This is a genomic window from Streptomyces sp. 13-12-16, from assembly GCF_002114215.1.
Taxonomy (GTDB): domain Bacteria; phylum Actinomycetota; class Actinomycetes; order Streptomycetales; family Streptomycetaceae; genus Streptomyces.
On the sequence record NZ_NCTE01000140.1, the window covers coordinates 1 to 55,400 of the forward strand.

Below are 55,400 nucleotides of genomic sequence, written 5' to 3' on the forward strand. Positions count from 1 at the left end.
CGCGCGCGGTCGCCGCCTGGCGCCAGGGCGGCCCGACGGGCCTCGCCGTCCTCGAGGAGCCCTGGGACCCGCCGGCCGGCCGCTTCGACCGCGCCCGTCCGCTCCTCCTCGCCGCCGACCTCCCCGCCTTCCGCCCCTGGCGCAACCGCCTCACCCACCCGCGGGGCCATGTCCAGCTCCGCCTCGGCCGCGACCACCTGTGGTACGCCTACGAGTCCGAGCCGGACCACGACGACTGGTGGCCCCGCGGCACCCCCGACCCGGACCCCGTGGGCGCCCTGACCGGTCTGGACGCACCGGCCGACCTGTGACGGGCACGAGCGGGGCGGCGGGTCCGGTGGCCCTCTCAGCCCCGCCTGCTCGTGGGGACCGACGCCACGGGTGCGTCGGTCTGCCGGAGTTCGGCCAGGAGCTCGCTCTGGCCGGCCAGCAGTTCGGTGAGGATCCGGCGGGCCGCGCGGAGGAGCTCGGCGACGTCGCCGCCGGCGAGGGCGTACCGGACGGTGGAGCCCTCCCGCACCGAGACGACGATGCCGGACCTCCTGAGCACGGCGAGCTGCTGCGAGAGGCTGGACGGTTCGATGTCGATGTCGGCGAGCAGGTCCCGTACCGGCACGGGCCCGTGCTGCAGCAGTTCCAGGACCCTGATGCGTACCGGGTGTCCCAGCATGCGGAAGAACTCCGCCTTGGCCTGGTAGAGGGGGACTTGCATGGGCGCGCACTCCCTGCCGCATCGGGGATGTTCTCCACGGTGCGGCGGCAGCGCCCTCACGGACGCGCCGCCGCACGATGTGCTGTCCTTCGGATCCGATCCTTCTTGCTCGGCCGGGCGCGCATCCACGGATTGGGACCATGTTGATGTGGTGACTTGAAGAAGTCTTCACATCATGGGCGCGCGTCGGCCCGGTTCCAGGGTCGTTCACACCTCCAGCTGTTCTTCGACCCGCTTGAGTTGGTGGCGGGCCATCGCCAGGTTCGACCGGGACTTGTCGAGTACGAGGTACAGGAACAGCCCGTTGCCGTTGCGCCCGCTGACCGGCCGGATGACGTGGTACTGGCTTTCGAGCGTGATGAGGATGTCCTCGATCTGGCCGGTCAGGCCCAGCAGTTCCATGGTGCGCAGCTTGGCCCGGATGACATCCGTGTTGCCGGCGGCCGCGACGGTGAGATCCAGGTCCTTGCCCCCGCCCAGCGTCCCCAGGGCCATGCCGCTGGAGTAGTCGACGACGGCCGCTCCGAGAGACCCTTCGACGGCGGTCATGATGTCCTTCAGCGACACTTCGACAGTTGCCATGGACGTCTCCCTCATCTGTTGTTCCACGGGTTGCGTCGGCCTCGACGGGCGGTGGTTCCCGCCCCGGCCGCGGTGGCACCGTAGGCAGGTGGCACCGGCCGGAGGGGACGGGTTTTTGGGGGTGACCCCTAATGACCGGATGCTTGCGCCGGGGAGCCGCTGTTCGACCGGGATCGGTCCGAGAAGTTACCGCGGTGCCACACGAGAGCGTGCGGTCCACAACGGTCGGGACGACGTCGTCGCCGGCGCCCCACGGGCCCCGGGTGCTCCGGACGCGGCCGTGACCGCCGCGTGGTGCGTCAGGGGGTGGGGACGGAGCCGGGGGTGTGACCGAAGGTGCGGCGGAAGACGCTGATGAAAGTGCTGGCGGACGACCAGCCGCACCGGTGGGCGACCGCGGTGACGGGGGTGCCGCCGGCCAGGAGGACCAGCGCGTGGTGGAGCCTGACCTGGGTGCGCCATTGGGGGTAGGTGAGGCCGAGGTCGTCGCGGAGGTGACGCGAGAGCGTGCGGGCGCCGGCACCGATCTGCCGGCCGAGTTCGTCGAGTGAGCGGTTGTCCGCCGGGTCGGCGCGCAGGATGTCGTGCAGCTTCCGGAGCAGGGGGGAGGTCGGGGCGGGCAGGTGCAGCGGCTGCTCGGGAGCGGTTTTCAGCTGGTCGAGCATGACGGCACGCAGGCGCCGGTGGGGTGGGCTGTCGTCCTCGGGGGTGCGCGTACAGGCGATGATCAGCTCGCGGAGGAGGGGGCTGACGGAGAGGACGGCCGGCTTGTCGAGACCGAGGGGATTCACCGCGGCGGGCAGGCCGACGAGGTGGAGGTCGAGCTCGCCGTGGGCCTGATGACGGTGGACGGTACCCGCCGGGATCCAGAGCGCCCGGGTGGCGGGAGCCACCCATGAGCCGGCGTCGGTGGTGACGGAGATCGTGCCCCGGCCCGCGTAGACGATCTGGTGGTCGTCATGGCGGTGGGCGTCGATCTCGCCCCCGGAGGCGAGACGCTGGGTCCGGGTCGGCGCGACGGGTGTGTGGCGGACTTTCTGCATCACTTGGCATTTTATCGAAAGCAGGATGCCGGCCGGGCCGCCCAGCATGGGGAGGTGCGAAGGAACACACCGATCTTCCTGCTGGCCGTGGGGCACGCCTGCGTCGACGTCTACCAGGGCGCCGTGGCGGCGCTGATCCCGTTCTTCGTGGCCGAACGTGACTACGGCTACGCCGTCGCTTCCGGCATCGTGCTGGCGGCTTCGCTGCTGTCGTCGGTCGCCCAGCCGGTCTTCGGCGTGCTGACCGACCGGTGGGCGATGCCGTGGCTGCTGCCGGCCGGCACGTTGCTGGGCGGCGTGGGCATCGCGCTGAGCGGCCTGAGCGGCTCGTACGGGCTCACACTGACGTTCGTCGCGATCTCGGGGGTCGGTGTGGCCGCCTACCACCCCGAGTCCGCCCGTGTCGCCAGACGTGCCGGCCGGGGCAGCCACCGCGCCATGAGCTGGTTCTCCCTGGGCGGCAACCTGGGCTTCGCCCTGGCACCGGTCATGGTCTCGGCCGTCATCGGTCACGGCTCGCTGCGCTGGACCCCGTTGCTGGTCCTGCCCGCGCTCGTCGGCGTCGCCCTGTGCGTGCCGACGCTCCGGATGCTCGGCCCGCGAGCGGCCGGTGCCTCCGGGACGACCCCGGCCAAGGGCACCGACGACGTGGCCTCGTTCGTGAAGCTGTCCCTGGCGGTCGTGTCCCGTTCCGTCGTCTTCGTCGGCCTGAGCACCTTCATCTCGCTCCACGTCCAGCAGCGCACGCACAGCGGCGCGGCCGCCGGAACCGTGGCCCTGTTCCTGCTGTTCCTGGGCGGGGCCGTCGGCTCGGTGCTGGGCGGCTTCCTGGCCGACCGCCACGACCGGGTGCGCGTCTCGCGGTGGTCCTACCTGCTCTCGGCCGTCGCCGTCGCCGGAGTGGTCCACGTGCCCGGTCCGGCCGTGTTCCTCTTCGTGGCCCTCACCTCCGTCGGCCTGTACGTCCCCTTCTCCCTGCAGATCACCCTCGGCCAGGACTACCTGCCCTCCCGGGTCGGCACCGCCGCCGGCGTGACCCTCGGCCTCACCGTCAGCGCCGGCGGCCTGGTCAGCCCCCTGCTGGGACACCTGGCCGACGCCACCTCCCTGCGGACGGCGCTGACCCCCCTGATCGCCATGCCCGCCCTGAACTGGCTCCTCTTCCACGCCCTGCCCGAGCCCGCCGTGCCGGGACGTGAACGGCTTCGACCGGGCGCCCGGAAGGAGAACCGCTCGCCGGAGCCCGCACGCCTCCCAGAAGATACGCAGGCCCCGAACACGTACGGGCATGTCACGGGAAGGCCCGGTCCGACGGAAAAGGATGATGCGTATGGGGCTTGACCACAGCTACCAAATCTTCGTGCCTGCCCGGAACGTCACCAGGACGCTGCTCGAACTCACCGAACGGGCGCCGTCGGCACATCGAGTGCCACCGCTCACGGTCACCCTGCCCGACGGCGACCGGATCGTCGTCCCGTTCACCTCTTGTTTCAAGAGCGAACCGGTGGACTGCTCCACAGCCGACAGCCTCTCGCTCGACACCTCGATCATGTTCGGCGTCGACGAGGCGGTCCGCGAATACCACGACGGCGACGTCGAACCCGACGAGCTCGGGAGAGTCCAGATCGGATACATCTGCCTCACGGTGCGGTTCGCGCCCGAGCGCCACCCGCGCTTCGCGTTGCTGGACTTCACGGCGGCCACGTCGGGGATGAGCCGGCTGTTCGAACGATCCGCGAGCGTCAGAACCGTGTTCACCGACCTCACCGCCGCCGGCGGCGGAGTGTGCTGTCTGCTCGACACCGAGAGCGACACCTTCCGAATATGCCGGCTGAACGGTCAGCCGGTCCAGGACACGGTCCCCGGCCCCCGTTTCGCCGACTACCGCTCCCTCGTGGAAAGTTGGCCCGAACGCCGAAGTCCTTCCGCGACGTGACCGGACACGAGCGCTCGCCGCCGGAGCCGGGGACCGCGGACTCCGCAGGGCGGCCGCGACGCGAGCGGAAGCCCGCCCCGGGGGTCCGTCAGTGCCCTGCGGCAGAGCGCCGCGCATGATCAGCGACAGGACGGGTACGGCGGGAACCCCGGCATGCGACCCCGTGGAGCAGGGGTCGCCCACGGAGGCCCTGCCGGGCCGGCCCCGGTGCCCCCTCCAGGGGGCACCGGGGCCGAACGCCGCGCGGGGGCGCGGGTGTCAGTCGTCGTACGACAGACCGTGCCCGGTGCGGAAGAGGACCCGGGACGGGTCGTCGGCCCGTTGGACGGGCACGGGCAGCTTGCCGCGCGGCTCGACCCGGCCGGCGATCACCCGGGCGGCGGCGCGCAGTTCGACCTCGGTCCAGCAGTAGGAGGCCAGTGAGGCCGGGACGCCGCCGAGGTGGGCGATGTCGTAGGGGTTGCGCACCGCGAGGTGGACGACGGGGACGCCCGTCGCGAGCAGCCGGGACACCAGGGTGCGCTGGGCGCTGGTGGCGCCGACGTTGTCGGTGGTGACCACCACCGCGTCCCGTCCCCGTGCGGCGGCCACGGCCTCGTCGATCTTCGCCGCGTCGGGCGCCCGGCCGGTGGCGAGGTGGGTGGTGCTGTAGCCCAGTTCACCGAACGCCTTGGCCAGCTCGGGCACCGTGGTGCGGGTGTCGTCGGTCGGGAAGGCCGGGCTGGCGCCGACCACGAGCAGCTTCCGCTGACCGCGGCGCAGCGGGAGCGCCCCGTCCTCGTTGACCAGCAGGGTGGTGGTGCGCTCGGCGATCCGGGCGGCGGCGCGCCGGTGCCCGCGGGCGCCGACGACCCGGTCGACCTCCTTCGCGGAGACGTAGGGGCTGCCGTCGAGCAGGCCGGCCTTGTCCTTGACCCGCAGGATGCGCAGGACCGACTCGTCGAGCCGGTCCTCGGTGATCTCTCCGCTGCGCACGGCGGCCAGGACGCCGTGGTAGGCGACGCCGATGTCCGGCGGGAACAGCAGCTGGTCGGCGCCGGCCTTGAGGGCGAGGACGGGCACGCGGTCGTCGCCGTACTTGGTGCGCACGCCCTGCATGTTGAGGGCGTCGGTGACGATCACGCCGTCGAAGCCGAGTTCGCCGCGCAGCACGCCCTGGAGGATCGTGGGCGACAGGGTGGCCGGTTCGTTGCTGGGGTCGAGCGCGGGGACCTGGAGGTGCGCGGTCATGATCGAGTCGACGCCGGCGGCGATCGCGGCCCTGAAGGGCGGGGCGTCGACGCGCTCCCACTCCTCGCGGGTGTGGGTGATCACGGGCAGTCCGGTGTGGCTGTCCTCCCCGGTGTCCCCGTGGCCCGGGAAGTGCTTGGCGCAGGCCACGACGCCGACCTGCTGATACCCCGTCACCTGGGCCGCCACCATGCGGCCGACCGCGCGGGCGTCGGCGCCGAAGGAGCGGACGTTGATGATGGGGTTGGCCGGATTGACGTTGACGTCGGCTACCGGGGCGAAGTTCTGATGGATGCCCAGGGCCGCGAGTTCGGTGCCCGAGATCCGTCCGGCGGTGCGCGCGTCGGAGAGCGAGCGGCCCGCGCCGAGCGCCATCGCGCCCGGCAACTGGGTGGCGCCGCTGCCGATACGGACGTTGACCCCGTGCTCCTGGTCGATGGAGATCAGGGACGGAACGGGAGTGGGCAGGGCGAGCGAGGCACGCTGCACACCGTTGCTCAAGTCCGCCACCTGGCGGGGGTCCTGGATGTTGTTCGTCCAGCCGGAGAAGTAGATGACCCCGCCGACGTGGTACTCGGCGATGAGCTCGGCCACGGTGCGGACGCCGAGTTCCCTGAGGTTGCGGTCCTGGTCGAACTGGCTGGGAGAGGTCGCCGACGCACCGTAGAAGTACGGCACGAAGAGCTGGCCGACCTTCGCCTCGACGCTCATCCCGGAGATGATCCTCTTGAGGCGGCCGTCGCGCCCGTGCGCGGCCGCGGGGGCGGCCGCCACGCCCACGACGCCCGTCGCGCTCGCGGCGACCACGGTCGCGGAGGCGAGAACGGTCCGTCTGGACAGATTCCGGTCCTGCATGCGGACATGCTCCTTCCAGCCTTGCCCATCAAGGGAATTGAAGGAAACGCGAAGGACTCCGAACAGCCGGAAACGTAGCCCGCGGGTCACAGGCGGGGCAAGAGGTCTAGACAAAATAGGTCTAGACAGGATTGAGGGCGCTCCTGCCGTGCGCACGGTCGCCCTGAGCTGGGCCGATCCGTGAAGCACACCGCTTCCCGTGATCCACGGGACACCCGGTGCTCCGGCCGCAGTCCGTGATCTCGGGCCGGTCCCCGGTGCGGTCGGTGCCCGGCCGGGCGTGCCCGCCCCGACTCTCCCGCGGGACGTGCGTTTATGATCGCAAGACCCGCCGACCCGCGGGAGACGGCCGGGGCGGCAAGAGCCGGGCGCCCCTGCCGCCGGGTGCCGTGGCCCTGGTTCCGGAGCACGTCCTGAAAGGTGCGACACCGCGATGACGCACGGCACTTCGGCACTCGACGACCCGGTGGGCCGGTCACTCCGTGGCCCTCACGCACGGTTCGCCCGGCGACTCGGCAAGGCCGTCACCTACCTGCCGGAGGTGACGACCTTCTCCGCGGTGTCCGTCGACGCGGACGCGGACGCGCCGGACTGGGACGACCTGGCCGAGCTGCTCGGTCCGGGCGAATTCGCCGACATGTTCAGCTCCCCGGCCACTCCGCCGTCCGGCTGGGAACCGGTTTTCCGTCTCGAGGGCCGGCAGATGATCCGGCGCGGTGAGGGCCGGCCCGGTCACCCTCCCGTCCGGCCCGGCACCGAAGTGGTCGAGCTCACCGCGGACGACGTGCCCCAGATGCTCGACCTGGTGGCGCGGACGCGGCCGGGACCGTTCCGGCCGCGCACCCGCGAGCTCGGCACCTACCTCGGCGTCCGTGACAACGGCACGCTGGTGGCGATGGCGGGGGAGCGGCTGCGGCCTCCGGGCTGGACCGAGATCAGCGCCGTCTGCACCGCTCCCGAGGCGCGCGGACGAGGTCATGCGGCGCGTCTCGTCCGCGCGCTCACCGCGCGGATCACGGCCCGCGGCGAACGTCCCTTCCTGCACGTGGCCGAGACGAACACCGGCGCGATCGGCCTGTATGAGCGGCTCGGCTTCGAAACCCGCAAGCAGGTGACCTTTCGGGGGTTCCGCACGCCTTGAGGGCCCCCGCGGCTCGTGGGCACCGCCCGCCGCGGTGACCGCGAACGACCAGCCGGAGGTTTTCAGAACCACTGGCTACCCAATCGTGGGGAGGGGGACGACGCCGCCGCCGTCGACGACGAGGACGGCGCCGTCGCCGGGGGTGCGCAACAGGTCGCGGAGCAGGCCGTTGTCCTCGTGGCAGGAGACCGTACGGACCGGTCCCGCGAAGCCGCGGTGGCCGCCGAACTGACGGAATTGCAGGTCGCAGACGCGGAGTTCGGTGCCGTACCGGTCGACGAGGTCGGCGGTGGGCAGCCGGTGAAGGGCGTGGGACCGAAACGGCCCCACGCGACGAAGGCCGCCGGGGCGAGGTAGATCAGGTCGCCGGTGATGGTGGCCTTCTCGCCGCGGCGCAGGCGCATGGTGAGCGCGCAGGCGAAGAGCAGAACGAGTCCGGTGGCGGCCGGCGGCACCAGCGCCGGCGCGATGCCGAGCACGGCGGGCAGGACCAGGCCGACCGCGGCCAGCAGCTCGACGGCGCCGATGGCCTTGAGAGCGCCGGGGCTGAACTCCAGGACCCACTGCGCGGAGGAGCCCACCGCGGCCGGCTTCTCCTGCGGCACGAACATCTTGGAACTGCCCACCAGACAGACAGCGGTGAGCACTCCGGCGGTGATCCACAGCGCGACGTTCATCGTCAACTCCCTGATCACCCTCACCGATCCGAAGCCGATCCGCGTCGCGGTGATCGGCTTGGTAAGCCGACGACTCTCACTCGTAGCGCAGGCGCAGTGACTCCTGCTCGGCTTCCTCGATCTGGTCCAGGGTCAGGCCGGGCAGGTTCAGCTGGGCCAGGGTCACCTCGGCGCTGGTCGGCTGGGCGTCGGCAGGCAGCCACTGCTCGGGTCGCCAGGCGTTGGCGCGCATCAGTGACTTCGGGCAGTGCGGATAGACCTGCTCGACCTGCACCACAAGCGCTGTGACCGGTGGTTTTCCGACGGGAGTGAGTCGGGCGAGCAGTTCCGGGCGGGCGGAGACGCAGGCACGGCCGTTGACGCGCAGTGTGGTCGGGCGGCCGGGGACGAGGAAGAGCAGTCCGACGCGTCCGGTCTCCAGCACGTTGTGCAGGGTGTCGAGCCGCTTGTTGCCGGTCGCGTCGGGGACGACCAGAGTTTGCCCGTCCAGCACCGAGACGAACCCGGCCGGGCCGCCGCGCGGTGTCACGTCCGCCCGGCCCTCTGCGTCCGCGCTGCCGATGAACACCAGTGAGGAGCAGCCGATCAGCGCCCGGGCCTCCTCGGTCAGGCGGTCGGTCTCCTTGCGCAGCGCGTTCGGGTTCGGCTGCGGGTAGAGCTCACGCAACCGCTCCGGGCTGGTGAGGGCGTCCGCCCGGAGGGAATCGAAAAGCGAGGCGGCAGCATCGGTATCGATCATCATATGGGCGACCCTAGAAGATGATCTGGTGACCCGAGCCGGAGAACCGGAACAGGGTTCCCGCCGAAGGACCTCCGACGCACGTCAGGAGGGCGAGTCCAGGCGGTCTTCGACGGCACGTGCAACGAGGTCGTGGATCATGAACTGCCCGGGTCCGCAGTTCTCCTTGAGGCGGGCGAGATCGTCGGGGCCGAACCAGTCGTGGGCGGAGTGCTTGGACCATTCCGGCTTGGGGTGGTCCAGGCCGCCGTCCACCTCGACGAGGTAGTCGGCCTCGTGACGCAGGCCGCCGCCGTCGTCCCCCGTCCAGGTCGTGGTGCCGAGGAACCGCCGCACGTGGGTCGGTCGTCGGCCGGTCTCCTCCTCGACTTCGCGTGCGAGAGCCTCCAGAAGCGTTTCCCCCTCCTCGACATGACCGCCCACGATGTCCCAGGCCCCGGGAAACAGGCGACGGTCCGAACTCCGCTTCCGGGCAGAGGCACGACCCTCCCGGTCGAGGATGACAGCGCCGACGGTCCAGACCTCGTCCGCGCCGGGGACGGGGACCTGGATATCATCGTTGACGGTGAACGACCGTTTGTGAGTGGGCGTGACCGGTAGCGTAGAGCGGGCCCTCGCCCGGCTTGCCGGAGTCGTCGTGGTCGGTGACCAGCTGCCGGGGACCGGCTGCCTGCGCCGCAGGCCGCGGGCGCCGCGATGTACCCGAACCAGCCGATCCACGAACCAGGAACGACACCACTATGAGATGGGACGATCACCGCGTCGTCATCACGGCCGCCGGCCGGGACTTCGGGCGGACCCTGGCCCTCCGGCTCGCGGACCTCGGCGCCGAGGTGTTCCTCTCGGCACGTCACCTCGCCGCCGCCCAGCGAGTCCGCGACGAGATCCGCGATCGCGGCCATCAGCGGGTGCACGCCTTCGCCTGCGACCTGGCGGAGCCCGCCTCGATCCGCGACTTCGCTTCCGGCGTCGCGGAACGCACGAACCGTGTCGACGTACTCATCAACAACGGCTCTCGCTACCTGACGGGGCCGGACCTGCTGTCCGCAACCGACGCGGACGTCGTCGACACCATCGCCTCCGGCGCCACGGGCACCGTCCTGACCACGAAGAGTTTCCTCCCTCTCCTGCTCAACTCGGACAAGCCGGATGTCGTGACGATGGTCTCCGCGTGCGGAACGCCGGGCCACCACCGGTCCGATGCGCACGACGCCTTCTACGCGGCCAAGAGCGCCCAGACGGGGTTCACCGAGATCCTCTCCAAGCGCCTGCGCGCTCAAGGAGTCCGGGTGATCTCGCTCTACCCGCCCGACTTCGTCAACGCCGATCCGCTCTCCGAGGAGTGGGAGACCACCCCGCGCGCAGCCGAGGACGCCCTCACCGCGCAGTCCCTCGTGGAGTGCATCCTCTTCGCCGTCGCTCAACCTCGTGACTGCTTCATCAAGGCGTTCCATTTCGAACAGGTCTGACCCGCGCACTCGTACGTCGCCGTACGACGGCTGACGCGAGGCCGCCCGGGCCGTGGGCGTTGAGGCGGCTCCAGTTCCCGACCGGCTCGGCAGTCCTCTCATCCGGCGGGCGGAGCCGTGACCAGGTCCATGCTCGGGTAGCTGCCCGTGACGAAGCCCGCGGCTTCGCAGACCGGCCTTCCGGCCGTACCGGCGTGCAGTTGGGCGTAGTGGATGCCCGCCGTGCGGAGGCGGCCGACCAGTGCGTCCACGATGCGGCGTGCGTGGCCGCGGTCGCGGGCCGGGACGTCGGTCACGATCCCGTCGGGGCAGCCGCGGCGTCCGAGCGGCAGTACGCGAGCGACGCGGTCACCCCTGTGCACGTGGCCCTCGCCATGCCCTCGGCCGAGCGCGAGTTGACCCTCCCCCTACGTCAGGCTCGAGGCTGTGTGCCGACGAAGGGACGGGTGGATGAGCTACTCCGTGGGGCAGGTGGCGGCCTTCGCCGGGGTGACGGTGCGTACGCTGCATCACTACGACAAGGCGGGACTGCTCTCGCCCAGTGACCGCAGCCACGCCGGATACCGGCTCTACAACGAGGCCGACCTGGTCCGTCTCCAGCAGATCCTCTTCTACCGCGAGCTCGGCTTCCCTCTCGACGAGATCGCCGCGCTCTTCAAGGATCCGCAGGTGAACCCCCTGGAGCGGCTCCGGGCCCGGCAGCGGCAGCTGCACGAGGAGATCGCCAGGCTGCAGCGGCTGGCCGAGGTGGCGGAGCGGGCCATCGAGGTCCAGAAGACCGGCGTGCCCCTGACTCCCGAAGAACGCTTCGAGGTGTTCGGCGAGATCGCCTTCGACCTGAGTTACGCCACCGAGGCGGAGCTGAAGTGGGCGCACTCGGAAGGACAGCGCGAGGCGATGGCGCGCGCGGACGCCCACACCAAGGAGGACTGGCGCCGGCTCATGGGCGAGGCCGCCGCCTGGCGCGCGGAGCTGCTCGCGGTCTTCGACGAGGGGGAGCCGAGCTGCGGCGAGCGGGCCATGGACCTCGCCGAGGAACACCGCTTGCACATCGCACGCTGGTTCACCTCCTGCCCGCCCGACATGCACCGGCGTATCGCGGACGACTTCGTCGCCGACCCGCGCGCCTTCGCCCTGGTCGTACCGCCCTCGCAGCAACGCCCGGGCCTGGCCGTCTACACGCGCGAGGCGGTCCACGCCAACGCGGCCCGCCACGCCGGTGACGGCACCGGTTCCGAGGAGAACCGATGAGGATCCTGATCGCCGCGGCCGGATCGCGCGGCGACGTCGCGCCCTACACGGGCCTGGGCGCCGAACTGAGCCGGGCCGGCCACGACGTCGCCCTCGCCGCCACCGACACCTTCGCACCCCTCGCACGCGAGGCGGGGCTGGAGTTCCGTGGTCTGCCCGCCGACACACGGGGACATGGCGATGTCACGGGCAAACGTGACCTGATGCGGGCCGCCGCAGCCTTCATCACCGAACTGGGTCAGGGCTTCGCCGACGCGGTGGACAAGGGCACGGACCTGCTCCTGCTGTCGACCACCACGGCCCCCCTCGGCTGGCACCTCACCGAGGCCACCGGCACACCGAGCCTCGGCGTGTACCTCCAGCCCACCGCACCGACCGGCGACTTCCCACCCGTCGTGACCGGCTCCCGCTCACTGGGCCGGCTCGCCAACCGGGCAGCCGGACGCTTCGCCCTGCGGATGGCCGACCGCGTCTACGCACGGGCCGTCACACAACTGCGCCACCGCCTCGCTCTCCCTCCGGCCTCCCCCTCCGAGGTGCGCCGACGACAGGAACAAGCGAACTGGCCCGTCCTGCACGGTTTCAGCACGGCCCTGGTGCCCCGCCCCGCCGACTGGCGCCCCGGCCTGGACGTCGTGGGCAACTGGTGGCCCCATCACGACCCGGCCGAGCGACTCCCTTACGAGCTTGAGGACTTCCTGAGCGCCGGACCCCGGCCCGTCCTCATCGGCTTCGGCAGCATGGCGTCCGGCGACGGAGAACGACTGAGCGGGATCGCGGTGCGCGCCCTGCGCCGCGCCGGACTGCGCGGCATCCTGCAATCCGGGAGCGCCGGACTCACCGCCGACGGGGACGACGTGCTCACTGTCAGGGACGTACCGCACGCCCTGCTGTTCCCACGGCTGGCCGCGGTGGTCCACCACGGCGGGGCCGGCACCTCCGCCGCCGCGCTACGCGCCGGAGTGCCCGCCGTCCCCGTGCCGGTCACCGCGGACCAGCCGTTCTGGGCGAGGCGACTCGCCGCCCTCGGCGCCGCCACCGACCCCGTCCCCTTCCGGTCCCTCACCGCCGAACGGCTCGCCGACTCCCTCCATCACGTGGTGAAACAGCAGTCGTACAGCCGAGCCGCCGCGACAGCGGCACACCACATGGCGGCCGAGAACGGAGCACGGAAGACACTCAAGGCCATCCAGCAGATGACCGGGGGATGACGCCGATCCGTTCCTCGCGCGCGTCCCGTCTCGAGCGAGGAGCCCGGGCCCGGTCCTCGACCTGGTCGGAACAGGTACCCGGGGTCCCCTGTCACGGGGGGGGGGGGCGTCGGTGACACGGCGAAGCCGCGCCTGCTCACGGCGAAGCCACACCTGAACACTCCGGTGCGGCTTCGCCGCGGGATCGAGCGTCCTGGCGCACACGACGCGGTCGGTGCTTCGTGCGGCCCGGTCACCTGTGCGGGCGGCGGGAGTCCTGGATCAGTAGCCGTAGATCATCTTGTAGGCGACCTCGGGGAGGAACTGGCCGGCCGTGGAGCCGGTTCCGACACCGCAGTTGCCGTCGGACTCGCCCGGGGTCTTGATCCACAGGAGCATCTCGGCGCCTCCGCCCTTCTGGGTGGGCGTGCCGATGCGGCGGCCGGAGGGGTTGCACCACTGGCCGTTGGAGCCGTTGCCGTTGCGGCTGGTGTCCACGACGAACGGCTTGGTGTAGCCGTAACGGGCGGCCAGTTCGTTGTTGACGGCGTTGCCGTAGGCGGTGTTCTCGGCGGTGGTGATGTAGTTGGAGACGTTGAGCGAGAAGCCGTGGGCCTGTCGGAGGCCGGCTTCGTGGAGGCGCCGGGCCATGGTCGCCGCGTCGGCCCAGCGCGGGTTGCCGGCGTCCATGTAGACCCAGGTGTTGGGGGCTTGACGATTGAACTCGGCGAGGGCGCCGGTGAGCATGGCCTCGCGTTCGTCGATCTGGGCCTGGGTCATGCAGCCGTAGTCTCCGAGGGAGTCCGGTTCGAGGACGACGACGGCCGGGCGGGCCGCGATGCCTCCGGCGAACTGGGCGATCCAGTTGGCGTAGGCGGACGGCGAGGAGGCTCCGCCGGCGGAGTGCCCGCCGCAGTAGTCACGGTGGTAGATGTTGTAGGCGACGAGGATGGGCAGCTTGTCCCGGTTGTCCGCCGCTCCGGCGTAGGCGCCTGTCGCGGTGCCGATGGTGCCGCTCCAGGAGCCGAACCAGCGGGCCATCGGGGTGTTGGCGATGGAGGCGTTGATCGCGGCGGCCCGGCCGTCGCCGGGGTTGGCGGCCGCCCACCGCCTCGCGCTGGAGTCGGGGTCCACGTAGAACCCGTTGGTCATGGTGGTGGGGTCGGCCGCGTGGGCGGAGGGCGCGGCGGCGAACGCCAGCGGCAGAGCACAGAACGCTGCCATCAGGGTGCGGAGTCTGCGGCTCAAGACAGTACCTCGGTTTCAGAGGAGGCGTGTTTTGGGAGCGCTCCCACTGGAAGCGGTCCCAATCGTGTGGGCGGGTGATTGAGCTGTCAATGGTCGGCGCAGCATTCGACTTTCACAGGGGGAGTGTGGGTCCGTGGGCCCACTGCACTGGAAGCGGTCCCACCTCTGCGTCCCTGAGCGCTCCCCGCCTGTGAAAGACTCACGAGCCATGGCAGAAGCAGTGCCGCGTCGGCAACCGACGCTCGACGAGGTGGCCGAACGCGCCGGTGTTTCCCGCTCCGTGGCCTCCCGCGCCCTCAACAACGCCCCGCACGTCAGCCGCGCCAAGCGCGAGGCTGTCGAACGGGCCGTGCGGCAACTCGGTTACGTACCCAATCCGACCGCCCGCGCGCTGGCCACCCGTCAGACGGGGGCGGCCGCCCTGGTCGTCTCGGGAGAGGACCCGTCGATCTTCGCCGACCCGTTCTTCGCCCGGGTGATCGTGGGGGCGTCGGCCGCCCTGGACGAGGCGGACCTGCATCTGATGCTGTGCCTGGCCGCTTCCGACCGGGGCCGCAAGCGGGTCGAGGAGCTCCTGCGGTCCAGGGGCGCGGACGGTGTGATGCTGATGGCGCTGCGCGAGGACGATCCGCTGACCCGGATGGCCGACGAGGCGCAGATGCCCGTCGTGTTCGGCGGGCGCCCGGTCGGTTCGGCTCCCCGGTGGTACGTGGACGTGGACAACGTCGGCGGAGCGCGCGAGGCGACCGAGCATCTGGTCTCACTCGGCCGGAGGCGCGTGGCCGTGATCTGCGGGCGTCTGGACACCGAGGCCGGGCGCGCCCGGTACCGCGGTTACCGGGACGCCATGCTGGGCGCCGGTCTCGATCCGTTCCCGCCGCTGGAGGGGGACTTCACGGAGCGCAGCGGAGCCGCCGCCATGGCCGCGCTGCTGGTGGGACACCCCGACGTGGACGGAGTGTTCGCAGCCAACGACAACATGGCGGCGGGAGCGCTGCGCACCCTGCGGGAGGCCGGCCGACGGGTCCCCGCCGACGTCGCCCTGGTCGGCTTCGACGACCTGACGGTCGCCCGGATCGCCGATCCGCCGCTCACCACCGTCCATCAGCCTGTGGAGGCTCTCGGACGGGAGATGGCGCGCATGCTCGTCGCGCTCGTCAACGGGCAGGACCCCACTCCGCTGCTCCTCCCCACCCGCCTGGCCGTCCGGGCCAGCGCCTGACTCCTCACCGTCCGGGAGGGGCGGGCCCCGGTCCGGACGGGTCGCTCCCGGACGCGGCGCGGTGCGGTCGATGGACCGGTTCAGGGTGTGGACACCTCGAACCGCGTGACGCGGACCGCGCCGCCGAGGGCCTGAGTGGCGTGGTTGAAGAGGGCGAACCGGTAGCCCATGAAGAACCGCCAGTCGTTGCCCATGGAGAAGGCGGGCCCGAGACGGGTGAACGTGATGCCGTCGGTGCTGTAGGAGAAGGTCCCGGGGCGCGGTGCGCCGGGGCGGATGTCCGCGTTCGCGCGCAGCCAGACGCGGCCGCCGGAGACGGGCGCGCTCGCGGTTTCGGTGCCGGTGCCGGTGGTGTTCCAGTTGCTGTCCATGGTCAGCCCGGTGACCGTCACCACCCGTGTCGCACCGCCGTCGCGCTTGAGGCCGATCCAGGCGGAGGAGTCACGCAGCAGCGCGAGCCCGGCCCGGTCGCCGTCCCGCATCGCGGAGTGGTCGAGCTGGACCGTGGCGGTGGAGGTGGGGCCCTGGATGCGGTGCGTGAGGGTGTTGCGGGCCCAGTAGAGGTCATGGGTGACGGTCGCGGTCCGCAGGGTCAGGCCGTTGCCGACCGACCACTTGGTGTTGTCGGGGTTGTGGTTCCACTCCCATCCCGGTTTCAGGGTCGTACCGTCGAAGGTGTCGACGCCGGTCATCGGGGTGACCTGGCGGGGCGGAGCGGGTACGGCCGGACTGGGGTACGTGGTGCCCCACGCGCCGTTGACGAGCTGTACGACGGGCCAGCCGTCCGCCGTCCAGGTGACCGGTGCCAGGGCGGGCACGCGGCCGCCGGGGTAGGCGTCGACGAAGGCCATGTAGTACCAGGCGCCGCTCTGCGTCCGCACCAGCCCGCCCTGATGGGGGACGCCGCCGCCGGGGATCGGTCCGCGCAGGTCGAGGAGGACCTGCCGCATCGTGTACGGGCCGAAGGGGCCGCTCGAGGACTTGAGGACGTACTGGCCGTTCGCGGGGCGGGTCAGGAAGATGTAGTACTGCCCGTTGATCTTGTAGAACCGGGCGCCCTCCAGGGTGCCGACGCCGGACGGTGTCCTGAACACCTCCTGCGCACGGACCTGGCTGCGGCCGTCGGGCGAGAGCTGGGCCACGCTGATGGTGGTGTTGCCGTACGCCACGTAGAGGGTGTCGTCGGTGTCGACGAGCAGGCCGGCGTCGTAGTAGGGGGTGCTGATCGTCGTCAGCCTGTTCCACGGTCCCTCCACCGCGGTGGCGGTGTAGAGGTACGTCCGGGCGAAGTCGATCTGGCCGAGCCAGTAGAAGGTCCTGTTGCTGGGCCGGTAGGCCAGTGACGACGCCCAGATCCCTCTGACGTAGCCGCGGGCGCCGTTCAGGTCGTACTTGGCGCCGAAGTCGAGGACGGGTACCGAATGGCCGGCGATCTCCCAGTTCACCAGGTCGTACGACCGCAGAACGGGCGCGCCCGGCGAGTAGTGCATCGTCGAGGCCGAGGCGTAGTAGGTGTCGCCGACGCGAATGACGTCGATGTCCGCGAAGTCCTGCCAGATCACCGGGTTCGTGTACTGCGCCGCGGTCGCGAGGGCGGGCCCAGGGGGGAGGAGGGCGCCGGCGGCCAGACCGGTGGCGGCCGCGAGCGTGCGGCGACGGGTGAGAAATTGATGCGACCATGACAGATCCATGGAGGTGTTCACCTCGAGTTCATCGGTCGGAGTGGCTCTGTCGCGTTCGAAATATCGAACATGGTACGACTTGTCGAGCATTCCGGATGATAGGAGGTTGGCGCACCCCGTCAACCCCTCTCGCATGAGTCGTGCGCCTTTTCGAAATGTTCGAAGCGCCTGGTGCGGAGTCGGTGCGCCTCGGCCTCGCCCCCCTTGCTGATCAGGTGGCGAATCCTGCTCCTCGGGGAGGTGTTGACATGACCGGCCGCCTCTCTAGTATCCGTGGGGCATCTGAAGTTTCCGAACGGCAACCGAAATTTCGAACACTCTTCTCTCCTCCCCCTGCCGAAGGAGTCCCGGTGCCCAGACGATTACGCGGACGACTGTTCCGCCTCCTCACGGCCGCCGCGCTGACGGTGACCGCGTCCGTGACGGCCTCGGCGCAGTCCACCGCCACGGCCGCGCCGGGCAGTCCGGCGCTCACCCCACCGCTGGGGTGGAACAGCTGGAACAGCTTCGGGTGCGGAATCACCGAGGCCCAGGTCCGCCAGGCCGCCGACGCGATGGTGTCCTCGGGCATGCGGGACGCCGGCTACCGGTACGTGGTGGTCGACGACTGCTGGTTCGACCCGCAGCGTGACGCGCAGGGCAACCTGCGGGCCAACCCCACGAAGTTCCCGAGCGGGATGAAGGCCCTCGGGGACTACATCCACGGCAAGGGCCTGAAGTTCGGCATCTACCAGGTGCCGGGCGAGCGCACCTGTGCGCAGACCGTGGGCACTTACCCGGGCTCCACGGGCAGCAGGGGCCACGAGGTCCAGGACGCCGCCACGTTCGCCGCATGGGGGGTCGACTACCTCAAGTACGACTGGTGTTCCTCGAGCGGCACGCGTGACGAGCAGGTCGCGCGGTTCAAGCTGATGCGTGATGCCCTGCGCGCCACCGGTCGGCCGATCGTCTACAGCATCAACCCCAACAGCTTCCACGCCATCACGGGGTCCACGTACGACTGGGGCGAGGTCGCCGACCTGTGGCGGACGACCGAGGACCTGCTCGACATCTGGCAGAACGGCAACACCAACAGCTACCCGATGGGCGTCGGCAACGTCCTGGACGTCAACGCGCCGCTGGCCGCACAGTCCGGACCGGGGCACTGGAACGACCCCGACATGCTGGTCGTCGGCCGCCCCGGCCTGTCGCTGACCGAGTCCCGCTCCCACTTCGCCCTGTGGGCGCTGATGAGTGCCCCGCTGATGGCCGGCAACGACATCCGCACGATGTCCGCCGACGTCAGCGCGATCCTGCGCAACCCGCGCCTGCTGGCGGTGAACCAGGACTCCCTGGGCGCGGGCGGACGCAGGGTGCGCGACGACGGCGACATCGAGGTGTTCGCCAAGCCCCTGGCGGACGGTTCGGTCGCGGTGGGGCTGTTCAACCGGGGCGGGAGCGCGGCGACGGTCACCACGACGGCCGCCCAGATCGGCCTGGGCGGAGGGCCGTTCACCCTCACCGACCTGTGGACCGGTGGCACGTCGAGCACGTCCGGACAGATCTCGGCGAGCGTCCCCGCGCACGGCGTCGCCGCGTACCGGGTGAGCGGCGGCAGCCCGCTGGCCGCCACCACCTCACGCCTGCGGGGCAACTCCTCCGGCCGCTGCGTGGACGTGGACAACGCCTCCACGGCCGCCGGCGCCGCGGCTCTGCTGTGGGACTGCCACACGGCCGCCAACCAGCTGTGGACCACATGGGCGGGCGGCGAGATCCGCGTCTACGGCGACAAGTGCCTGGACGCCTACGAGCAGGGCACCACCAACGGCACCCGTGTCATCACCTGGCCCTGCAACGGCCAGAACAACCAGAAGTGGACCGTCGGCTCCGACGGCTCGATCCGCAACGTCCACTCCGGACTGTGCCTCGACGCCAACGGGGCCGGCACCGCCAACGGGACCCGGCTGGTGCTGTGGACCTGCAACGGCCAGGCCAACCAGAAGTGGACCCGCGCGTGAGCGGCACGGCACCGGGTCGTGGCCGGAGCGACGACGCCCCGGCCACGGCCTCCCGCACGGCTGCCGCATCCGCCGGCACGGACCCGTGACACGGTGAAGCCGCACCGAAGTGCTCCGGTGCGGCTTCACCGTGAGGCCGCACCCGGCGGCGCACAGGACGCGCTCGGCTCCTCACGAAGTCGGGTGTCCGCGTTGCTCGTGGGGACGGCGGATGCGCGAGTGCGGCCGCTGGGCGTCCGGGACGGCGAGAGTGGGACGACGAGGCCCCGCGAGTGCGGCGGGGCCTCGTCGTCACTGACGGTGCGATGCCCGGCGGCCGCGGCTGCGGAAGGTGCGCGTGGGACCGGTTTCAGCCGGACCGGGCGGGGGCGCGTAGGTCGACCTTGTATCCGCCTCGCGGGGTGGGTCCGGCGGTGAAGGTGCCGTGGAGCAGTTCGGCGCGCTCCCGCAGGCCGATCAAGCCCTGGCGGGAGCTGGGCAGGGCGACGGCCGGGCGGGTGGGTGCCGTGTTGGTGACGGTGACGCCGTAGTGGTCCGCGTCGTGCCACAGGCGTACCTCGGCGCGGGCTCCGGGGGCGTGCTTGCGCACGTTGGTGAGGGCTTCCTGGACCGTGCGGTAGACGGTGCGTTGGGCTGTCGTGCTGATGTGGGGCGGAAGCTCGCCGGTCAGGGTCGTCTCGATGCCGCTGTTGGCGATCAGTTGCCGGAGGCCGGCGAGGGTGGGCTGGGGGGCGAGTTCGGTTTCCTTGCCGCCGGAGGCGCGGAGCAGGGTGACCATGTGGCGGAGTTCGTCGAGGGTGTTCACGCTCAGGGAGCGGATGGTGCGGGCGGCCTCGCGGGCGTCAGGATCTTTGGAGGCGACCTGCAGCGCTCCGGCCTGTACGGCGATGAGGCTGACCTGGTGGGAGACGACGTCGTGCATCTCGCGTGCCAGCTGGGCCCGTTCGCGGGCGAGGACGGTCTGGGCGTGCAGGGCGCGTTCGTGCTCCCGGGCCTCCTCGACCTCCTCGAGCTGGCGTGCCACGTCGTGCCTGGCCTGCACGAGCTGGCCGAACAGGACCGGGACGACGGCTGTGGCGAGCGTGTAGACGAACAGGACGAGCGTCCAGGTCCGGTCGCCGGTGAACGTCTCGGACAGGGGCCAGGCGAGGGTGCCCGCCGCCGCGTGCAGCAGGGCGCAGCCGACCAGCAGCCGGCGGTCGCGGGTCACCGTGGCCAGTGTGTACAGGGCTGTGACCGGGGCGACCGCCACGTCCATGAAGACCGTCATGGGCAGCGTCAGCAGGAAGACCGTCAGCGGAAGACGCCTGCGCAGGAGCAGTCCCGCGCTGCCGATGGCGACGCAGGTCCACACGAGGGGGGTTCCCTCGTCGAAGAGGTTGATCCAGGCGTCGAGGACGGCGAGCACGCCGAGGCTCGCGTCGGCCGCCCAGGCCGGCACCCTTCGCCACAGTGCCGGGACCCTGCTCATCGCCCGTGGCCCCGCGTGTCCCGGGCCGCGGCGTCGCCGTTCCTGCCGAGCAGTCCGGCCCGCTCCGCCAGCAGGGCCGCCTGGACGCGGCTGGAGACCCGCAGCTTGGCCAGGATCGAGCTGACGTGGTCCTTGACGGTGCCCGCGCTCAGATGGATGCGGGTGCCGATGTCGGCGTTGGAGAGTCCTTCCGCGACCAGGACAAGAACGTCGCGTTCCCGGTCGCTGAGCAGACCCACGCGCGCCACGTCCGTGTCCTGCGGCGCTCCCGCCCCCGGGTGACCGCGCAGCAGGGCACGTGAGGCCTTCGGGGACATCACCACCCCGCCCGCGGCCAGGGTGCGCACCAGCTGGGCGAGCTGTTCGGGCTCGGTGTCCTTGAGGAGGAAGCCGGCGGCCCCCGAGCGCAGCGCGGTCAGGATGTACTCGTCGGTGTCGAACGTGGTCAGCATGGCCACGTGCGGTGGTTCGGGCAGTGTCCGGATCTGCCGCAGGACGGTCAGGCCGTCCACGTCCGGCATGCGGATGTCGAGGAGCACCACGTCCGGCATCTCGCGGCGGATCACGTCGGCCGCCTGTGCCCCTTCCGCGGTCGCCACGACCTGGATGCCGTCGGACGCGTTCAGGATCATCTGGAAGCCGGATCGCACCAGGGCCTCGTCGTCCACCACCACTACCCGGATCACCGGCGTCCCGCCTCACACTTGTCTGCCCTGTCCCGATCCCGGGCGATCCGTACGCGGCCCAGGGCATTCCGGCTCTCGTACGGAGATCGCTCGCTGCCGAGCGTACGTCCGCTCCGGCGCGCCACGGTGCGACCACCAGGGAACGCCCGCCACCCGGGAGACCCGTTCCAGCCGTCCGGGGGGAGCGCCCCGGCCCTTCGGCGGGCAGGTGGGCGAACCTCGGCGGATGGAGCCTGTGGCCCCGCTGCGGCGGGACCGGTCCGGAGGGCGGTCCGAACCGGCGGGCCGCAAGCGATGGCCGTACGTTCGAGGACTCCCCGCCCATGCCCCCTCGCCTCTGCGCCTGCGCCGGCGCCGGTCCGCTCTCGTTCTGGCCAACGCCCTGACCAAGCAGGGACGCAGGCCGCAGGGAGGGTGCGGGCGTCCTTGCTCCGGCGCTGCGAGTGATCCGCTCCGAGGGGGCGGCCGCCGTCCGTCCCCGCCGTCCGGCGGGGCGGTCCCGGCCGACCGGCGGGGTGGTCGCCGAAGGCTGCCGGATGGTCCGTCACCCGGCCTCACCATGAGTTTTGTCTCCATGACACATACGCAGCTGCCGCACGAGACAACGGCTCCGCAGGAGCACGACCCTCCGCAGCCCCGGACCTCACCCGAGCCCGCCTCGGCCCGTGCGCCGCTGGGACGCCTGGTCGGGTTGGACGTGGCCCGCGCGCTGGCGGTGTTCGGCATGTACATCGTCCATATCGGACCCCCTCTGTCGGCCACGGACGGCGTCGGCAGCTGGGTGCGGTACCTGGCCGACGGCCACTCGTCGGTCCTGTTCGCCACCCTCGCAGGGTTCTCGCTGATGCTGATCGCGGGTCGCAGGGAGCCGAAGACCGGCCCGGCCGGCAGGCAGGCGAAGGCGCGGATCGCGATCCGCGCCGTGGTCCTGCTGGTGCTGGGCACCGTCCTGGCGATGGAGTACGGAGGTGTGATCATCCTCGCCTTCTACGGCGTCTACTTCCTCCTCGCCCTGCCCTTGGTGCGACTGCGCGCCGGGACGCTCGCGATGATCGCGGGCGGGCTCGCCCTTCTCACACCGCAGTTGGCGTTCGTACTGAGGTCGCTGCTGAGCGAGTCCGTCCAGCAGAGCGTCGACACCTACGACCCGCTCAAGGCGCTCAGTGAGGTGGGAGTGCTCGACCTGCTGCTCACCGGCTTCTACCCGGCGATCACGTGGATGCCGTTCGTGATCGCCGGGATGGCGCTGGCCCGCCTCGACCTGGCCGCCGTCGCCGTCCAGTGGCGCCTGGCCGCGCTCGGCGCCGCCCTCGCCGTGGCCGCGTACGGCATGTCCCTGCTGCTGGCGGGCAAGGACGCGTTGCGGAGCATGGCGGAGGGCGGAAAGCCGTCCACCGGCTCCGGGCCGGCGTCCTTCGGCAGTGGATCCTTCGAGGCCCAGGGGGCGGCCTCCGATCTGCTGACCGCCGGGCCGCACAGCGGCACCACGTTCGACATCATCGGCAGCGTGGGCGTCGCGATCCTCGTGATCGTGTCCGTGACGGTCCTGATGGACCGTCTTCCGCTCCTGCGCCGCCTGTCGAAGCCGGTCATCGCGGTGGGCGCCATGTCCCTGACGGCCTACGTCGGCCACTTCGTCGCGCAGTCCGTGATGGGCATGCCGGCCGGCGAAAGCAGCCAGGCGTCGTGGGTGCCCGTGCTGATGTTCATTCTGGCGGCGACCGTGTTCGCCGCGGTCTGGTCCCGGTTCTTCCGCCGCGGACCCCTGGAGTCGCTGCTCAACGCCGCCACCCGGCCCGCGAAGTACGTCCGATGAGAGCGCGCCGGGGCGGTCGGCGGACGTGGCCCGCCCCGGCTTCGACGGCCCTCGCCGCCCGCAAGGGGACCAGCCCTTGCGGGCCTCGGCCGTGCCCCGGCAATCCGTACCGGATCCTCCTCGCGCGGACCGACCGTCCGGGGCGAGGACTTTCCCCACGCCCTCGTGTGCCGCGGACCGGTGACCGGTGCGGCGCGTGCCCCGGATCCGAACGGTGCGGAGACGGACCGCGCGGCTCAGCCATGGCGCCCGATGGTTCCAAGGAGGCCGGCGAAGACCGTGCAGGGATCCGGTCGGCAACGGCCGTCATGGCCCGGGCGTCGGCCGCACGGGTCGCCTCCGCCACGGTCGGCGCCCTGTCAGAGCCTTCGGCGGAAGACGTACCGGGGCTGGCCGGGCGAAGCCGCGAGGGACCGAGGGACGTGGGCGGAGGCGCTTCGGAGGCCGAGGGAACGGCGGTGTGCGTCCTGCGGGCCCCGCGTGTGCTTCCGGGAGGTGACGCGGCCTCGGGGACGGTGCCTTCCACCGGTACCCGGCGGATGTCCGGCACCACCCCTCACGTATGCGGGCTGCCCCCGCCGTGCGGCGGGGGCAGCCCCGGGGGCGACCGTGTCGTCCTCCGCGGTCCGGCCCGTCTCACCTGCGGGGGCGGCCCGCCGGGGTCAGGAGCTGGGTCGCGGCGAGCCGTGCGTACAGCTCGTCCTCGGCCACCAGCTCCTCGTGGGTACCGACCGCGCGGACCGTGCCCCCGTCCATGACGACGATGCGGTCGGCGTCCGTCACCGTCGACAGGCGGTGGGCCACCACCAGCACGGTGGTCTCGCGTGCCGTCTCGGCGATGACGTCCCGCAGAGCCAGCTCGTTGACGGCGTCCAGCTGCGAGGTCGCCTCGTCCAGGAGCAGCAGCCGGGGCCGTCGCAGCAGCGCGCGGGCGATCGCGACGCGCTGGCGCTCCCCGCCGGACAGCTTCGAGCCGCGATGCCCCACCACGGTGTCCAAGCCGTGCGGCAGACGCTCGACGAGGGAGTCGAGCCGGGTCCGGGCGAGGACGGCACGGATGTCCTCGTCCGTCGCACCGGGCGCGGCGAAGACCAGATTCTCCCGCAGCGTTCCGGCAAGGACCGGCGCGTCCTGCTCGACGTACCCGATGACGGACCGCAACTCGGGCAGAGGCCACTCGCGCACGTCCTTGCCGTCGACCAGGACCCGGCCGCCGGTCGCCTCGCAGAACCGCTCGATGAGCGTGAAGAGCGTCGACTTCCCCGCTCCCGAGGGGCCGACGAAGGCTGTCATTCCGGTACGCGGAACCTCGAAGTCCACCCGCTGGTGGACGTACGGCAGACCGGGGGCGTAGCGGAAGGACACATCCTCGAAGCGGACCGACGCCGGGTACTGCACGACGGCCCAGTCCTCGGGCCGCGCCGGCCCACGCGCGACCGACGGCTCGGCCGGCAGGACGTCCACCTCCGTGATCCGGGAGATCGCGGCCGCGCCCTCCTGGTAACCGGAGACGGCCTCGACCAGCCTGTACACCGGTTCCATCAGGTAGAAGAGGTACAGCAGGAAGGCGATGAGCGTGGACACGGGGATCTCCCCGGATGCCACCCGTGCTCCGCCGACGGCGAGCACCGCGAGGAAGGCCAGCTGCACGGCGAGGTTGTCCGCCGTCCCCACCACGGCCTCCCACTTCGCGCCGCGCACCCCGTGGCGCCACGCCCGCCGGGCCGCGGCCTCGACACGGGCGCCCTCCCGTTCCTCGGCGCCGGACGCCTTCACGGTGCGGAAAGCGCCCAAGACCCGCTCCAGCCCCGCGGACATCTCCCCGACCGCGGCCTGCGAACGCCCGGTGGCCTGCCCGATCCTCGGCAGCACCGAGGCGACGCCGGCACCGACGAGCGCGACCACGACGAGCGTCACGCCGAGCAGGACGGCATCGAGGAAAGCCATCACCACAATCGCCGCGACCAGCGTGACCGCCCCCGTCGCGGCGTTGACCACCGCCTGGGTGCTGACCGCCCGCAGCAGCGTGGTGTCGGAGGTCACCCGGGACATCAGATCGCCCGGCTGCATCCGCTCCACCTCCGCGAGCCGCAGCCGCAGCAGCCGGCCGATGAGGCCGCGGCGAGCAGCCAGGACCACGGACTCCGCCGTCCGCTCCAGGACATAGGCGCCGCATGCCTCGGCCACCGTGCCCACCAGCACCAGCATTGTCATGGCCAGCAGGATGGTGGTGAGCGTGCCGCCGGACGAGAGCCGGTCGACCAGTTCCTTCGTGGCCAGAGGCTGGAGCAACCCGCCGGCCGCACCGACCAGCGCCAGCAACAGACCGAGTGCGACAGCCCACCGGTGCGGGCGGACGTACCCGTACAGCGCCCGGAGCGTCTCGCGGGCACACGGGGAGTCGGCACTCGTCGTCCCCTGGACGGATGCGGTGTTCACAGGATCCCTCTCCTACGTGGTCTGCCGCCGTGGCAGGGCGCGCACCGCAGCCCGGCGTCACCACGGACCGTCGCACCGGCCGACGACCGACGTGAGGCGGCGACTTCCTGCTCGGGCGCATGGTGTGTCACGCCACCAGCCTGGAAGACCGGACGCTTCTTCGGACATCCGGCGATCGTCGGGTGGACCCCCGCCGAGTGGCTGGAGCGGATCGCCCGCCGGCCTGCCGTGCGGGATCGCGGCCCGTCTCCTCGCAGCAGACGTGTCGGAGATCCTGGAGTGCCCGCACCATGTCCGCACGGCACCCTCGGGCCCTTGCGGCGGCAGACCCGCACGCGCTCGACGACCCTGGTCTCCCGCAGGTCATCCCATGTGGCCTGTTCGACGGTCCGCCGGTGTGGGGATCGTGGAGCGGCCGGTGCCGGACGGGCTGGGGGAAGTCGTTCCAGCGGGTGGTGACGGAGGCGCCGGCCCGTCCGCAAGGCGGTGGCCGACGCCGGCACGGAAACCGGGAAGTGTCGGCCGCGATGGTGTCCGTCGGAGTTCAGGTGCGACAACTACGGCCGCATCGACTGGGTCCTCGTCGGCGTCATCACCCTCGGCGTCCTGTACACGGCCGGCCGTGTCCGACGGTGTGGCTCGGGCACCCGCCACTCTGGATGATCGCGCCGGAGAAGAGCCCTCGCGCCGGGGGCGATGCCATGAGTGCGCAGAAGGGCTGCCACCCGGCCCGGGTGTCGCTCTCCGCGCGTCCGGCGCCAGGCGGAATCCCGGTCGTCCGTCCGCCGACCCGGCTCCGCGCCGTCCGCCGCAGCGGCGCAGTGCGTCTCGTCTCTCTTGAGGCGCCCTGGAGGTCCTCGGCGGCGCACGCGCCGTCTCGACCACGGCGGCACCGGCAGGCCGGTGCCGCCCTGCACCGCACCGTGTTCACCCGGCTGTGCCATGACCCCCGCTCCCGGGCGTACCGCGAACACCGCACCCAGGAGGGCAGGACCCGACGTGGGATCGTCCGATGCCTCGAGCGATATGCCGCCCGGGAAGTCTTCAATCTGGTCGGACCGGTCTCCCGCGCCCCGCGTTACAGGGGCGCCCGTGAGACATGAGAGGGTGCGGGGCGTGAGTGAGACACCGCCGAACACCCTGCAATACCGCTTCGACGGGCCGGAAGAGGCCCCGGTCCTGATCCTCGGTCCCTCACTGGGTACCACATGGCACAGGTTGTAGAGACCGTCCAGGGGCGTCTGTTCCAGTCTCCCGTGGGCATGAAAGTGCAGGTCGGAGCCTCTCGGTCCGAGAGTGTCTACCCACTTGGTGATGGCTGTGTGATACGCAGGTGATATGGCGAGGCTCCGCCGCGGTCCGTCATGGCGGGGTCTCTGCCCGGATCCGTGAGACGCCGAAGCCGCACCGGAGCGCTCCGGTGCGGCTTCGGCGTGAGGTCGAACGCGTTGGCGCGCATGATGTGGTCGGTGCTCCTGAGTGGTCCGTGTGCCTGTAGCTTTCTCGGGTGCCTGATTCGCGATCGCACCCGCTTATCCGTCCGTACCGGGGTGCGTCGTTCTCCCAGCGCGACGAGACATGCTCATGCATCTCAATTGCTACTTCGCCCGAGGGGCCGACCACTTGGCCGGGCTCACACGGCCATGACGGCCATCAGAAGCGGAGTCGTAGGCTATAAAGCTTGAAGAGCAGGGTCCGTGAAATATCGGCAGCTTCATCTCCAGCCAGACGGAGACCGACCTCACCGCCGATGACATGCGACTGGCCATCGGCGAGTTTCTTACGGCCTGCGACGAGGACGAACTGGCCCTGCTGTGCATCTCGGGGCACGGTGTAAGACGGGTCAGAGACGGCGGCGAGTTCTACGTCGTCGCCCGGGACACCGACTTCGACCGGGTGGCCGAGACCGGTGTCAGCGCCGGTTTCTTCGATGAGCTGTTGGAACAGTGCGTCGCGCCACAGAAGGTCGTCATGATTGACTGTTGTCGCAGCAGTGGCTTCGCCGTCGGCCTACGCACCTCCGACCAGCAGCCGAACGGCGCCGTGGCCAAGTCTGGCGAGCCGGCCCTGCTGACCAGTAGAGGCATGATGACCGCCGGCGGCCCGCTGGACGACCTCGGCACCCGCATACGGCCGGAAGCCGGCACGCCCCCCTGCGCCGAGCAGACAAGGGACGACAAGAAGGGGGCCGGCCCGCCGCCCGTGAGGGTGGCAGGCCGGCGAGGCCGCGCCGGCCTCCGGTGGCAACGCCGTGGCCTGCCCACGTCGAATCGCCACTACGTGTCTTCAGCGGGTGCGTGAGTCAGACCTCTGGGGGACTGCACCGCAGTTCCGTCACAGAACCGGCTCCCTCCCGACACGTCATGTGGCGGTCCCCGCCCCTGTTTCAGGCCAGCTTCGCGGTCAGGGTGATGGTCGTGCCGGTCAGGGCCTGGCTGACCGGGCAGTTCTTCTTGGCGTCCTCGGCGGCGGCGACGAAGGTGTCGTTGTCGAGGCCGGGGACGGTGCCCTCCACCGTGAGGTGGATGCCCTTGATGCCCTCGCCGGGCTGGAAGGTGACGTCGGCGGAGGTGGTGAGCTTGGTGGGCGGGGTGCCGGCGCCGGTCAGGCCGTGCGACAGTGCCATGGAGAAGCAGCTGGAGTGGGCGGCGGCGATCAGCTCCTCCGGGCTGGTCCTGCCGTTCGCCTGCTCGGCGCGCGACGGCCACGACACCGGCTGCTCGCCGATGCCGGACGAGTCGAAGGTGACGACGCCGTTGCCCTCGAGCAGGTTGCCTTCCCAGACGGTGTGCGCGGAGCGCGTGGTTGCCACGGTGGTTCCCTTCGTTGAGCCTTCGGCCCCTGATCGGGGCAGCGAGCCCATCGGATCACAGGAGGACGTGGCACGGCGGCACGGTGTCCCACGGCGATACCGGCGGTCGTGCGGTGTCAGCACCGCCCGCGAACGCAGGCCCTCGCCCGGACGGCACGCTTCACGAAGTTGATCGTGATTTACTTCTGCGTAAGCGTGTACTGCATGCTGTGGGGGCACGTGAGGCGGTAAGGCGAAGGGGGAGAGATCCGACAGATGATTCCTCAGTTGCTGGAGCAACCCTCTCGGGCCGGCTTGATCAGTCGCCAGGCCGGAGCAGCGTGCCTTCTCGTCTCTCCACGTCGGCTGCGTCACGCTGCGCGCATCGACCCAGCGCGTCCCGGACGACCCGTGCAGATATCGTGATCTGTCGTCATCGAGAGCCGGTACACATGCTCGTCGTCAGCGCATCGCTCGGGCGGCAGTCGAGTCGGCCGCCCGTTTCACCCGCACCGCACGAAGGAAGCCTCTTCCATGGAGTCCGTCCGCGTTCTGCTGGTCGACGACCAGCAGATGATCCGCACCGGTTTCCGTCTCATCCTCGAATGCGAACCGGACATCGCCGTTGTCGGTGAGGCGTCCGACGGCGACTCCGCTGTTGAGCAGGTCTTCGCCCTGCGGCCGGACGTCGTCCTGATGGACGTCCGCATGCCCGGCACGGACGGTGTCGAGGCCACCCGGCGCATCGTGGAGTCCGATGCGGAAGCCCAGGTCGTGATGTTGACCACGTTCGACCTGGATCGGCACGTCCTGGACGCTCTCAGGGCCGGGGCCGTCGGTTTCCTGCTCAAGGACGGGCCCGCACAGTCTCTGGTGGAGGCGGTACGGATGGTGGCCGCCGGTGACGCGGTCCTGTCCCCCCGTGTCACTCGGCGGCTTCTGGACCGCTTCGCCCGTCTGCCTCAGCCGGCCGTCGGGGCCGCGTCCAGGCGGCTGGAGCATCTCACGGCCCGCGAGGTCGACGTGTTGCGTGCGCTGAGTCGGGGGCTGTCCAACGAGGAGATCGCTCAGGAGTTGGACGTCAGCAAGAACACGGTCAGGACACACATCGCTCATATCCTGGAGAAGTACCATCTGCGTGACCGGGTACAAGCGGTGATCCTGGCCTACGACGCCGGCCTGGTCACACCGGTCGGGCAGGCTTCCACCGTCCGCTGACAGGCTGCTCCTCCCTGACGGCCTCCCACGAACGAGTCGTCAGCGCATCCGGGGCGTGAAATCAGAGGCGCAACGGCGACTGCGCGGGCGGCACCTCGTACGGCACGGCCTCGCGTACACCCGAGTACCTGGTCCGGCCCCACCGGTGTACGGCGTCGACAGAGACCCCGTACGGCGCCAGACGTCCGTTCAGACGCATCACACGGGCTTGCAGCGCCCGTTTGCTCACCGGCTCCCCGGCGGTGCCGAGCAGCAGACCCAGATCGTGACAACACCACTCACGGGAAGGCAGGCTTAGAAGTTCCAACAACACCTGCTGAGAAGCCTGGTGAGGCACGACCTGCGGACGACTCCGGGACGGTGCCCGCAGGCGTTGACGCCTCGAAGAGAGATCGATCCACCTGCGTTCGGCGACGATCCGTCCGGCCAACTCCCTAGGAGGGGTGTCCCGGGGGAGCACGTTGACGGCCCCCGCACGCAGCGTGGCGACCACGTCCACGTCCCGGGGGGCCAGCACCACGACCGAGGAGATCGTGCTGAGCACGCGCACGCGCTGCTCAAGTCGGTCCGTTCCGCCGTCCTCTGACACATCGAGGACGGTCAGTCCGTCGGGCCTGCGCAGCAGCGACATGTAGGCCGGTGCGGAACCCCATGAGTGGGACAGGGCCGGCAGCACGTGGTACGGGCGCATGGTGCGCAGCAGACGGGCTGTCTTCTGCCGGCGCAGTGAGAGGACGACATCGACGGGGCAGGAGGAGGACATCGCAGTTGTGGGCATGGGCATGGGCATGGGCATGGGCATGGGCATGGGGGTGGTACTCGTGTGGCGGGGGGTGGTACTCGTGTGGCGGGTCCGTTCCATGCTCGGCACCCCCGCGCGCCACCGGCTGCTCAAGCGGTGGTCGTCATGTGCTCACCTGTGCTCAACGGCGGCCGAGAGGGCAGGGGCGACGAACTCTCCGCCCCGCGTGGGCGGCCGCCCGTGGTGATCCACGGACGCATATGCTCCTCTCGGAGTACTCCCGTCGCGGCCGCGCTCCGCGTTGTCGCGGTCAGCGGCCCGGGCGCGTCGGGCGGGACGGAGAGGCGGAGTGAGTGAGCACGCGCGGCGGCAGCCTGGGCCGGCGGTTGGAACGAGTCCGGGAGCGTTCATTCCTCGGACGCAGGCATGAGCTCCACTTCTTCCGCGCAGCGTTGCACGGAGCATCCGGCGCCGCCTGCGTTCTCTACCTGCACGGTCCGGAGGGCACGGGCAAGTCGATGCTCTTGCGCCGGTTCGCGCTGGAGGCCCGTGCCGCAGGCCGCACCGTCGTACGGGTCGACGGGCGGACCACGCCGGCGACCGCCGATGCGTTCACGCGTGCCGTACGTCCCGTCACGCGGGAGCCTGGAGCCGTTCTGCTCGTCGATTCCTTCGAGCACTGCCGGTCCTTGGAGGACTGGTTGCGTGAGGAGTGCCTACCCCGCCTCCCCTGGGGCACCGTGGCCGTCGTGGCGAGCCGCCACGAGCCTGACCCTCACTGGCCGGCCGACCCGGGCTGGACGGGGCTGCTGCGTGTACTGCCCCTCGGCGGTCTGAGCAAACCCGACGCAGCGGCGTTCCTCCGGCAGCGAGGCGTGCTCCCTCACCTGCACGACGCCCTGCTGGAGTTCACCGGAGGGCACCCCCTGGCTCTCGCCCTGGCCGCGGAGGCGGCGGTGCGCACGGAGACCGATGGCGGTGCCGATCACGCGGATCCTCCGCTGGGCCAGGACGCCGTCGCCACTCTGCTGCGCCGCCTCGTCGGTACCCCGCCCGACGAGGCTCACCAGGCAGCCCTGGACGTGTGCGCCCAGGCCCGTGTCACTTCGGTGGCGTTGCTGCGGGCGGTCCTCGGTGACCAGGGCGAGGATCTCTTCCTCTGGCTGCGCGACCAGCCGTTCGTCCAGACCACCCGGCTCGGTGTGGCCCCCCACGCCGTCGTACGCGAGGCGCTGAGAGCCGATCTACGCTGGCGTGATCCGGCCGGATTCGCAGAACTGCACCGGAGGATCCGGGGCCACCTGCTCGAACGGACGAGGCTCGGGCCCGCTTCCCGCGTCCTCGAGACCGTGGGGGACCTGCGGTTCCTCCACCGCTCCGGGCGCTTTCTGGCAGATGCGCACGGCCGGGCGTCGGGCGGCCGGGCCGAAGAGCTGCCCCGCGCGGTCGGGCACGAGGCGACGCTGATCCGCCGGATACGCCGCCAGGAGGGACCGGAGTCGGCGCGCATGGCCGCGCACTGGCTGCGCGAGCAGCCCGAGTCCTTCCTTCTGCAACGCCTCGGACCTGGTGAGGATGACGTCGGATGTTCGGCGTGGTTGAGGCTCATGCCCTTCGAAGGGGAGGCGGAGGACCCGGTCGTCGCCGCCGCCTGGGCGCACACCAGGAAGCACGGTCCGGTGCGGGCCGGCGAGCACATCGCGCTGGCGCGGTTCCACGTCGGCGAGTACGGCGATCACCGTCCCTCCCCCGTGATGGACGCGTCCCTCGGGCGCATGGTGGGGGAGATCATCCGCGACGACAGACTGGCCTGGGCGTTCGCCGTCCTGCGCGACGACGGCTTCTGGGACTCTCATCTGCGCCACCACGCCATGGAGCCGACGGCCGGCACGGTGACCGTCAACGGTCACCGTCACCGTCTCTTCGCCTGCGACCGGCGTGCCCTGCCCGCGGTGTTCGGGGGTGCGGCGAACGCTCCCTTGCTCACCGGCGCCGCTCCTGGTCCAGCCCGCTCCGGGAAGGATCCGTGCACGGCGGCGGAGATCCTGGTGCTGGGCGAGGAGGAGTTCGCCGTCGCCGTGAAGGCCGCTCTGCGAGTCTTGCGCCGGCCACGTGAGCTGGCGCTCAACCCGCTCCAGCGCAGTCGTCTCGTCCTGGCGCACGGCATGGGTCTCAAGGACGTGGTCACCAGCGCGATCGGCAGCCTGCCGCTCGAGCGCGGTGGTGACAAGGGCTACCGGGCGGCGACCGCCGCCTACGTCGAAGGGGCCTCGACGCAGGCGGCCGCCGCTCGGCGCCTGGGGCTTCCCCTCAGCACCTACCGCCGCCACCTGGCGTGGGCGACACACCGGATCACGCGGATCATGTGGGAGCACGAACTGTCCGGAACCCCGCTGCTGTCACCCGCGGACCGGCCGCGGCGTTGACTCAGGTGACCGGGAGAGCGAGGACGGTCCCGGCCTCGTCGTCGTGGGACCCGGTGCCGTCCTCGTGGCCAACGGGCTCGGCGAGGACGCAGGAGCTCCGGTCGTCCGGCGGGGGCGGGCCGTACACGGACGGAAGGGGGAGGGCGGCATGCACACAGTAACCGCCTCCGGGCCGGTGACCGGTGTGCAGTGTGCCGCCCATGGCCGCGACCCGTTCCCGGATCCCGACCAGCCCGTGCCCCGCCCCCCGGTCGAAGACGTGGGCCGATGAAGGCGCGGCCTGCTCGCCGGGGCCCGCGTCGCAGATCCTCAAGGAGAGCCTGCGGCGGTCGTGCTCCCACGTCAGCGTGACGGCGGTGCGGGTGCGGCCCGCGTGCTTGAGCGTGTTGGTGAGGGCTTCCTGCACGATCCGGTAGACCGCCAGTTGCGAGCCGGCCGACAGGTCGACCGGTTCCCCGCTGATGGCGCAGTGGACCTGGAGACCGGCGGCACGTACCGACTCCAGCAGCGCCGGGATGGCGTCGATGGTGGGCTGCGGTGGCTGCTTGCTGGGGTCGGTGTCGTCCTCGTCGTCGGTGCGGAGCACGTCCAGCAGTTGCCGTAGCTCGGCGACGGTGGCCCGGCCGGTCTCCTCTATGGTGCGGTGCAGTTCGTGGGCCTTCTCCGGGTCGCGGGCCTGGACCCGGTCGGCGGCGATGGTCTGCACGACCATGAGGCTGACGTTGTGGGCGACGATGTCATGCAGTTCCCGGGCGATGCGCGCGCGTTCCTCCATGACGGCGGCACGGGCTTTGGCGAGCTGTTCACCCTCCAGCGCCTTGGCGCGCTCCAGCGCCTGATCCTGCATGGCGGTCCGCGTTCGTACCAGCCGGCCGAGGGACCAGGCCGCGGCCGTCAGCACCGCCTCGGTCGTGCCCGCGGCAAGCCAGTGACCCGCGGGCGCCAGCACGGCTTCCGTCACGGACAGCGCCGGAACGTGGAGGAGCGCCACAAGAGCGGCGGTGCGGCGCTCGGTCCGCACGGCGGTCAGGAACAGGGCAGTCGCGGCGCACAGGTAGGTGGGGCTGATCGCGGTCCCCTGCGGCCCCACCAGGTGGGGGACGTAACTCAGCGCCTGGAGGATGCTGCAGGTGACCGCGACCACCACGAGGCTCGCCAGCGGGAACCGGTGATGAACGGTAATGGGCGCACCGCAGACCAGGATGAGCGCGACCCACCAGCCGCCCGGCGCGTTGTGCAGGGCCTCGCTCGCAGGGACCAGGGAGGGCAGGGCCAGGCACCAGCCTGTCAGGAGAACGCCCAGGGCCAGGTCGGTCAGGGCGGGGGGCAGACGGCGGCGCGGCCACGAGTTCAGTGCGCTCATGACGGTCCACGGTAGACCGCGCCGGCCGACAGCGGCCCGCCGGGACACCGGAAGACGGCGTACCCCTCGTCCGTGGGTCAGCGCGAGCACGGACAGTCCGGATGTCGGTGCAGGAGCGTCCGGGGGCACGTACTCGTTCTCCAGGACGAGCAGGAGAGCGACCTCGTCCGGTCGGCCGATCCGCGAGTTCGCCTCGAAGGCGGAGCTCGCCGACGACCGGGACGGTTGGACTGGAGGGGTTGACCGATCCCTTCGCAGAGGAGTTCCGGTGAGTCCGGGACCAGTCCCTACCCGAGCCGAACCAGTGAGCGGCAGCAAGGCCACGGACCCCGCCGGCTCCTGTGGTGACGGTCTGCTCGGCGAGCACGTGGCCGCCGCACGTGCCCGGGCCTTCGTCGGCAGGGCGGCCGAGCGGGATGCGTTCCGAGCGGCGCTGGCGGGAGAAGCCGAAGCCCGTCCCGTCCTCTTCGTGCACGGGCCCGGCGGTATCGGTAAGTCCGCCCTGCTGCACCGCCTGTCCTGGGACGCGACCGCCGCCGGCAGGACGGTGGTGTGGGTGGACGGTGCGAGGACACCGGCGGACGCCTGTGGTCGCCTGGATGCGTTCCGTGATGTCCTTGACGATCCCGCACCCGTCCTGTTGGTCGACAGCCTGGAGCGGTGCACCGGGCTGGAGGCGTGGCTGCGCGAGAGCTTCCTGCCCGAGGTGCCGGGTGATGCGGTCGTGGTCATGGCGTCCAGGACCCCGCCGCAGCTCGGCTGGAGAACCGATCCCGGCTGGGCCGCCTGCGCCCGGTCGATGAAGTTGCCCGCGCTCAGTGCGGAGGAGACCAAGAGGGTCCTGGGCGACCAGGACGTGCCGCCACCTTTGCACGTCTCCGTGCGGGAGTTCGCGGGCGGCAATCCCCTGGCTCTGTCCCTGGTCGCGGCCGCCGCCCGCACAGGTGGGGAAGCAGGGTGGTCCATGGACGGGGGCGTCTCCCGACGGCTGACCGCGGTCCTGTTCCACCGTCTCGTCGGCGGCCTTCCCACCGAGCAGCACCGACGGACTCTGCAGGTGACCGCCCGGGCGGGGACCGTCACGGAGGAGTTGCTGCGCGCCGAACTCGGCGCCGGCGCGGCGGCCCGGTTGTTCGCGTGGCTGCGCGCGCAGCCCTGGGTGACGGCCGTCGGATGCGGCCTGCGGCTGGACGAGGCGGTACGCAACACGGTCGCGCACGACGCCAGATGGAACGACCCCGACGGGTTCGCCACTCTGCACGAGCGCCTGCACGACCACCTGGTGGAGCAGATACGCACCGTGCCTTTCGACCGCGCCCTGGACGCTGCGGCAGCCCTGCACCGCTTGTACCGGGACATCACGGCGCTGCCACCCGCCCATGAGTGGACCGCGCGGGACAGCCACGAGGACGAGGCGTGCAGACCTGTGGACGAGGCCACCGTGCTCGGCCTGATCGCGGACTGCGAAGGGCCGGAGTCCGCGGAGAACGCACGGTTCTGGCTGCGTCACCAGCCGGAGGCGTTCAGGGTCCGGCGGCCAGTCCCGTACGGCCCACCCCGAGCCTGCACGGCCTGGCTGAGGCTGACGGCGTACGAAGGGGAGACAGCGGATCCCGTGCTCGCCGCCGTCTGGGACCACGTCCGGCGGCACGGGCCACTGCGGGCGAACGAGCGGATCTCGGTGGCCCGCTTCCACGCCGGCCCGCGAGAGCGACGGGACGCCTCATCGGCCGTGGCGCTGTCGCTGCGGTGCCTCGTCGCGGAGACCGTGCGGACCGGCGGACCGGCCTGGGTGTTCTTCGTGCTCCGGGACGACGGCGTCTGGGACGGGGCGCTGCGCCGGCACGGGCTGCTTCCCACGGAGCACCGCTGGGACGTCGGTGGCGTTCCCCAGCGTCTGTTCGCCCGTGACGTGCGGGTCTTTCCCGCTTCCGACTGGCTGCGCGGGCTGCTGCGCTCCGTGTCGGGTGAGGGCGACGGCCGCGACCCCTGTCATCGGGTGAACGGTGCCGGCCTCGTCCGCACGGATGAGGCGCGGACGCCGACGGGGGTACTGTCCGAGCGGGAGTTCGCCGACGCCGTGCACGCGGGACTGCGGGCGTTGCGGCGGCCGTCGGAGCTCGCGCTGAATCCGTTGCGGCGTAGCCGGGTGGCCGCCGTAGGCGGTGAAGACCTGGCGGCCGTGCTCCAACAGGCCGTCTACGAGCTGGCCGAGGAGCAAGGTGGGCACGGACCGCACCAGGCCGCGGTGACCGCGTTCGTCGAAGGGACGGCCACGCACCAGGCAGCGGCCGAACGACTGGGTGTGTCACTGAGCACCTACCGCCGTCATCTCAGGACTGCGGTCGAGCGCGTCTCGGCTCGTCTGTGGCATGAGGAGGTGTACGCGTCCGGTGTGCCGGACGAATACACCTCCTCCGTGGGCGACCGGGAACAGAGCCGCGTGGACCGCTGACGCACGAGGGCGGCAGCCGGAAGGGCGGCACCCTCGTGCGGGTCTATGCTTCGCGGACTAGGTGCGATTCCTCCTGGTGGCCGAGATCGCGGCGGATTCCGCGCGAAAGGATCGGCTCATGGATCGCATGCATGTTCTCGTCGCCCTGGTCGCTGTTGTGGCCCTTGCCCTCACCGCATGGACCAAGCCTCTCAAGGTGTTGTCCTTCTGGCCCCTCGTCATCGTCTGCATGATCTCCTACCCCGTGGGCGCACGGCTGTTCTCAGCGTTCGAGGAGGGGCGGTCCGGCGGTGCGTGGGTCGAATGGACCTTCCTGCTCAGCGTCGCCCTTCTGATCACCGTGCTCGTCGCGTCGGCCCTCCGGTTCCTCACGTCCTCCCGAGGCCCACACACCGACCGTCACGCCTACCACCAGGACCCCGACGCGTGAGTGTCCCTCTCCCGTAGTCCGGTGAACCTTGATCTGTGACGGTCCGGGGTTCCCCTGAGTCCGGAACGCTGCTGCGGCCCCGGACCGAGAGGTCGTGTCGGTGAGCGGGGCGCGGGGCGCGTGTTCCGAACAGTCCGTGTCGTTCGGCAGTGTCGCCGACACGGCTGTTGAGCACCATGCTTCGACGGTCAGCTTCGTCATGGACGACAGCCTCCCGCTCCGGCCGGGCCCGCACGGGAATGACTCCCTTCCAAGGGGCCGGGATCCTGCCATGGGGGACGACACCGCAAATGACGGTGACGAGCCCCGGTCGGTGGCCCCGCAACGGCTGTCGGCGGTTGCCGCACTCCTGCACCGTGCCCTGCCCCCGCCTTCCCTGACTCCAAGCCGAGGACCACTATGCCCTCCCCCGCTCCGACGACCACCGCACCCCATCGCCCCTGCCTGCCGCACACCGGGACCCGCACCATCACCCGTCCCGCTACGCTCGATGACTTCGACGCGGTGAACGCGCTGCACAACCGCTGCTCGCTCGAGACGCGCTTCGCGCGCTACCAGGCCGCCCGGCGTTCCCTGCGCCGGGGCGAGTTCCACCACCTGACCCGCCCCGACCTGGGCCTCACCTGGGTCACCCACCCGGAGGACGATCCTCAGCGACTCATCGCGACCACCAACCTGGTCCGCACGACCGAGCCCAGCACCGCCGAACTCGGCATCATGATCGAGGACCCGTGGCAGAGCCGTGGCCTGGGCACCACGCTGGCGCAGTACGCCCGGGAGCAGGCCCGCACCTTCGGCTGCTGCTCCATGAGTGTCATGACCGGCTTGGACAACGTGCGCATGCTGAGAATCCTGAGGACGCTCGGTGCCTCCCGGCCCGCCGTTCACCGCTCGACCGCCGACCTCACAGTCTCCGTCGAGCAGCCGTAGCCGCTGCTGCCGGGCACCGGTGTCCTCCAGGACCGCACCGATCAGCTCGGGATCGATGATCTCGGTCAACTCGCCCAGATGGCCGGGCGCATACACGTCGAGGGCTGTCGCACCGGACCTGACGCTGACAGGATTCTGCGGCAACGGGACCTCCGGGACACTCGCAAAGGCTTCGACACCATGCGAACTACCAGAGGTCCCGCCTTCTCGACAGGGCGCACGAACCCTTAACGCACTGGCGTTGCACACAGCGGGACGCCAGCTTGGCGCACCGTGGCCGGTGACCGGTATGCGTCCGGTGAACGTCCGCCCAAGCACCGGGTACGGCGGCTGCGGCGGCGTCGCGGAGGGGCGGTCGTTCAGCCGAGGGTGTAGCCGTACTTCTCGGCAACCTCACCCATGGCGACCACATCGGCCGGGTCGAGGGGAGGGCCGACCTGGCCCCGGACACCGGGGCGGCCGATCTCCTGGAACATGCCGTCCATGCCGCCAGGCACATAGAGGAAGTACATGCGGGCGGGGTGGCCCGGGCTGGTGTTCTTGAAGGAGTGACGAACGCCCTTGGGGACGTACACAACCCCTCCGGGCTCGACGTCGAACTGCTCGTCACCGACGGTCACACGAAGTGTTCCGTCAAGAAGAACGAACGTCTCGGACTCGCCATGGTGGGTGTGCGGCGGGGGGCCGGCATCGGCCGGAACGATGGCCTCTGCCAGGGACAGTTCACCGCCGGTGTCAGCGGCGCTGAGCAAGGTGGTGTAGGTGTCCCCTACGAGGAACACCGGGGAGCCGCCGTCCGGCGGTATGTGCAGTGGGGGCAAAGACATGGTTCGTACTCTCTTGCGGGTGCGGGGAGCGCTGTGTGGCGCCTTGCTTGCGGGAAGAGGCGTGGCCTGTGCCCGAACCACGGGCACGTCGGCCGCCACCTCGCGCCCATCCGGTGCTGGGAACGGTCGAAGAGCGGTCGGCGAAGATGCTCGCCGGACGGGTGGCGAGAAGGGCGTGGCGTTCTCGGGGGTGTCGCGGGGGTGTCGCCGGGGCAGTGACGGCGGCTCGCCGGATCGGCCCGTTGCGTCGACGACTGCGGAGCGTGTGGTCTCCCCGGAGTCGCCGGAGGATCGTCTGCCCGCCGTTGGAGCCGGGTAGTTCCCGCCTCCGTGGGTCCGTCCGCCAACAGCATGAAGGGGCGGCAGAAGCGGGCGGCCGCGGTCAGCTCCTCGGGAGCCCTGCTGCCGCTCGTCTGCTCGCCGATGCCGAAGAAAACGAAGGCGACGGCGCGTTCGCCCTCAAGCGGGTTCCTTCCCAGACGGTGGGTGCAGGCACGGTGGGTCCCATCCTCCTCGTGTATCGAGCCTCGCGTCGGGGCTGCGGGACATATCCGAGCACACGATGCCGCGATACGGCGGCGCGCCCGATATCCCTTTTCTGGGGAATCGATCGCAGGGTCGGCGGCCGCGTCGCCGACGGTCGAACGCCGCCCTCCAAGGAGCGCCGGTCGCTTCACCCATCAGTGAGGTTTGCTTCCGTAAAGGTGTGTTCTTGGAGCGGTGTAGGTGGGTGAAGCCAGGAATCACGTGTGGAGGATGCCGTCCGAGTGACCTTCACGTTGCTTCAGTGACTGATGCGGCGCGACTCGTCGATCGCCGGCAGGAGCAACGCGCCGTCTCGTCCGTCCGCGAACCCCGTGTCTCGACGGCACGGATCGTCGCAGTGAGATCACGGAACGACCCGTGCGGGTTTCGTGACCTGCTCTGCTGGTGGTCTTCGTGGTCGTACCTGCCGAGCAGCAGCGCACGGGGAGCGGACAAAGACCCGGCGGTGACTGTTCCGGGGCCCGGCCCTTCCGCGCTGGGCGGCCTTGCTTTCGGGGTCCTGGACGGCAGGCGAAGAAGGCTGGGCGGAGTCGGCCCGCGCAGGGCAGCGGCGGCGCAGTCCACCGCGGGTCCGCGATCGCGACTGCCGGCTTCGCGGCCAACTCTCCCTCTGATCGCCCTGGTGGCAGGCAAGCGGAGGGCCGCTCAGAGAGCCGGCGTCACCGACGGGCGGACCAGCCCACTCTCGTAGGCGAAAATGGTCGCCTGCACACGATCCCGTAGGCCCAGCTTGTTGAGCACTGAGCTCACGTGCACCTTCACCGTTCCCACGGCTACTTCCAGACGCGCGCCGATCTCCGCGTTGCTCAGGCCCGTGGCGACGAGGACGAGGATCTCGCGTTCGCGGCTGGTGAGGCTGTCCAGCGCCCCTGTGATCTCCGGAGCGAAGGAGGCCCCCCGAGCGAAGGCTGCTATCAGACGCCCCGTGACCGCGGGCGCGAGGACGCCGTCACCGGAGGCGACCACCCGTATCGCGGCCAGGAGGTCCTCCGGCTCGGAATCCTTGAGCAGAAAGCCGGAGGCCCCGGCGCGCAGAGCTTCGTAGACATAGGCGTCGAGGTCGAACGTGGTGAGCACGAGAACCCGGGAGCCGCTGCCGTGACTGGTGATCAGCCGGGTCGCCGTCAGTCCGTCCATACCCGGCATGCGGATGTCCATGAGCACCAGGTCGGGCGCGAGCTGTGCCGACATCGCCACAGCCGCGTCACCGTCCGCTGCCTCGCCGACCACGGTCATGTCGGTTTCGGCCGTCAGGATCGCCACGAAACCCGCGCGGACGATCGCCTGATCGTCCACGACCAGCACACGGATACCGATGGTCCTGCTCCTCTCTTCGCCCGCACCCGGGCCACTGTCTGCGCCGCATCCTCCCATGGAGGCGGTGCGCGGGACCCACCAGGTCGGCGTGCGCATCCAGAGGCCGCCACGCAGTCGCCGACCTGTCGGCACGGACACTTCTACATGCGAGGGGTGTTCGTCACGACGGCTCTTCGAGGCGCTTTCGGCGCTCTGCCGGCGTCCAGGCTTCCGAGCAACTGGCGCATGGCGCTCAGTGTCGCCCGCGTAGCCGCGGCCACCTGCTCCAGGCTGCCCTCCTCAGCCGAGGAGATCATCCGGTCCGTCTGCCGGAGCACCGTCTCCCGCAGACCGACGGCGACTCGCTGCCGTTCGCCGTGGACCATGGCCCTCGTGCTCGACAGCACAGTGGTGAGGGCCGTGTCCTCCCGGCCCAGTTCCCGCCTGCGACGCCTGTGCATCAGCCATCCCGCCCCCCAGGCGGCCGTGCATCCCAGGCCGGACAGGAACAGCGTCCAGCAGGCGAGAAACAGCACGAGAAAAGGCCCGGCCGGGTCTCCGAGCAGCGTCCCGTCGGCGGCGAAGGCGGACGTGAAGGAGATCGCCGACGGGAGAACCGCGGCGGGCACGGACAGAAACGACAGCCGTGAGCCCGCCGGAGATGTCAGTGGATGCGCCGTCGGCAGCGGGACGTGTCGGCCGGAGGGCACGGGCGCGGTTCTCAGGACCCGGCCGTACGCCGCGACCGCGTAGACCGCGGCCGGTGCGACGATGCCGCCGCCGAGGAAGCAGATCGCGGAGGACGGCGGCAGCGCACCACCGCGGAGCAGAACCGGCCACAGGAGGGCGGCGGCCCCGGTCACCGCCAGGACCGCCCAGGGCGCGTGGCGGCGCCACAGCAACGGCAGTGCGTGGAGGGTCAGCACCGACACGAGCAGCAGGCATGTGCCGGCCCCGTAGCCGGCGTCCTCCGCCTTCGTCAGGGCGACGCCCGACGCCACCGCGGCGGCCGAGCCGAAGACCGCCCTGTCCGCGATCCGCTGTTCGCGAGGAAAGTCGCGCCGACGCCCTGGGCTCGGCCGAGGGCCGGACGCGGCGTCGGGGAGCACGGCGTGTACGCGCCAGCCTCCGTCGGGGCGGGGTCCCGCGGACAGCCTCCCGCCGAGGACGGCGGCACGCCGATGCATTCCTTCCACCCCCCGGCCGGAGCCGATCCCCGCCGTGCCGGTGTCCGTGCCGCCGGGCGGCCTGCCGTTGTCGACGGTCAGATGCAAAGTGTCCCCGGCCCGTTGCACCCGCACGCTGACCGCGGCGCCCGGCGCGTAGCGAAGGGCGTTGGTCAGGGCCTCCCGGATGATGCCGTGGGCCGCTTCCGCCGCGGGTCCGGTGAGATCAGCGGGCAGGGAGACGGAGACGGGGCGGCCCAGCCTGCCGAATCCGGCGATCAGCGTCTCGATCGGAGCGGTCATCGCCTGGGGAGCCGGTGGGTCGTCCACCTGCATGACCGCTACGAGACGCCGCAGTGCGGACTGGGTCTCCCGTGCGGTGCGGCGCGCGAACGCGAGTGCCTCCGCGGCCAGGTCGGGCCTGCTGTCACCGAGCCTGCGGGCGGCCTCGACGGATACCACGACGGAGGTGAGGTGGTGCGCGCTGATGTCGTGCAACTCACCGGCCAGCCGTTCCCGTTCCGCCTCGGCGGCCTGCGCCTGCTGCTGCTCGGCACCGGCCAGCCGCTCCGCCGTGGCCTGCCGTTCCCGCAGCCAGTGCCGGCGGCCGGTGCCGAGAGCGGACACCAGCAGAAAAGGGCCGACACCAGTGAGCCAGTCGGAGAGGAGAAGACCGCCGACGCCGTGCCGTGCGGCCGCCTGCAGGAGCTGGACGACGGCGACAGCCGCGGTCGCGCCCAGGCCGACGGGCCAGCTGCACAGAACGGTGACGGTGAACAGCGCCACCATGACCGCCAGCCCCGGTACCAGGCCCAGCAGGTCGGGTGGCGCCAGGATCTGTCCCACCACGGACACCGCGACGATGACGCCCAGGGCGGCGAGCGGTGCCCGGTGACGCCGATCGAGCGCCACCACAGCGAGCGCCGTGGCACAGAAGGCGGTGATCCACTCAACGGTGTCCGGCGGCTCCTTCGAAGACGCAACGACGCTGAACCACAGCAGCAGTTGCGCTCCCATGAACAGTACCGGCAGTGGCCTGACCCGACGTCCTTTCCCCATTGGCGCAAGTGTATGGCCGGGCGTCGCCCTCCCCGACACCGCGGGGTTCAAGGGGTCACGCGGTGCCGGCCCTGCGGTCGCGCCACCGCTCTATGTCCCGCGGACTAGGCGACGATCCTTCCGGCGGGCGACGGGGCGGCACGTTCAGCGCGAAAGGATCGGCACATGGATCGCGTCGTCGCGTCGAGCCTCCGGGGGGATCAGGTCCTTCCAGGGCACACGCACCGACCGGTACGCCCACCACCACGACTTCGTGTGAGCGGCCGTCCACTGCGCCCGTATCACCCACACCAACTGGAGACCGGCACAAGCATGCCCGCACAACCTCGCATGTCCCGGACCGCTGTCGCCCTGGCGTCGCTCGCCGTGCTGGCGGCCACCGCGGTGACAGCCTGCAACCCCGAGACCGCCGACGACGCTCGCGGCGATGCCGCGATACCCGCGGTGCCCACCGCTCTCAGCGAGCAGGAACTGAAGTGGAGCACGTGCTCCGCTCCGTCCACGGCTCAGGGCGGCGGAGACAGGCCCGAGAAGCTGCCGGACGGAACGACGTGGCAGTGCAGCACCATGAAGGCTCCGCTGGACTACGCGGACCCCGACGGCGAAACCATCGATCTGGCCCTGATCCGGGCGAAGGCGTCCCCGGACTCCGGCGAGAAGCGCCTCGGGTCCCTGGTCTTCAACTTCGGCGGCCCCGGCGGCTCCGGGGTGCTCACCCTCCCCCTCGCCGCCGGCGACGAGTACATGACGCTTCACAAGCGCTATGACCTGGTCAGTTTCGACCCTCGCGGGGTCGGGGACAGTGCCGGCGTGCACTGCCTGGACACGAAGGCCATGGACGCCTGGCTGGCCGCGGACGCCACCCCTGACGACGCCACGGAGGAGAAGGCCCGCGAGCGTGGGGTACGCGCGTTCGCCCGAGCCTGCCAGAGCGAGTCGGGCGCGGTGCTGGATCACGTCGGCACCCAGGAGGCCGCACGTGACCTCGACCTGATGCGCCACGTCCTGGGCGACGAGAAACTCAACTACTTCGGCATCTCCTACGGCACACAGCTCGGCGGCGTCTACGCACATCTCTTCCCGAAGCGTGTCGGGCGCTTCGTCTTCGACGCCGTGGTCGACCCCACCGAGGACGCCCTGCACGGTGCCCTCGGCCAGGCGAAGGGGTTCCAGGGCGCACTGCGCAACTTCCTGGAGGACTGCGCACGGCAGGACTCCTGCTTCTTCGAAGGCACGAACCCGCAGCAGGGCGAGAAGGACATCATCGCGCTGCTCGAGCGCCTGGACACCGACCCCCTGCCCACGGAGTTCGGGCGTCCCCTGACTCAGAGCCACGCCCTCAACGGCATCGCCGCCGCCCTCTACGACCAGGAGAGCTGGCTGCTGCTCAGGGGCGGACTGGCCGCCGCCATGGACGGCGACGGCAGCGCACTGCTGCTGCTCTCCGACCTCCTCAACGAACGGATCGACGACGACGGATACGCCAACATCAACGCAGCCAACACCGCGGTGAACTGCGCGGACTACAAGGACCGCTTCACCCTTGAGGACGTACACCGCCACCTGCCCCGATTCCGCACGGCATCTTCGGTGTTCGGCGACTGGATGGCCTGGGGGCTGCTCCAGTGCACCGGCTGGCCCGCTGACGGCCACGCATCCACCGTCGAGGTGTCGGCCGACGGCGCGAACCCAGTCCTCGTCATCGGCAACACCGGTGATCCGGCCACTCCCTACGAGGGTGCCAAGAAGATGGCGGACGAACTGGGAGAGAAGGTCGGCGTCCACCTCACCGTGGACGGCGAGGGGCACGGCACCTACGCCGTCAACGACTGCCTGACCGAGCTGGTCGACGCGTATCTGCTCGACGGGACGGTCCCGGCGAACGACACCGTCTGCTCGTGACGTTGGCGTCCCTGCGGCTTCCCTGAGCCACCGTCCCCAGCGGCGGGCAGGTCCGCTGCCCGCCGGCGTGGACGGTGAGGTGAACCCGCCCGGCCTCAGGCCCGACGGATCACCAAGGTCTGCGTCCGGCGGGTCGCCGCCCGCACGGCTCAGGGACCCAGCCGTTTGGAGCCCGGCGCCGGTCCCCCGGCGGCCACGACGTCCCACCCGCCCCGGTGCCCCTTGTGCTGTGGGCGCGCCCCTGCCGAGGTTCCGTAGGCGCTGAACGGTTGGGGGCGGATGGCACAGCGCGGACAGTGTCCGCTCACCGTTGACCATCCCGTGCGACACGGCGGTCCGACCACTACATCGGTGCCGATGACAGCCGGGGCTCGGACGGAGGCCCGGCTGGGTGCGGTACCCCCGGGTTCGGGCCCCAAGGGCACCGTCCAGGGGCGGTATCCGGTCCGGTGAGGCGGCGGGTCCGGGAACCGCCCCTCGTACGAAGGACGACGGTCTCGTCACGGACGGGTCTCTGATCAGCGGTCAGGAGGGAACCGGGCCAGAGATTGTCGCCCCCGGGTTCCGGCAGACCGTTTCCGCTGCCGGCCCGGACAACGCTTCTGCTCCGTCCGATGCGCCTCGATGGCCGGCATCCGCACCGGACGGACTCCGCTGCCGAGCCCGGGGCGTTCGGCCGGCGGCGGTTCCGGCTCTCGCGGGCGGGCCCGTGGTACGCCGGGGGAGCAGCGGTCGGCGTACGGCTGTCGGGGGAGGTCCTTGCGGGGGCCGATGCGTTGTGTGCCGGGCCGATGGCGGGGGTCACGGGGTGGGGTGGCGCATGGCCGGCAGGATCAGGGAAGCGCCCAGAAGGAGCACCCCGGCGACGACGAGCAGAATGCCGTCGAAGCCCAGTCCCGTGAGCGCACCGGCGAGCTGTGGGCCCAGGCTGGCGCCGATGAACATGCTGCACCCGTAGAGGGCGACCGCCGCACCACGTGCCTGCGGGGCGTTGGCGTTGATGGTCTCGACGACCGCGGGCGCCGCTACCGCGACGGCGGCCACGAACAGCAGCAGGGCCAGGGCGAGCATCGCCGTGTGATCACCGAGGAAGGAACCGGTGGCGACGGTGAAAGAGGCCAGAGTGAAGGCGAGAGCCGCGCGCAGGGGCGCGGGCAGCCGCCCGAGCACGGGGACCAGCAGGGGTACGGCGATCAGGGCGGGGAGCGCGCTGGCCCGCAGGGCGAGGATCGCGGTGGCATCGCCGGTGACGGCCGGTGGGCCCGCGATGGCCACCGCCGTGTAGAGGGAGACGAAAGCCGTCATCAGGGCGACGGTGGACAGGCACAGGGCGCCCAGCCGCGGCTGTCGCAACAGCCGCGGCATCGCCGCGAACGCCTGCAGCAGTCCGCCGTCGGTGCCTCCACGCGGAGTGGGTCGCAGGACCCGGCGCACCGGGAACAGGTTCAGGGCCATCAGCACGGCACTGATCCAGAAGACCGCACGCCAGCCGATTCCGGCCGCAACAGCCTGCGCGCCGACCTGAACAACGACGGCGGCGGCGAGCATGCCACTGGTGACGCAGGTGAGGGAGGTGCCGCGGTGTCGAGGCGCGATGTGCCGGACGACGTAGGAGAGCGCGGCAGGGGCGAAGGTCGCGGCGGTCAGTCCCTGCAGGCTGCGCAGCACGACGGCGGTGGGAAGGTCGGAGACCGCGCTGACCGCCGCGGTGGACGCCGTGGCGGCCGTGAGCCCCACGGTGATCACGGCGCGTGGTCCGTAACGGTCGCAGAGCGGGCCGGCGAAGAGGAACCCGGCTGCGTAGGCGAAACCGAATGCCGTCGCCGTCCACGTGACCTGACCGGGTGTGGTGCCGAACTCGGTGGCCATGGGGTGCAGCAGTGCCAGGACGGTGTACATCTGACCGACCATCAGCATGCCCAGCGTGGTGAGCAGTGCTGTGGTCCTGGCGGCCGGGGCCCAGCCTGGTGGCCGACCGGGCGTTCCGCTCCCGGTTGTGTGATCGAGTGCACTGGTGGGGTGGGACATGGGACTCCGAAAGAACGTCTGGTGGCCCCGTGTGCGGCATGACCGGCCGATGGCAGGCGCCGGGGACCGGGTCGCCCCCGGCCGGCGAGGGGCCGGCCGGGGGCGGTGACGGGATGATCAGGCTGCGTGGGTGTTCAGCACGTACTCGCGCGAGGCGTGGACCTCGCTGCGCAGGGCGGGCAGGTCGACGTCGAGGACCTGTCCGTCCCACTTGCGGGGCTCGCCGTTGATGAGGACGGTGCTGATATTGCGGGCGTCGGAGCCCAGTACGAGGGTGCCGATCGGGTCGTTGAGCGGCATGTTGTTGAGGTCCTCGGCCTGGATGACCAGCAGGTCGGCCTTCTTGCCGGGGGTGAGTGAGCCGGTGACGCCGGCGAGGCCGTTGGTGCGGGCGCCCTGGAGGGTGGCGAAGTCCAGGACGTCGTGGGTGGTGATGCGGACCGGCTGCCGGCCGGTGCCGTGGGCGGCGTTGACGGCCCGCATCCGCTGGATGGCGTGCAGGGCCCGCATCTGGGTGAACATGTCGCTGGCCAGGGCGACTTCGACGTCGATGCTGAGCCCGGGACGGATGCCGACGGACAAAGCCTCGTCGACGGCGGGGATCGCGGTCTCCAGGCCGATCTGGGCGTCGGAGGTGGGGGCGAGGGCCACGGTGGTGCCGCTTTCCCCCATCGCCTTCCATGCTTCGGGGGTCAGTCCGGTGGCGTGGATGAGGGTGACGTTGCTGCCGAGGATGCCGTCCTTCGCCCAGTTCAGGATCACCTCGGAGGAGGCTGTGCCGAAGACCGCGTCCACGCTCACCCCGATGCCCAGGTCCTTGGCGACGCGGGCGAGTTCGGGGCCGTAGGCGAGGGCCGGGCCGGCGATCTCGTCGGTGGCGAGCGTCGCCAGGCGCAGGGTCAGCAGTTGGTCGTCACTGTTGAAGTACTTCTCCCTGAGGCGTGTCAGGTCGCCGGGCCACTGCTTGTCCCAGTCACCGAAGTGCGGGCCCATGGAGGCGTGCACACCGCGGATGCCGGTGTCGCGGAGAGCCTCGACGGCGGCGTCGGAGTGTTCGGGGGTGCGGGAGTTGTGGGAGAAGTCGAGCATGGTCGTGATGCCGCTGTCGATCGCGGTGAGGGCGGCCAGCCTGGTGCCGGTGTACATGTCCTGGGGCCGGTAGACGGTGGCGTAGCCGGCCAGGGTGGACATGACGTAGGCGCCGAGGTCGTCGACGTCCGGCATGATCCGGCGCAGCTGGGCCTCCCAGGCGTGCCGGTGGGTGTCGACGAAGCCGGGGCTGAGGACGGTGCCGGTGGCGTCGACGACCACGGCGTCACCGGCCTCGAGACCGGGACCGACGGCGGTGATGGTGTCGCCCTCGACGAGCAGGTCGGCGTTGGGCAGGACACCGAGGTCGGCGTCCATGGTGACGATGGTCGCGCCGGTGAACAGGATGCGCCGTTCGTCCGCGGGGCGACGGCGGAGCTGTTCGAGGGCGGCCGTGGCGGCGGTGCCGTTGACGTGGGTCATGGAAAAGCTGCTTTCAGTACTTCGGGGAGGGGGAGGGCTGCCGGGAACGCCCGGCAGCCCGGTTTCCGGTTCTGGCGGGGCCGGCCCCGGCAGCCAGGGCGCCGTTCACCCGGGCGTCGTGCGTCCAGGACCGAAAGGCTGCGGAGGCACGGTCCGGACCCGGTGTTGTCGCCGTGTGTGCGGGCGGCTCGGCCGTTGCCGGCCGGGCGGTTCAGCCCAGCTTCATGACGTAGCCGGCGTGGTGCAGCTCGTCGCCCCTGAACTCTCCGTAGGCCCAGAAGCCGAGGTCGTCCAGGTAGTCGATGCGGTCGCCGTCGATCCAGAACCGCCCCTGGTAGGCGTGGGGGCGGCCGCCCCGGGTCTCGTCGTAGCGGCCGTCCGCGGTGAGTTCCTGGTGCAGGAAGTCCTGCCGGTCGATCCAGACGCCGAGCCGTGGGCTGCCGGTCAGGTCCGGAGCGGCGGGGATGCCGGCCTGGGGGGTTGTGGGCCCGCCGGAGATTTCGGTGCCCGACCACCGGACGGGACGGCCGGCCGCGACCAGTGCGCGGACCTGCTCCGGGTGGGACACGAGGGTGGCCACCGCGCTCGGCACGTCGGCGGCGAGTTCGTCGGGTACCACCAGGAAGTCGGTGTTGTTGCCGGGCGTCAGCGTCGCGACGTACTCCGAGCGCCGGCCGCGGCCGCCGGCCAGGGCGACGGTGTCCACGACGGCGGGGACGATGGTCGTGCCCGTGCAGTCGACGACGATGGCGTTGTCGTCCTGTGCCGCGGTGATGATGCCGGGGCCGACGCCGACGATCAGGTCGCCGACGAACAGGATGTCGGCACCGGTCATGGTCCCGATCAGCGGGTCCATCGTCACGATCCGGGCGTTGGTGAACAGGACGGGGCGGCCCCCGTCGTTCGAGAGGATCTCGTCGAGCGCCTCCGGGTGCCAGCTCAGGGCGCCGGTGTGGGCGTGGGTGTCGTTGGTGGTCATCGTTTTCCTCAGGGGTTCGGCTCTTCGGTCCGCCCGGCGAACGACGCGGGCTTCCTCACGGGCGGGTCGCGGCTGCTCGGCGTCACGGCAGCCGCATGACCACCAGGTTCGTCCGGCCGGACAAGCGGAACCAGGCCGCCGTGCACCCGGGTGCACGGCACCCACCCATGCCCGGCCGGAGGAGAGCGGAAGGGGCCGGCACCATGGCCGGCAGGGAGATGACGGGCACGGCACAGGCCCGGCGCAGAGCGTCCGGGGAATCTGTCCGCCCCGGCACGTCACTCCCGCTCCGTTCCGCGATCATGGGTGCACGGCTCCCAGGAAGCCCGTACCCGGGGACGCGGCGGCCTGGCCACGTTCCGTCATGGGGCCGAGAGTGAAGCCATGACCAGCAACGACACGCCTCGCGCTCCGCACCCGTACGTCGGGATGTGGGTGACCGCGGACGGATTCATCCGCCAGGAACTACTGCCGAACGGCCGCTACGACGAGGCCCGCGGACGGCGCCGGAGTGCCTACACCGGCCGGTACACCGTCAGCGGCAACCACATCGACTACGTCGACGACACAGGTTTCACCGCCACGGGGGACGTTCGTGACGGCGTTCTCTTCCACGAGCATCTGGTGCTCTACCGTGAGGGCGATCAGCGCGTCCGGCGGGAAGGTACGGGGTCGCGCGGCTGAGGGACCTGATCCTGGACTCCCGAGGGGCCGTCGGTTCTCGGGCCGACTCCAGGAGCGGGCGGCCGACGGTACAAGGCACGGTTGCCCTCACAGGCCCGAACACGTTCCGATGCCACAGCGAGGGCTCGTCGCCGGCCGGCGAGCCCTCCCTCTCGTCCAGGGCCCTTTCACACGAGGGGCCACTCAGCAGTCAGCTGTTGCCGGACGACAGCGAAACCTCGCGCACCACCTCTACCGACGCCTCTTCGCCGGCACCGGACCGGAGCACGGCGAAGGCGGCCGCGGTGGCGCTCGCCGGCTCTGCCTGGTAGACGACCAGCTGCTGATGCGGGGCTCCCCCGACAGTGAAGGCCGAGAACTGGATCTCCAGAGCACCCACCTCGGGATGCGACAGGTACTTCTCCTGCTGCGTCTTGCTCCTGACCTCGTGCCGTGCCCACAGCCCGGCGAACTCGGGACTCCTCCCGCGGAGCGTGTCGACGACCTCGGTGATCCGCGGGGACTCGGGGTCGTGTCCGAAGGCCGCACGCAGTTCGGCCACGCACGAGTGGGCGGAGTCGTCCCAGTCCCTGTAGAAGGCACGTCCCGCCGGGTCGAGGAAGACCATGCGAGCCAGGTTGTCGAACCGTTGGAATCCGCTGTGCAGGGCCGCGGCGAGCGCATTGCGCGCCAGGATGTCCAGGGCCGGGCCCAGGACAAAGGCGGGGGTGTCGGGCCAGCCGTCGATCAGCCGCAGAAGGTGGGGGTGGACCCTGTCGTCGCCGGCCGGAACACCGCGACGTTCCTGGGGCGCCCTGGTGAGCCTGCGCAGATGGTCGTGCGCCTCGTCACTGAGGCGCAGGGCGGCGGCGACCGCGTCGATCACCTGCGGGGACGGGCTGGACTCCCGTCCCTGTTCCAGGCGCATGTAGTAGTCGGCGCTCACCCCGGCGAGCATGGCGACCTCCTCACGGCGCAGCCCCGGCACCCGCCGGCGCCCGTGCTCCGGAAGCCCCACGTCCTGCGGCTTGAGGGCTTCGCGCCGTGCTCTCAGAAAGTTTCCCAAGGGAGTGGTGTCGCTCATTGTTCCAACCTAACGGAGAGGCCGGCCCGCCCTTCGTCCCTCACGTGTGGGCCTGGCCGGTGGACCCGGCCCGAACGGCGGCGACTCAGTCGAGCGCGGCGCCGGCCGCCGGCTCCTCGGCCACTGCGCCGGCACTGAGAGAGCCGAGCAGGGACAGTGCGTCGGCGGACGCCGTGCCTGGTTCGGCCTGGTAGACGACGAGCTGCTGCGTCGGGGCGCTGTTGACGGTGAAGGACTCGAAGTGCAGTTCCAGGTCACCGACCTGAGCATGGTGGAAGCGTTTCGCCTCCCGCGTCTTGGCGCGCACGTCATGCCGCGCCCACAGCGTGGAGAAGTCCGCACTTCTCAGGGACAGCTCACCTACGACCTGGCTCAAGCGCGGATCCTCGGGATCGATGCCGGCCGCACGGCGCAATGTGGCCACCGTCGACTCGGCCGCACGGTCCCAGTCCCGGTGAAACCGCCGCGCGACCGGGTCCAGGAACGTCATGCGCAACAGGTTGTCACTGTGAGTGAAGTCGGCGTGAAGAACGCTCGCGAGCCGGTTACGGGCCAGGATGTCCAGTACGGGGCTCATGACGAAGGCAGGCGTGTCACGCCACGTGTCGAGGAGACGCCTGAGGTGCGGGGCGACTCGTTCCACGCGCGGTGCTCGGCGTGTCCGGCGGGTGGTCGGGCCGGCCACGCGGTGCAGGTGGGCCATCGCTTCGCCGTCCAGCTGCAGTGCCCGCCCCACGGCCTCGAGGATCTGCCGGGACGGATGCCGCTCGCGGCCCTGTTCGAGACGCGTGTAGTAGTCGGAACTCACCCCCGCGAGGGCGGCCACCTCCTCACGTCGCAGACCGGGCACCCTGCGACGACCGGAGGTGGGAATCCCCACGTCGCAGGGGCGCAGGCGGGCGCGCCGCGCCCGGAGAAAACCCCCCAGCGTGTTGTCGACGAGCTCCTTCTCTCTGTCCATACGTCGAGGCTAGAGCGGCGCGACGCACTGCCGTAGGGGCGAGGGAGGGTGCGCTTACCCTGGGAACAGCACACCCTGGACAGTCACACCCCTGTCCGGGTCGACGACGGCCTCGCTCTCCGAGGGCGGCACAGGCCGAGTGCTTCCCACCCGTCGCAGGTGAAGCGCCGCGACTGGTGAAGCGCCGCGACTCCTCAGCACTGTCTTGGCATGCGTCTGCCTGGCCGGTCCCGCCCTGCGCCGGGAGATCCGAGCCGGTGCGACGCGGTGAGGAACCGGAACCGGAGCCCACCCACAGCCACTCGCCGCTTTCCGGCTGCCTGGCGCGTACGGGGCACGCTCAGGTACGGCCGGACGCCTCGGTGCCTGACGTGGTGCTTGACGTCACGGTGCGGTCGGCAGACCGGCCAGCAGACTGCGCCGTGCGGATTCCACATGCTCTTCGGCCCGGCGGGCCAGCGTCCGGATGTCGCCGGAGCGCAGAAGAGCGGCCAGCTCGCGATGCTCGTCGACCACGCGTGCGCGGTAGTGGTCGTAGGCCACGTCGACGCGGCGCAGCTGGAACAGGTGCACCTGAGAGCGGATCGCCTCCCAGGCGGAGGTGAGCCTGCCGTTCCCGGCCGCGGCGTAGATCTGGTCGTGGAAGGCGATGTCCAGCGCCACCAGCCGGGGGGCGTCACCGCCCTCGGCGATCTCGGCCGCCATCTCGGCCACCAGCCGATCCAGCGCGGACAGCTGCTCCGCGGTCGCGGCTCGCCGCGCGGTGGTCGCGGCCAGGCGGTCCAACGCGGCCCGCAGCGCGTAGACCTCCTGCGCGTCCTCGGCCGTCACCCTGATGACGGTGGTGCCGCGGTGCCAGCCGCCACGCACCAACCCCTCATGCTCCAGCCGGGCCAGTCCTTCCCGGACCGAGCCACGGCTGACCCCGAGGCGTTCGGCCAACTCCACTTCGCGCAGTGGGGCTCCGGGCGGGAAGTGACCCGAGAAGATCGCGGCGCGCACCAGGTCGGCGGCTTCGTCGGCCAGCCCGCGCCGGGCGGCCTTCGGCAGTGCAGATGACATGCCGCCATGTTGACATCCGGACAATCGCAACCACCAGACCGGCCAGGCGACTCGCCCCGGGCTTCCAGTCGACTCTTGTCCTAATGTTGACATTGAAAGATCGGGTGGGTCAGGCTGCCCTGGCCGCCGACTCCACCAGAGGGGACCCCCATGCCACGCCGACCCGCTTTCCACCTGGCCGTCCCGGTCGACGACCTGGTCGCCGCCCGCGGCTTCTACGGACAGGTGCTGGGTCTGCCCGAGGGGCGCAGCGCCGACCACTGGGTGGACTGGAATCTCGAAGGCCACCAGTTGGTGACCCACCTGGTGCCGACCGTGCCGCAGCCGGCGGGTACCAGCGTGGTGGGACAGCACCGGGTGCCGATCCCGCACTACGGTCTCCTGCTGCCCGAACAGTCCTTCCACCAGTTCGCCGAGCGGTTGCGAGCCGCGGGGGTTCGCTTCGACATCGAACCGCATCGCCGCTTTCCCGGTGAACCCGGCGAACAGTGGACCATGTTCTTCCGCGACCCCGCGGGCAACGCCCTGGAGTTCAAGTCCTTCCGTGACGAGTCGATGGTGTTCGCCCGATGAGGGGCGTGCTCGTCACCGGTGGATCGCGGGGCATCGGCCGCGCCGTCGCGAGGGCCTTCGCCGCCGGCGGTGACCGTGTCGCGGTGCAGTACGCCGGTCGCCGTGCGGACGCCGAACGGACGGTGCGCGAGCTTCCCGGCACCGGGCACACGCTGCTGCAGGCCGACCTGGGCGAGCCAGGTGCGGCCGAGCGGACCGTGGCCGAGGCGGTGGCCGCGCTCGGTGCCGTGGACGTGCTGGTGAACAACGCGGCCGTGGCACCCGCGGCGGACACCCGGCACCCCATCGCCGAGACCCCGCTGGAGCACTGGCAGCAGGTCTGGCGGCGGATGGTCGACGTCAACCTGCTGGGCGCGGCCGACTTGTGCTGGGCCACAGCCCACCACCTCGTCGACCGGAGCACCGGCGGGGCGATCGTGAACATCGGCTCGCGCGGCGCGTTCCGGGGCGAACCCGATTTCCCCGCCTACGGGGCCACCAAGGCCGCCCTGCACGCCCTCGGTCAGTCACTGGCCGTGGCCCTGGCTCCGCACGGCATCGCGGTCACCTCCGTCGCGCCCGGGTTCGTGGCCACCGAACGGCAGACGGGGAAGTTGTCCGGCCCGGAAGGAGAACGTCTGCGCGTGGAGAGCCCCTTCGGGCGCGTCGGCACCCCGGAAGAGGTCGCCGCCACGGTGCATTTCCTCGCCTCCCCGGCCGCGGCATGGGCCTCGGGAACCATCGTCGACCTCAACGGCGCGTCTCACCTGCGCACGTGACACCCAACCGCGCGAGAGAAGAACGGCGCGCGTGTGGGGCCCCGCCCACGCAGGGCAGCAGCTCGGCCTGGAGGTGACAGTGCGGGGGAAGCTGGGACCGCTGAGAACGAAGATGGCCGAGCTCGTCGATCGCGGCGGTACGGGCCCCACGGCGAACGCAGCCTGACTCACCCCGCCGTCGTCGCCCTCGACCGACTCGGCATGACCGCTGCCCGAGCGACAGGAGTTGTCGCGCTCGGAGGTCCTGGCGCCGGCCTCGGCCGCACTCCGTGCCGCCGAGGCCGATCACCTCCCGCTCGAGCCGGCCGGCATCGGACCGTTCCTGCCGCGTTACGTGCCCCTGCAGCAGGATCTCCCGGGCGGATGCGCCTCTTCGGACCTACGTGCCGGCAAGTGCTGCGCGTAGGCGACGGGCCTGGCTCACCAGCCGTGAGCTGCCCCGCCGGGCGGCTATCGGGTCGAGTCCGGGTATTACGCCCTGGGCTCCGGTGCGTTCGGCGCACTCGGCGGCGACGGTGAGCAGTTCGCCGAGGCCACGGGACTCGGCGGGGGAGAGGTCTTTGGACAGGAGCGGTGGCAGCGCGTCACGCAGCACGGTCCAGACGGTGCGGTACGCGCCGGTGGACGCGGCCGTTCCCAGGGACTCCGCCAGGCGGCTCGGAGCGACGATCCCGATGAGCATCAGCGCACCGAGGTCGGTGGCGAGCGCACCGGGATCCAGCTTCTTCTGTGCCGCCAACAGCAGCAGTGCGTCGACCGCGGCGATTCTGTCCTCCTGGCGCTGGACGCCGAGCCCGCCGGCCACCACCAGGGACGTCGCGGGCCCGCTCGCGCCGGGTGACTGCGCGAGCAAGGGCAGGACGGAGCAGACGTCCGGATCTTTCTCGGGATACCGGGCGCAGGGCAGGACGTGCTGTATCAGCCGCAGAGATATGAGTTCGGGGTGTTCGGGCAGGAGGGCGGGCCAGTGGGTCTGCTGGACGGCCGCGGTGGCGGCGCACCAGCACCGGTGGTGGGAACCGAGTGCCGGACTCCCCAGCTCACGGAAAGCGAGTGGGAACATGTGCAAGGCGGTGATCTCGCCGGACCGGACGACCGGTGTCGTCCGGTCCGTCACCGCGCGGTGCAGGACCGTGCCGGTGAGGCCGCCGGTCCGCAGCCAGTCGGCGAGCCGCCGCCCCTCCGGCGTGCCCAGCAGTGCGGCCCGCTCGGCGGCGGCCTCGGCGGCCGCCCGGTCCGTGGT

The 55,400-nt window shown here is 71.1% G+C and carries 45 protein-coding genes and 3 pseudogenes; 21 read left to right on the plus strand and 27 right to left on the minus strand.

Annotated elements, in window-relative coordinates:
• Positions 1-311, plus strand: a pseudogene (locus B7767_RS06360) (hypothetical protein); the annotation flags it as partial.
• A 35-nt stretch (positions 312-346) separates the two neighbouring features.
• Here the strand turns inward: B7767_RS06360 and B7767_RS06365 are convergent.
• From B7767_RS06365 to B7767_RS06375, 3 genes are all read right to left on the minus strand, one after another.
• Positions 347-712 (minus strand): helix-turn-helix transcriptional regulator, encoded by a 366-nt coding sequence (locus tag B7767_RS06365; RefSeq protein WP_085571271.1) that lies wholly within the window; start codon positions 710-712, stop codon positions 347-349.
• A 207-nt stretch (positions 713-919) separates the two neighbouring features.
• Positions 920-1,294: a hypothetical protein gene (locus B7767_RS06370; RefSeq protein WP_085571272.1), complete on the minus strand. Its 375-nt coding sequence runs from the start codon at positions 1,292-1,294 to the stop codon at positions 920-922.
• A gap of 299 nt (positions 1,295-1,593) precedes the next feature.
• Complete coding sequence (locus tag B7767_RS06375) at positions 1,594-2,337, minus strand: helix-turn-helix transcriptional regulator (protein ID WP_085571303.1); 744 nt, start codon at positions 2,335-2,337, stop codon at positions 1,594-1,596.
• 54 nt (positions 2,338-2,391) lie between these two features.
• On the opposite strand from B7767_RS06375, the gene B7767_RS06380 reads away from it, so the two are divergent.
• Together B7767_RS06380 and B7767_RS06385 are read left to right on the plus strand one after the other, a co-directional pair.
• Positions 2,392-3,678, plus strand: a complete 1,287-nt coding sequence (locus tag B7767_RS06380) for an MFS transporter (protein ID WP_085571273.1) — start codon at positions 2,392-2,394, stop codon at positions 3,676-3,678.
• Positions 3,668-4,273 (plus strand): hypothetical protein, encoded by a 606-nt coding sequence (locus B7767_RS06385; RefSeq protein ID WP_085571274.1) that lies wholly within the window; start codon positions 3,668-3,670, stop codon positions 4,271-4,273. The genes B7767_RS06380 and B7767_RS06385 overlap by 11 nt, the downstream gene beginning before the upstream one ends.
• Positions 4,274-4,531: 258 nt before the next feature.
• On the opposite strand, the gene B7767_RS06390 is transcribed toward B7767_RS06385, so the two are convergent.
• Entirely contained in the window at positions 4,532-6,358 is a 1,827-nt protein-coding gene (locus tag B7767_RS06390) for a glycoside hydrolase family 3 protein (RefSeq protein WP_085571275.1), read from the minus strand.
• Positions 6,359-6,791: 433 nt separating this feature from the next.
• Here B7767_RS06390 and B7767_RS06395 point away from each other — a divergent pair, with 433 nt between their 5' ends.
• Positions 6,792-7,499: a GNAT family N-acetyltransferase gene (locus tag B7767_RS06395; protein ID WP_085571276.1), complete on the plus strand. Its 708-nt coding sequence runs from the start codon at positions 6,792-6,794 to the stop codon at positions 7,497-7,499.
• A 75-nt stretch (positions 7,500-7,574) separates the two neighbouring features.
• Here the strand turns inward: B7767_RS06395 and B7767_RS46160 are convergent, their stop codons facing one another.
• The 4 genes and pseudogenes from B7767_RS46160 to B7767_RS06410 form a co-directional block, all read right to left on the minus strand.
• Entirely contained in the window at positions 7,575-7,829 is a 255-nt protein-coding gene (locus tag B7767_RS46160; protein ID WP_256923342.1) for a hypothetical protein, read from the minus strand.
• Between the two features lie 17 nt (positions 7,830-7,846).
• Positions 7,847-8,176: pseudogene (locus tag B7767_RS46165) on the minus strand (DoxX family protein); the annotation flags it as partial.
• Between the two features lie 76 nt (positions 8,177-8,252).
• Positions 8,253-8,918, minus strand: coding sequence for an MSMEG_1061 family FMN-dependent PPOX-type flavoprotein (locus tag B7767_RS06405; protein WP_085571278.1), 666 nt, complete (start codon positions 8,916-8,918; stop codon positions 8,253-8,255).
• An 81-nt stretch (positions 8,919-8,999) separates the two neighbouring features.
• On the minus strand, positions 9,000-9,635 hold the full coding sequence (locus tag B7767_RS06410) for an NUDIX hydrolase (protein ID WP_306297943.1): 636 nt from the start codon (positions 9,633-9,635) through the stop codon (positions 9,000-9,002).
• 20 nt (positions 9,636-9,655) lie between these two features.
• On the opposite strand from B7767_RS06410, the gene B7767_RS06415 reads away from it, so the two are divergent.
• Positions 9,656-10,384, plus strand: a complete 729-nt coding sequence (locus B7767_RS06415; protein ID WP_085571279.1) for an SDR family oxidoreductase — start codon at positions 9,656-9,658, stop codon at positions 10,382-10,384.
• A 98-nt stretch (positions 10,385-10,482) separates the two neighbouring features.
• Here the strand turns inward: B7767_RS06415 and B7767_RS06420 are convergent, their stop codons facing one another.
• A complete protein-coding gene (locus B7767_RS06420) occupies positions 10,483-10,680 on the minus strand; it encodes a hypothetical protein (RefSeq protein ID WP_143652245.1) in 198 nt (65 codons plus the stop codon).
• Positions 10,681-10,834: 154 nt separating this feature from the next.
• Here B7767_RS06420 and B7767_RS06425 point away from each other — a divergent pair, with 154 nt between their 5' ends.
• Together B7767_RS06425 and B7767_RS06430 are read left to right on the plus strand one after the other, a co-directional pair.
• Positions 10,835-11,635: a MerR family transcriptional regulator gene (locus B7767_RS06425; RefSeq protein ID WP_085571281.1), complete on the plus strand. Its 801-nt coding sequence runs from the start codon at positions 10,835-10,837 to the stop codon at positions 11,633-11,635.
• The gene (locus tag B7767_RS06430) at positions 11,632-12,846 is read left to right on the plus strand and encodes a glycosyltransferase (RefSeq protein ID WP_085571282.1); all 1,215 of its coding nucleotides are present in this window, start codon (positions 11,632-11,634) and stop codon (positions 12,844-12,846) included. The genes B7767_RS06425 and B7767_RS06430 overlap by 4 nt, the downstream gene beginning before the upstream one ends.
• 261 nt (positions 12,847-13,107) lie before the next feature.
• On the opposite strand, the gene B7767_RS06435 is transcribed toward B7767_RS06430, so the two are convergent.
• Entirely contained in the window at positions 13,108-14,073 is a 966-nt protein-coding gene (locus tag B7767_RS06435) for a glycoside hydrolase family 6 protein (RefSeq protein ID WP_085571283.1), read from the minus strand.
• Positions 14,074-14,281: 208 nt separating this feature from the next.
• Between B7767_RS06435 and B7767_RS06440 the strand changes: the two genes are divergently transcribed.
• Entirely contained in the window at positions 14,282-15,295 is a 1,014-nt protein-coding gene (locus B7767_RS06440; protein ID WP_179167047.1) for a LacI family DNA-binding transcriptional regulator, read from the plus strand.
• Positions 15,296-15,375: 80 nt separating this feature from the next.
• Here the strand turns inward: B7767_RS06440 and B7767_RS06445 are convergent, their stop codons facing one another.
• Positions 15,376-16,986, minus strand: a complete 1,611-nt coding sequence (locus B7767_RS06445; protein ID WP_085571306.1) for a glycoside hydrolase 43 family protein — start codon at positions 16,984-16,986, stop codon at positions 15,376-15,378.
• Positions 16,987-17,327: 341 nt separating this feature from the next.
• On the opposite strand from B7767_RS06445, the gene B7767_RS06450 reads away from it, so the two are divergent.
• On the plus strand, positions 17,328-18,974 hold the full coding sequence (locus B7767_RS06450) for a ricin-type beta-trefoil lectin domain protein (protein WP_085571284.1): 1,647 nt from the start codon (positions 17,328-17,330) through the stop codon (positions 18,972-18,974).
• A 349-nt stretch (positions 18,975-19,323) separates the two neighbouring features.
• On the opposite strand, the gene B7767_RS06455 is transcribed toward B7767_RS06450, so the two are convergent.
• Together B7767_RS06455 and B7767_RS06460 are read right to left on the minus strand one after the other, a co-directional pair.
• Complete coding sequence (locus tag B7767_RS06455; RefSeq protein ID WP_085571285.1) at positions 19,324-20,445, minus strand: sensor histidine kinase; 1,122 nt, start codon at positions 20,443-20,445, stop codon at positions 19,324-19,326.
• Complete coding sequence (locus tag B7767_RS06460) at positions 20,442-21,077, minus strand: response regulator (protein ID WP_371100496.1); 636 nt, start codon at positions 21,075-21,077, stop codon at positions 20,442-20,444. Before B7767_RS06460 ends, B7767_RS06455 begins: the two co-directional genes overlap by 4 nt.
• 628 nt (positions 21,078-21,705) lie before the next feature.
• On the opposite strand from B7767_RS06460, the gene B7767_RS06465 reads away from it, so the two are divergent.
• Positions 21,706-22,947, plus strand: coding sequence for a DUF418 domain-containing protein (locus B7767_RS06465; protein ID WP_179167048.1), 1,242 nt, complete (start codon positions 21,706-21,708; stop codon positions 22,945-22,947).
• Positions 22,948-23,583: 636 nt separating this feature from the next.
• Here B7767_RS06465 and B7767_RS06470 read toward each other — a convergent pair.
• Entirely contained in the window at positions 23,584-25,386 is a 1,803-nt protein-coding gene (locus tag B7767_RS06470) for an ABC transporter ATP-binding protein (protein WP_085571287.1), read from the minus strand.
• Between the two features lie 1,116 nt (positions 25,387-26,502).
• Here B7767_RS06470 and B7767_RS47810 point away from each other — a divergent pair.
• Together B7767_RS47810 and B7767_RS06480 are read left to right on the plus strand one after the other, a co-directional pair.
• Positions 26,503-26,601: pseudogene (locus tag B7767_RS47810) on the plus strand (3-oxoadipate enol-lactone hydrolase); the annotation flags it as partial.
• Positions 26,602-27,102: 501 nt separating this feature from the next.
• Positions 27,103-27,687: a caspase family protein gene (locus B7767_RS06480; RefSeq protein ID WP_256923343.1), complete on the plus strand. Its 585-nt coding sequence runs from the start codon at positions 27,103-27,105 to the stop codon at positions 27,685-27,687.
• A gap of 85 nt (positions 27,688-27,772) precedes the next feature.
• On the opposite strand, the gene B7767_RS06485 is transcribed toward B7767_RS06480, so the two are convergent.
• A complete protein-coding gene (locus B7767_RS06485; RefSeq protein ID WP_055469927.1) occupies positions 27,773-28,198 on the minus strand; it encodes an OsmC family protein in 426 nt (141 codons plus the stop codon).
• 513 nt (positions 28,199-28,711) lie between these two features.
• Here B7767_RS06485 and B7767_RS06490 point away from each other — a divergent pair.
• Positions 28,712-29,395, plus strand: a complete 684-nt coding sequence (locus tag B7767_RS06490) for a response regulator transcription factor (protein ID WP_085571289.1) — start codon at positions 28,712-28,714, stop codon at positions 29,393-29,395.
• Positions 29,396-29,456: 61 nt separating this feature from the next.
• Here B7767_RS06490 and B7767_RS06495 read toward each other — a convergent pair whose 3' ends face one another.
• Positions 29,457-30,173, minus strand: a complete 717-nt coding sequence (locus B7767_RS06495) for a hypothetical protein (protein WP_143652247.1) — start codon at positions 30,171-30,173, stop codon at positions 29,457-29,459.
• Positions 30,174-30,589: 416 nt separating this feature from the next.
• On the opposite strand from B7767_RS06495, the gene B7767_RS06500 reads away from it, so the two are divergent.
• The gene (locus B7767_RS06500) at positions 30,590-32,563 is read left to right on the plus strand and encodes an ATP-binding protein (RefSeq protein ID WP_085571291.1); all 1,974 of its coding nucleotides are present in this window, start codon (positions 30,590-30,592) and stop codon (positions 32,561-32,563) included.
• Position 32,564: 1 nt separating this feature from the next.
• On the opposite strand, the gene B7767_RS06505 is transcribed toward B7767_RS06500, so the two are convergent.
• Complete coding sequence (locus B7767_RS06505; protein WP_085571292.1) at positions 32,565-33,926, minus strand: sensor histidine kinase; 1,362 nt, start codon at positions 33,924-33,926, stop codon at positions 32,565-32,567.
• 304 nt (positions 33,927-34,230) lie between these two features.
• Between B7767_RS06505 and B7767_RS06510 the strand changes: the two genes are divergently transcribed.
• From B7767_RS06510 to B7767_RS06520, 3 genes are all read left to right on the plus strand, one after another.
• Positions 34,231-36,381, plus strand: a complete 2,151-nt coding sequence (locus B7767_RS06510; RefSeq protein ID WP_085571293.1) for an AAA family ATPase — start codon at positions 34,231-34,233, stop codon at positions 36,379-36,381.
• Between the two features lie 76 nt (positions 36,382-36,457).
• Positions 36,458-36,811, plus strand: coding sequence for a hypothetical protein (locus B7767_RS06515; RefSeq protein WP_125537126.1), 354 nt, complete (start codon positions 36,458-36,460; stop codon positions 36,809-36,811).
• A gap of 399 nt (positions 36,812-37,210) precedes the next feature.
• Positions 37,211-37,741, plus strand: coding sequence for a GNAT family N-acetyltransferase (locus B7767_RS06520; RefSeq protein WP_085571295.1), 531 nt, complete (start codon positions 37,211-37,213; stop codon positions 37,739-37,741).
• Between the two features lie 359 nt (positions 37,742-38,100).
• On the opposite strand, the gene B7767_RS06525 is transcribed toward B7767_RS06520, so the two are convergent.
• The 3 genes from B7767_RS06525 to B7767_RS06535 form a co-directional block, all read right to left on the minus strand.
• The gene (locus B7767_RS06525) at positions 38,101-38,568 is read right to left on the minus strand and encodes a cupin domain-containing protein (RefSeq protein ID WP_063788357.1); all 468 of its coding nucleotides are present in this window, start codon (positions 38,566-38,568) and stop codon (positions 38,101-38,103) included.
• A 1,191-nt stretch (positions 38,569-39,759) separates the two neighbouring features.
• On the minus strand, positions 39,760-40,431 hold the full coding sequence (locus B7767_RS06530) for a response regulator transcription factor (RefSeq protein WP_085571308.1): 672 nt from the start codon (positions 40,429-40,431) through the stop codon (positions 39,760-39,762).
• Positions 40,432-40,571: 140 nt separating this feature from the next.
• On the minus strand, positions 40,572-42,635 hold the full coding sequence (locus B7767_RS06535) for a sensor histidine kinase (RefSeq protein ID WP_107485854.1): 2,064 nt from the start codon (positions 42,633-42,635) through the stop codon (positions 40,572-40,574).
• Positions 42,636-42,947: 312 nt separating this feature from the next.
• Between B7767_RS06535 and B7767_RS06540 the strand changes: the two genes are divergently transcribed.
• Positions 42,948-44,537, plus strand: a complete 1,590-nt coding sequence (locus tag B7767_RS06540) for an alpha/beta hydrolase (RefSeq protein WP_085571297.1) — start codon at positions 42,948-42,950, stop codon at positions 44,535-44,537.
• An 801-nt stretch (positions 44,538-45,338) separates the two neighbouring features.
• Here the strand turns inward: B7767_RS06540 and B7767_RS06545 are convergent.
• The 3 genes from B7767_RS06545 to B7767_RS06555 form a co-directional block, all read right to left on the minus strand.
• Complete coding sequence (locus B7767_RS06545; protein ID WP_256923340.1) at positions 45,339-46,454, minus strand: MFS transporter; 1,116 nt, start codon at positions 46,452-46,454, stop codon at positions 45,339-45,341.
• 228 nt (positions 46,455-46,682) lie between these two features.
• The gene (locus B7767_RS06550) at positions 46,683-48,077 is read right to left on the minus strand and encodes an amidohydrolase family protein (RefSeq protein ID WP_085571299.1); all 1,395 of its coding nucleotides are present in this window, start codon (positions 48,075-48,077) and stop codon (positions 46,683-46,685) included.
• Between the two features lie 211 nt (positions 48,078-48,288).
• Entirely contained in the window at positions 48,289-49,056 is a 768-nt protein-coding gene (locus B7767_RS06555) for an Atu4866 domain-containing protein (protein ID WP_085571300.1), read from the minus strand.
• A gap of 384 nt (positions 49,057-49,440) precedes the next feature.
• Between B7767_RS06555 and B7767_RS06560 the strand changes: the two genes are divergently transcribed.
• Positions 49,441-49,740, plus strand: a complete 300-nt coding sequence (locus tag B7767_RS06560; RefSeq protein WP_061441713.1) for an Atu4866 domain-containing protein — start codon at positions 49,441-49,443, stop codon at positions 49,738-49,740.
• A 190-nt stretch (positions 49,741-49,930) separates the two neighbouring features.
• On the opposite strand, the gene B7767_RS06565 is transcribed toward B7767_RS06560, so the two are convergent.
• From B7767_RS06565 to B7767_RS06575, 3 genes are all read right to left on the minus strand, one after another.
• Positions 49,931-50,803: a helix-turn-helix transcriptional regulator gene (locus B7767_RS06565; protein WP_085571301.1), complete on the minus strand. Its 873-nt coding sequence runs from the start codon at positions 50,801-50,803 to the stop codon at positions 49,931-49,933.
• Between the two features lie 85 nt (positions 50,804-50,888).
• The gene (locus B7767_RS06570; protein WP_030856485.1) at positions 50,889-51,764 is read right to left on the minus strand and encodes a helix-turn-helix transcriptional regulator; all 876 of its coding nucleotides are present in this window, start codon (positions 51,762-51,764) and stop codon (positions 50,889-50,891) included.
• Between the two features lie 384 nt (positions 51,765-52,148).
• A complete protein-coding gene (locus B7767_RS06575) occupies positions 52,149-52,826 on the minus strand; it encodes a GntR family transcriptional regulator (RefSeq protein WP_061441710.1) in 678 nt (225 codons plus the stop codon).
• Positions 52,827-52,976: 150 nt separating this feature from the next.
• Here B7767_RS06575 and B7767_RS06580 point away from each other — a divergent pair, with 150 nt between their 5' ends.
• Together B7767_RS06580 and B7767_RS06585 are read left to right on the plus strand one after the other, a co-directional pair.
• Positions 52,977-53,399 (plus strand): VOC family protein, encoded by a 423-nt coding sequence (locus tag B7767_RS06580; RefSeq protein WP_061441709.1) that lies wholly within the window; start codon positions 52,977-52,979, stop codon positions 53,397-53,399.
• Entirely contained in the window at positions 53,396-54,157 is a 762-nt protein-coding gene (locus B7767_RS06585) for an SDR family NAD(P)-dependent oxidoreductase (protein ID WP_085571302.1), read from the plus strand. Before B7767_RS06580 ends, B7767_RS06585 begins: the two co-directional genes overlap by 4 nt.
• Before the next feature lie 379 nt (positions 54,158-54,536).
• Here the strand turns inward: B7767_RS06585 and B7767_RS46170 are convergent.
• Positions 54,537-55,400: DUF6493 family protein (locus tag B7767_RS46170; RefSeq protein WP_256923341.1), on the minus strand; the 864-nt coding region annotated here is incomplete at its 5' end.

What these genes read in the sequence shown, in the direction of transcription:
- B7767_RS06375 (WP_085571303.1), bottom strand. Translation starts at nt 2,337, where the DNA reads ATGCAGAAAGTCCGCCACACACCCGTCGCGCCGACCCGGACCCAGCGT.
- B7767_RS06560 (WP_061441713.1), top strand. Translation starts at nt 49,441, where the DNA reads ATGACCAGCAACGACACGCCTCGCGCTCCGCACCCGTACGTCGGGATG.
- B7767_RS06395 (WP_085571276.1), top strand. Translation starts at nt 6,792, where the DNA reads ATGACGCACGGCACTTCGGCACTCGACGACCCGGTGGGCCGGTCACTC.
- B7767_RS06455 (WP_085571285.1), bottom strand. Translation starts at nt 20,445, where the DNA reads ATGAGCAGGGTCCCGGCACTGTGGCGAAGGGTGCCGGCCTGGGCGGCC.
- B7767_RS06370 (WP_085571272.1), bottom strand. Translation starts at nt 1,294, where the DNA reads ATGGCAACTGTCGAAGTGTCGCTGAAGGACATCATGACCGCCGTCGAA.
- B7767_RS06555 (WP_085571300.1), bottom strand. Translation starts at nt 49,056, where the DNA reads ATGACCACCAACGACACCCACGCCCACACCGGCGCCCTGAGCTGGCAC.
- B7767_RS06460 (WP_371100496.1), bottom strand. Translation starts at nt 21,077, where the DNA reads ATGATCCTGAACGCGTCCGACGGCATCCAGGTCGTGGCGACCGCGGAA.
- B7767_RS06575 (WP_061441710.1), bottom strand. Translation starts at nt 52,826, where the DNA reads ATGTCATCTGCACTGCCGAAGGCCGCCCGGCGCGGGCTGGCCGACGAA.
- B7767_RS06565 (WP_085571301.1), bottom strand. Translation starts at nt 50,803, where the DNA reads ATGAGCGACACCACTCCCTTGGGAAACTTTCTGAGAGCACGGCGCGAA.
- B7767_RS06520 (WP_085571295.1), top strand. Translation starts at nt 37,211, where the DNA reads ATGCCCTCCCCCGCTCCGACGACCACCGCACCCCATCGCCCCTGCCTG.
- B7767_RS06495 (WP_143652247.1), bottom strand. Translation starts at nt 30,173, where the DNA reads ATGCCCACAACTGCGATGTCCTCCTCCTGCCCCGTCGATGTCGTCCTC.
- B7767_RS06550 (WP_085571299.1), bottom strand. Translation starts at nt 48,077, where the DNA reads ATGACCCACGTCAACGGCACCGCCGCCACGGCCGCCCTCGAACAGCTC.
- B7767_RS06390 (WP_085571275.1), bottom strand. Translation starts at nt 6,358, where the DNA reads ATGCAGGACCGGAATCTGTCCAGACGGACCGTTCTCGCCTCCGCGACC.
- B7767_RS06490 (WP_085571289.1), top strand. Translation starts at nt 28,712, where the DNA reads ATGGAGTCCGTCCGCGTTCTGCTGGTCGACGACCAGCAGATGATCCGC.
- B7767_RS06365 (WP_085571271.1), bottom strand. Translation starts at nt 712, where the DNA reads ATGCAAGTCCCCCTCTACCAGGCCAAGGCGGAGTTCTTCCGCATGCTG.
- B7767_RS06415 (WP_085571279.1), top strand. Translation starts at nt 9,656, where the DNA reads ATGAGATGGGACGATCACCGCGTCGTCATCACGGCCGCCGGCCGGGAC.
- B7767_RS06465 (WP_179167048.1), top strand. Translation starts at nt 21,706, where the DNA reads ATGACACATACGCAGCTGCCGCACGAGACAACGGCTCCGCAGGAGCAC.
- B7767_RS06525 (WP_063788357.1), bottom strand. Translation starts at nt 38,568, where the DNA reads ATGTCTTTGCCCCCACTGCACATACCGCCGGACGGCGGCTCCCCGGTG.
- B7767_RS06445 (WP_085571306.1), bottom strand. Translation starts at nt 16,986, where the DNA reads ATGGATCTGTCATGGTCGCATCAATTTCTCACCCGTCGCCGCACGCTC.
- B7767_RS06430 (WP_085571282.1), top strand. Translation starts at nt 11,632, where the DNA reads ATGAGGATCCTGATCGCCGCGGCCGGATCGCGCGGCGACGTCGCGCCC.
- B7767_RS06385 (WP_085571274.1), top strand. Translation starts at nt 3,668, where the DNA reads ATGGGGCTTGACCACAGCTACCAAATCTTCGTGCCTGCCCGGAACGTC.
- B7767_RS06540 (WP_085571297.1), top strand. Translation starts at nt 42,948, where the DNA reads ATGCCCGCACAACCTCGCATGTCCCGGACCGCTGTCGCCCTGGCGTCG.
- B7767_RS06580 (WP_061441709.1), top strand. Translation starts at nt 52,977, where the DNA reads ATGCCACGCCGACCCGCTTTCCACCTGGCCGTCCCGGTCGACGACCTG.
- B7767_RS06440 (WP_179167047.1), top strand. Translation starts at nt 14,282, where the DNA reads ATGGCAGAAGCAGTGCCGCGTCGGCAACCGACGCTCGACGAGGTGGCC.
- B7767_RS06405 (WP_085571278.1), bottom strand. Translation starts at nt 8,918, where the DNA reads ATGATGATCGATACCGATGCTGCCGCCTCGCTTTTCGATTCCCTCCGG.
- B7767_RS06570 (WP_030856485.1), bottom strand. Translation starts at nt 51,764, where the DNA reads ATGGACAGAGAGAAGGAGCTCGTCGACAACACGCTGGGGGGTTTTCTC.
- B7767_RS06505 (WP_085571292.1), bottom strand. Translation starts at nt 33,926, where the DNA reads ATGAGCGCACTGAACTCGTGGCCGCGCCGCCGTCTGCCCCCCGCCCTG.
- B7767_RS06535 (WP_107485854.1), bottom strand. Translation starts at nt 42,635, where the DNA reads ATGGGGAAAGGACGTCGGGTCAGGCCACTGCCGGTACTGTTCATGGGA.
- B7767_RS06585 (WP_085571302.1), top strand. Translation starts at nt 53,396, where the DNA reads ATGAGGGGCGTGCTCGTCACCGGTGGATCGCGGGGCATCGGCCGCGCC.
- B7767_RS06545 (WP_256923340.1), bottom strand. Translation starts at nt 46,454, where the DNA reads ATGCTGATGGTCGGTCAGATGTACACCGTCCTGGCACTGCTGCACCCC.
- B7767_RS06425 (WP_085571281.1), top strand. Translation starts at nt 10,835, where the DNA reads ATGAGCTACTCCGTGGGGCAGGTGGCGGCCTTCGCCGGGGTGACGGTG.